44 protein-coding genes and 1 pseudogene (1 of these 45 cut by a window edge) are annotated in these 55,480 nt (G+C 59.5%); 11 read left to right on the forward strand and 34 right to left on the reverse strand.

What is annotated here, in order from left to right; translation table 11 throughout:
- On the forward strand, nt 1–540 hold the end of the coding sequence (locus tag CKW25_RS01835; RefSeq protein ID WP_095077306.1) for an aldehyde dehydrogenase (NADP(+)). Its footprint begins 1,041 nt before the window's first position; only the last 540 of its 1,581 coding nucleotides appear in the window; its start codon lies beyond the left edge, outside the window; it ends in the stop codon at nt 538–540.
- Nucleotides 541–675: 135 nt separating this feature from the next.
- On the opposite strand, the gene CKW25_RS01840 is transcribed toward CKW25_RS01835, so the two are convergent.
- Complete coding sequence (locus CKW25_RS01840) at nt 676–1,683, reverse strand: Ldh family oxidoreductase (protein ID WP_095077307.1); 1,008 nt, start codon at nt 1,681–1,683, stop codon at nt 676–678.
- Between the two features lie 115 nt (nt 1,684–1,798).
- The gene (locus CKW25_RS01845; protein ID WP_095077308.1) at nt 1,799–2,713 is read right to left on the reverse strand and encodes a LysR family transcriptional regulator; all 915 of its coding nucleotides are present in this window, start codon (nt 2,711–2,713) and stop codon (nt 1,799–1,801) included.
- A gap of 235 nt (nt 2,714–2,948) precedes the next feature.
- Here CKW25_RS01845 and CKW25_RS01850 point away from each other — a divergent pair, with 235 nt between their 5' ends.
- The 3 genes from CKW25_RS01850 to CKW25_RS01860 are packed head-to-tail and all read left to right on the forward strand — an operon-like array spanning nt 2,949 to nt 5,808.
- The gene (locus tag CKW25_RS01850; RefSeq protein ID WP_095077309.1) at nt 2,949–4,124 is read left to right on the forward strand and encodes a M20 aminoacylase family protein; all 1,176 of its coding nucleotides are present in this window, start codon (nt 2,949–2,951) and stop codon (nt 4,122–4,124) included.
- Nucleotides 4,125–4,170: 46 nt separating this feature from the next.
- The gene (locus tag CKW25_RS01855; RefSeq protein ID WP_095077310.1) at nt 4,171–4,950 is read left to right on the forward strand and encodes an ABC transporter substrate-binding protein; all 780 of its coding nucleotides are present in this window, start codon (nt 4,171–4,173) and stop codon (nt 4,948–4,950) included.
- A 9-nt stretch (nt 4,951–4,959) separates the two neighbouring features.
- A complete protein-coding gene (locus CKW25_RS01860; protein ID WP_095077311.1) occupies nt 4,960–5,808 on the forward strand; it encodes a phytanoyl-CoA dioxygenase family protein in 849 nt (282 codons plus the stop codon).
- 108 nt (nt 5,809–5,916) lie between these two features.
- On the opposite strand, the gene CKW25_RS01865 is transcribed toward CKW25_RS01860, so the two are convergent.
- Nucleotides 5,917–6,375, reverse strand: a complete 459-nt coding sequence (locus tag CKW25_RS01865; protein ID WP_095077377.1) for a GNAT family N-acetyltransferase — start codon at nt 6,373–6,375, stop codon at nt 5,917–5,919.
- A 463-nt stretch (nt 6,376–6,838) separates the two neighbouring features.
- Here CKW25_RS01865 and cax point away from each other — a divergent pair, with 463 nt between their 5' ends.
- Both cax and CKW25_RS01875 read left to right on the forward strand, forming a co-directional pair.
- Nucleotides 6,839–7,897 (forward strand): calcium/proton exchanger, encoded by a 1,059-nt coding sequence (gene cax, locus CKW25_RS01870; RefSeq protein WP_095077312.1) that lies wholly within the window; start codon nt 6,839–6,841, stop codon nt 7,895–7,897.
- A 28-nt stretch (nt 7,898–7,925) separates the two neighbouring features.
- The gene (locus CKW25_RS01875) at nt 7,926–9,683 is read left to right on the forward strand and encodes a SulP family inorganic anion transporter (RefSeq protein ID WP_095077313.1); all 1,758 of its coding nucleotides are present in this window, start codon (nt 7,926–7,928) and stop codon (nt 9,681–9,683) included.
- 43 nt (nt 9,684–9,726) lie between these two features.
- Here CKW25_RS01875 and CKW25_RS01880 read toward each other — a convergent pair whose 3' ends face one another.
- The 11 genes from CKW25_RS01880 to CKW25_RS01930 form a co-directional block, all read right to left on the reverse strand.
- Nucleotides 9,727–11,187, reverse strand: coding sequence for a diguanylate cyclase (locus tag CKW25_RS01880; RefSeq protein ID WP_095077314.1), 1,461 nt, complete (start codon nt 11,185–11,187; stop codon nt 9,727–9,729).
- A gap of 340 nt (nt 11,188–11,527) precedes the next feature.
- A complete protein-coding gene (pelG, locus tag CKW25_RS01885) occupies nt 11,528–12,898 on the reverse strand; it encodes an exopolysaccharide Pel transporter PelG (RefSeq protein WP_095077315.1) in 1,371 nt (456 codons plus the stop codon).
- Nucleotides 12,899–14,413, reverse strand: coding sequence for a GT4 family glycosyltransferase PelF (pelF, locus tag CKW25_RS01890; protein ID WP_095077316.1), 1,515 nt, complete (start codon nt 14,411–14,413; stop codon nt 12,899–12,901).
- Nucleotides 14,410–15,396, reverse strand: a complete 987-nt coding sequence (locus tag CKW25_RS01895; protein ID WP_095077317.1) for a transporter — start codon at nt 15,394–15,396, stop codon at nt 14,410–14,412. The genes pelF and CKW25_RS01895 overlap by 4 nt, the downstream gene beginning before the upstream one ends.
- Nucleotides 15,374–16,741, reverse strand: a complete 1,368-nt coding sequence (locus tag CKW25_RS01900) for a PelD GGDEF domain-containing protein (RefSeq protein WP_256577904.1) — start codon at nt 16,739–16,741, stop codon at nt 15,374–15,376. Before CKW25_RS01900 ends, CKW25_RS01895 begins: the two co-directional genes overlap by 23 nt.
- A gap of 5 nt (nt 16,742–16,746) precedes the next feature.
- A complete protein-coding gene (locus CKW25_RS01905; protein WP_095077319.1) occupies nt 16,747–17,265 on the reverse strand; it encodes a penicillin-binding protein activator LpoB in 519 nt (172 codons plus the stop codon).
- A 29-nt stretch (nt 17,266–17,294) separates the two neighbouring features.
- Nucleotides 17,295–20,861 (reverse strand): tetratricopeptide repeat protein, encoded by a 3,567-nt coding sequence (locus CKW25_RS01910; RefSeq protein WP_256577905.1) that lies wholly within the window; start codon nt 20,859–20,861, stop codon nt 17,295–17,297.
- A complete protein-coding gene (locus CKW25_RS01915; protein WP_095077320.1) occupies nt 20,854–23,667 on the reverse strand; it encodes a bifunctional glycoside hydrolase 114/ polysaccharide deacetylase family protein in 2,814 nt (937 codons plus the stop codon). Before CKW25_RS01915 ends, CKW25_RS01910 begins: the two co-directional genes overlap by 8 nt.
- Nucleotides 23,668–23,925: 258 nt before the next feature.
- Nucleotides 23,926–24,483: a hypothetical protein gene (locus CKW25_RS01920; protein WP_095077321.1), complete on the reverse strand. Its 558-nt coding sequence runs from the start codon at nt 24,481–24,483 to the stop codon at nt 23,926–23,928.
- Complete coding sequence (locus CKW25_RS01925; protein ID WP_095077322.1) at nt 24,476–25,354, reverse strand: transcriptional regulator; 879 nt, start codon at nt 25,352–25,354, stop codon at nt 24,476–24,478. The genes CKW25_RS01920 and CKW25_RS01925 overlap by 8 nt, the downstream gene beginning before the upstream one ends.
- Nucleotides 25,339–25,656: a hypothetical protein gene (locus tag CKW25_RS01930; RefSeq protein ID WP_095077323.1), complete on the reverse strand. Its 318-nt coding sequence runs from the start codon at nt 25,654–25,656 to the stop codon at nt 25,339–25,341. Before CKW25_RS01930 ends, CKW25_RS01925 begins: the two co-directional genes overlap by 16 nt.
- Nucleotides 25,657–26,186: 530 nt before the next feature.
- On the opposite strand from CKW25_RS01930, the gene CKW25_RS01935 reads away from it, so the two are divergent.
- A complete protein-coding gene (locus CKW25_RS01935) occupies nt 26,187–26,846 on the forward strand; it encodes a MarC family protein (protein WP_095077324.1) in 660 nt (219 codons plus the stop codon).
- Nucleotides 26,847–26,999: 153 nt separating this feature from the next.
- Here CKW25_RS01935 and CKW25_RS01940 read toward each other — a convergent pair whose 3' ends face one another.
- Nucleotides 27,000–27,671, reverse strand: a complete 672-nt coding sequence (locus CKW25_RS01940; protein WP_095077325.1) for a TetR/AcrR family transcriptional regulator — start codon at nt 27,669–27,671, stop codon at nt 27,000–27,002.
- A gap of 117 nt (nt 27,672–27,788) precedes the next feature.
- On the opposite strand from CKW25_RS01940, the gene CKW25_RS01945 reads away from it, so the two are divergent.
- Nucleotides 27,789–29,729 (forward strand): amidohydrolase, encoded by a 1,941-nt coding sequence (locus CKW25_RS01945; RefSeq protein ID WP_095077326.1) that lies wholly within the window; start codon nt 27,789–27,791, stop codon nt 29,727–29,729.
- 172 nt (nt 29,730–29,901) lie between these two features.
- Here CKW25_RS01945 and CKW25_RS01950 read toward each other — a convergent pair whose 3' ends face one another.
- Complete coding sequence (locus CKW25_RS01950) at nt 29,902–31,224, reverse strand: DUF1329 domain-containing protein (RefSeq protein ID WP_095077327.1); 1,323 nt, start codon at nt 31,222–31,224, stop codon at nt 29,902–29,904.
- Between the two features lie 661 nt (nt 31,225–31,885).
- Between CKW25_RS01950 and CKW25_RS01960 the strand changes: the two are divergent.
- Nucleotides 31,886–32,410: pseudogene (locus CKW25_RS01960) on the forward strand (tyrosine-type recombinase/integrase); the annotation flags it as partial.
- A gap of 330 nt (nt 32,411–32,740) precedes the next feature.
- A complete protein-coding gene (locus tag CKW25_RS01965) occupies nt 32,741–34,972 on the forward strand; it encodes a P-loop ATPase, Sll1717 family (protein WP_218192186.1) in 2,232 nt (743 codons plus the stop codon).
- Between the two features lie 238 nt (nt 34,973–35,210).
- On the opposite strand, the gene CKW25_RS01970 is transcribed toward CKW25_RS01965, so the two are convergent.
- The 9 genes from CKW25_RS01970 to CKW25_RS02010 form a co-directional block, all read right to left on the reverse strand.
- Nucleotides 35,211–36,731: a hypothetical protein gene (locus CKW25_RS01970; protein WP_095077330.1), complete on the reverse strand. Its 1,521-nt coding sequence runs from the start codon at nt 36,729–36,731 to the stop codon at nt 35,211–35,213.
- On the reverse strand, nt 36,709–37,698 hold the full coding sequence (locus CKW25_RS01975; RefSeq protein ID WP_218192187.1) for a hypothetical protein: 990 nt from the start codon (nt 37,696–37,698) through the stop codon (nt 36,709–36,711). The genes CKW25_RS01970 and CKW25_RS01975 overlap by 23 nt, the downstream gene beginning before the upstream one ends.
- 863 nt (nt 37,699–38,561) lie before the next feature.
- A complete protein-coding gene (locus CKW25_RS01980) occupies nt 38,562–38,891 on the reverse strand; it encodes a hypothetical protein (protein ID WP_095077332.1) in 330 nt (109 codons plus the stop codon).
- A gap of 20 nt (nt 38,892–38,911) precedes the next feature.
- Nucleotides 38,912–40,258: a dihydroorotase gene (locus tag CKW25_RS01985; protein WP_095077333.1), complete on the reverse strand. Its 1,347-nt coding sequence runs from the start codon at nt 40,256–40,258 to the stop codon at nt 38,912–38,914.
- A complete protein-coding gene (locus CKW25_RS01990) occupies nt 40,255–41,511 on the reverse strand; it encodes an allantoate amidohydrolase (protein ID WP_095077334.1) in 1,257 nt (418 codons plus the stop codon). Before CKW25_RS01990 ends, CKW25_RS01985 begins: the two co-directional genes overlap by 4 nt.
- The gene (locus CKW25_RS01995; RefSeq protein WP_095077335.1) at nt 41,508–42,443 is read right to left on the reverse strand and encodes a dihydroorotate dehydrogenase; all 936 of its coding nucleotides are present in this window, start codon (nt 42,441–42,443) and stop codon (nt 41,508–41,510) included. Before CKW25_RS01995 ends, CKW25_RS01990 begins: the two co-directional genes overlap by 4 nt.
- Nucleotides 42,440–43,273: a dihydroorotate dehydrogenase electron transfer subunit gene (locus CKW25_RS02000; protein WP_095077336.1), complete on the reverse strand. Its 834-nt coding sequence runs from the start codon at nt 43,271–43,273 to the stop codon at nt 42,440–42,442. Before CKW25_RS02000 ends, CKW25_RS01995 begins: the two co-directional genes overlap by 4 nt.
- A gap of 197 nt (nt 43,274–43,470) precedes the next feature.
- Nucleotides 43,471–44,739 carry an MFS transporter gene (locus CKW25_RS02005; RefSeq protein ID WP_095077337.1) on the reverse strand — a complete coding sequence of 423 codons (1,269 nt, stop codon included), beginning with the start codon at nt 44,737–44,739 and terminating at the stop codon, nt 43,471–43,473.
- 183 nt (nt 44,740–44,922) lie between these two features.
- Complete coding sequence (locus tag CKW25_RS02010; protein WP_095077338.1) at nt 44,923–45,783, reverse strand: hypothetical protein; 861 nt, start codon at nt 45,781–45,783, stop codon at nt 44,923–44,925.
- Nucleotides 45,784–46,141: 358 nt separating this feature from the next.
- Between CKW25_RS02010 and CKW25_RS02015 the strand changes: the two genes are divergently transcribed.
- Nucleotides 46,142–47,017 carry a helix-turn-helix domain-containing protein gene (locus CKW25_RS02015; protein WP_095077339.1) on the forward strand — a complete coding sequence of 292 codons (876 nt, stop codon included), beginning with the start codon at nt 46,142–46,144 and terminating at the stop codon, nt 47,015–47,017.
- Nucleotides 47,018–47,329: 312 nt separating this feature from the next.
- On the opposite strand, the gene CKW25_RS02020 is transcribed toward CKW25_RS02015, so the two are convergent.
- The 9 genes from CKW25_RS02020 to CKW25_RS02060 all read right to left on the reverse strand — a co-directional run bounded on the left by CKW25_RS02020 (nt 47,330) and on the right by CKW25_RS02060 (nt 55,338).
- Nucleotides 47,330–48,124 (reverse strand): DNA adenine methylase, encoded by a 795-nt coding sequence (locus tag CKW25_RS02020; RefSeq protein ID WP_095077340.1) that lies wholly within the window; start codon nt 48,122–48,124, stop codon nt 47,330–47,332.
- A gap of 202 nt (nt 48,125–48,326) precedes the next feature.
- Nucleotides 48,327–49,361, reverse strand: coding sequence for a phage late control D family protein (locus tag CKW25_RS02025; RefSeq protein WP_095077341.1), 1,035 nt, complete (start codon nt 49,359–49,361; stop codon nt 48,327–48,329).
- A gap of 52 nt (nt 49,362–49,413) precedes the next feature.
- Nucleotides 49,414–49,620: a tail protein X gene (locus CKW25_RS02030; RefSeq protein ID WP_095077342.1), complete on the reverse strand. Its 207-nt coding sequence runs from the start codon at nt 49,618–49,620 to the stop codon at nt 49,414–49,416.
- Nucleotides 49,595–50,452: a phage tail protein gene (locus CKW25_RS02035; protein WP_095077343.1), complete on the reverse strand. Its 858-nt coding sequence runs from the start codon at nt 50,450–50,452 to the stop codon at nt 49,595–49,597. Before CKW25_RS02035 ends, CKW25_RS02030 begins: the two co-directional genes overlap by 26 nt.
- 9 nt (nt 50,453–50,461) lie before the next feature.
- On the reverse strand, nt 50,462–52,825 hold the full coding sequence (locus tag CKW25_RS02040) for a phage tail tape measure protein (protein WP_095077344.1): 2,364 nt from the start codon (nt 52,823–52,825) through the stop codon (nt 50,462–50,464).
- A 142-nt stretch (nt 52,826–52,967) separates the two neighbouring features.
- On the reverse strand, nt 52,968–53,276 hold the full coding sequence (locus CKW25_RS02045; protein WP_095077345.1) for a phage tail assembly protein: 309 nt from the start codon (nt 53,274–53,276) through the stop codon (nt 52,968–52,970).
- Nucleotides 53,277–53,287: 11 nt separating this feature from the next.
- Complete coding sequence (locus CKW25_RS02050) at nt 53,288–53,791, reverse strand: phage major tail tube protein (protein ID WP_095077346.1); 504 nt, start codon at nt 53,789–53,791, stop codon at nt 53,288–53,290.
- A 12-nt stretch (nt 53,792–53,803) separates the two neighbouring features.
- Nucleotides 53,804–54,163 (reverse strand): phage tail sheath C-terminal domain-containing protein, encoded by a 360-nt coding sequence (locus tag CKW25_RS02055; protein WP_371854543.1) that lies wholly within the window; start codon nt 54,161–54,163, stop codon nt 53,804–53,806.
- An 11-nt stretch (nt 54,164–54,174) separates the two neighbouring features.
- Nucleotides 54,175–55,338, reverse strand: a complete 1,164-nt coding sequence (locus tag CKW25_RS02060; protein ID WP_095077347.1) for a phage tail sheath family protein — start codon at nt 55,336–55,338, stop codon at nt 54,175–54,177.
- Between the last annotated feature and the right edge of the window lie 142 nt (nt 55,339–55,480).

Raw genomic sequence — 55,480 nt, forward strand, 5'->3', positions numbered from 1 at the left:
CAAGCGCTGCTCAGCCATCCGGGCATCCATCGCCTGGCCGGCCAGGATCAACCAGGCAATCACGCGCAACCGCAACTGTTCAAGGCCGACGCCAGCCTCTTGCTCAGGGGGGATCCACTGCTGCAGGAAGAAGTGTTCGGCCCCACGACCATCGTCGTCGAAGTCGCCGACAAGGCACAGTTGCGACAGGTACTGAACAGTTTGCACGGCCAACTCACCGCCACCCTGATCGGCGAAGCGCAGGACCTGCAGGAGCACGGCGAGTTACTGGCGCTGCTGGAGCAAAAAGTCGGCCGAGTACTGTTCAACGGTTATCCGACGGGGGTCGAGGTCTGCGATGCCATGGTCCATGGCGGGCCATACCCGGCCACCTCCGACGCCCGTGGTACCTCGGTCGGCAGCCTGGCCATCGAGCGTTTCCTGCGTCCGGTGTGCTACCAGAACTGCCCGGACGCCTTGCTGCCCGAAGCGCTCAAAGACGCCAACCCGCTGGGCATTGCCCGCCTGGTTGACGGCAACAGCCAGCGCGAAGCCCTGTAAAAAGGACGAACGCCCAACCCTGTGGGCGCCGGCTTGCCGGCGAATGCCGCGACGCGGTGTGTCTGGTACGTCGCCTTCGCCGGCAAGCCGGCTCCCACAGAGGTTCACGATCGTTCCCGCGGAGGTTGCGTACACTCAGGCCAGCAGCGCCTTCAGGTCGTGGTACAAGGCCTCGGGGATCTGCACCCCTTCCACCAGGCTGCGCGCTCGCGCTTGGTAACGCCGTTGCGACGGCAAGCGCGCGCCCTGCCCCTGGATACTTTCGAACAGGACTTCGGCCCGGGCCAGGTGGTGCTCGGTGGCCTCGCCGAGAAAACGCCGAGGGTCGAGGGCGATGATCAGCTCGCCATGGTACGGCGACGACTTGCTGCCGGCGTCATAGGCCAGCGATTCGGCGCTGGTCAGGTCACCGATCAATGGCCCGGCGATCAACTCCACCATCGCCGCCAGCGCCGAGCCCTTGTGCCCACCGAACGTGAGCATCGCGCCCGTATCCAGCACCACGTTGGCATCGGTGCTCGGCCGCCCCTGGGCATCCACGCCCCAGCCTTCGGGAATCGCCTTGCCGGCACGCCGGTGCAACTCGATGTCGCCCCGGGCAATGGCACTGGTGGCGAAATCGAAGACAAAGGGGTCCTGGCCCGCACGGGGCCAACCGAAGGCAATCGGGTTGGTGCCGAACACCGGCTGATTGCCACCGGCCGGCGCGACCCAGGCATGGCTGGGGTTGCAGGCCAGAGCCACCAGGCCGGCAGCGGTCAACTGCTCGATCTCCACCCACAAGGCGGAAAAATGCACGCACCGATTGATCGCCAGGGCGGCAATCCCGTTGGCCCGGGTTTTCTCCTGCAGCAAGGGCAAGCCGGCCTGGTACGCCAACTGGGAAAACCCGCCGGCGGCATCCACCCGCACGATCGACGGCGCCTGGTCGACGACCTGGGGCTGGGCATCGGCCACCACCTTGCCGGCCCGCAGGGAATTCACGCAGCCCAGGACCCGGTACAAACCGTGGGAGGCACAGCCATCGCGCTCACCGGCGATCACCGTGGCGGCCACCGCCTGGGCATGGGCCGCGTTAAAACCGTTGTGCAGCAGGATCGACTCGGCCAGCGCGCGGGCCTCGATCAGGGTCAGTCGGATCATAATCAACTCCTTGGACAGACCGTCCAGACTGGCCCATTGCAGGGTGTGAAGCTTGATCGCTTTAGGCAGGCTCGATGACGAATTCAGCACAACGAGCGTTGTATGACTGCCGTGCTCAGACCAGTAGATCGACGGTCTGCAGCATCCGTCGATACGGCGACTGTGCCTGGCCCATCTCAAAGTGAATGACGTCGATCAGGCACTCCAGGAACCGCTCGGCCGCCGGGCGCAGGGGTTGGCCGCTGCGGCTGATGGCCCCCACCGAGGCACTGCCGACCGGCTCGCGCAATGGCAAGGCGCACAAGCCCTCGCGCTGCGCGCAAATCTCCACCAGCGGCCAGGGGAAGATGCTCAACATGTCGGTCTCTCGCAGCAGGCTCAACAGCATCGACAGCGAATGGGCGAAATGCACATGCCCCTGGCGGGTGATCGTTTCGTCCTGCTGTGAGGCCAGGATCCAGTCGGCCGCGTCCAGCTCCGCCATGGCGTGACAGTCCGACAGCGGATGTTGCTGGCGGGCCACCACCGCACAATCGGCGGTGAACAAGGGTTGGCAGGTCAGGTCCGCGCTACGGCTATGGGTATCCAGCCGCCCGACGAACAGATCGATGCTGCCTTCGCGCAACCGCGGGCAGCCCACGGACGAAAGCCCTTCATGCAGTTCCAGTTGCACCTGGGGAAAGCGCTGGCGAAAACACACCACGGCCTTGGGCATCAGCGTCATCGCCAGCCACGGCGTCACCGCGACCGCCAGGCGCCCGGTGAGCTCGCCGTTGCCGTCAGCCAGCACTTGGCGGGCGCTGGCCATCTGCGCCACCAGCAACCGGGCCTCGACCAGCAATTTCTTGCCGACTTCGGTGAACACGATCCCGGAGGTGTGCCGGATCAGCAATTGCGTGGCGGTGTCGGCCTCGAGTTTCTGCAGGGCCTTGGTGACCGCGGCCGGTGAAGTGTCGAGCCGCCTGGCCGCGCCGCGAATACTGCCCGCATCGGCCACGGCCACCAGGGCGTTGAGTTGATAGAACTTCATAGTGTCCGCCACTGTTAACCCTGGGTTGCCTTGTTGACTTTCGGATGTCTATGGGCCGCTCACGTGGCCCTCTAAGCTCGGACCACAGAGCCCGGGCCTTGCACCGCTGCCAGGGACCGTAGCAGAAAACGCCCGCAAGGTTCGCCCAAACGCAGGCTGTCGTGAACCCTGGCACAGGTTGCGGTGCTGGCGACAGTCGGGTTGGGCCTCCCGATCATCAAGGAAAACGCTGCCCATGTCCGAGTCCATCACGCTGCTGCAAGAAATCGAGCACGAAATGCGCGAACTGCGCCACCGGATCCATGCCAACCCCGAACTGGGCTATCAGGAAGTCGAGACCAGCCAGCTGGTCGCCGAACGCTTGCTCAAGTGGGGCTATCAAGTGACCCGTGGCCTGGCTGAAACCGCCGTCATCGGCACCCTGAAGAAAGGCACCGGCACCCGGGTGATCGGCATCCGGGCGGACATGGACGCGTTGCCCATCCTGGAGAAGACCGGCCTGCCCTACGCCAGCCGGATACCGGGGAAAATGCACGCCTGTGGCCACGACGGGCACACGGTCATGCTGCTCGCCGCCGCCTACGCCCTGGCCCACGACCACCCGTTCGATGGCACTGTCCACCTGATTTTCCAGCCGGCCGAGGAAGGCCTGGCCGGCGCCCGCAGAATGATCCAGGAAGGCGTGCTGAAACAGTTCCCCTGCGATGCGGTGTTCGCCGCGCACAACATGCCGGGCTACCCCACCGGCAAACTCGGGTTCCGCGCCGGGCCGTTCATGGCCTCCGCCGACCAGGTCAATGTCACGATCCATGGCAAGGGCGGCCATGGCGCAATGCCCCACCTGACCGTCGACCCGGTGGTGGTCTGCGCCAGCATCATCATGGCCTTGCAGACCATCGTCTCGCGCAACGTGTCGCCGCAGGAAATGAGCGTGATCACCGTCGGGGCGGTCAACGCCGGCAAGGCTTCCAACGTGATTGCGGACAGCGCCCACATGCTGATTTCGGTACGGGCACTGGACAACACGGTCAGGGATCGCCTGGAGCACCAGATCAAGCAACTGATTCACGCCCAGGCCCAGGCATTCGGCGCGAGCGCCGAAATTGACTACAGTGCCGACTACCCGTTGCTGATCAACGATGCGCACATGACCCGGTTTGCCAGCCAGGTGGCCACCGACTGGCTGGGCCCGGACGAGGTCTTGAACGACATCGCGCCCTTCAATGGCAGTGAGGATTTCGCCTATTTCCTGCAGCAATGCCCGGGCTGCTACCTGATTATCGGCAACGGCGACGGTGAGAAGAGCTGTATGGCCCACGACCCTCGCTACGACTTCAACGACGAGATCCTGCTGCGCGGCGCTGGCTTCTGGGTCAAGTTGACCGAGGCCTTCTTACCGCTCAAGCCTTGAACCCAGACCTGCCAAACCGTGAAAAACCATAATAAAAGAGGTCATCATGCAGCCACGCAAACTCCCCTCTACCCTGATGTTGCTCGGGTTGATCTTCGCCCCGCTGTCCCAGGCGCAGCCGGTGATCAAGTTCGGCGTCGACCCCAGCTACCCGCCTTTCGAACAGAAGCAGCCCGACGGCTCGCTGAGCGGTTTTGATATCGACCTGGGCAATGCCCTGTGCGCCGAGTTGCAGGTCAAGTGCATCTGGGTCGAACAGACCTTCGACGGCATGATCCCGGGGTTGAAGGCGAAGAAATTCGACGCCATCCTGTCGGCCTTCAGCGCCACCGCGGCGCGGCGCCAGCAGGTCGATTTCAGCGACCGGATCTACACCGCCCCGTCCTCGCTCGTCGCCCGCAAGGACAGCGGCCTGCTGCCCACGGCCGAGTCCCTCAAGGGCAAGTCGGTGGGGGTGGTCCAGGGCACGCTGCATGAAAGCTTCGCCCGCTCGCACTGGGGCAACCAGGGGGTCAGCATCCTGACCTACCAGACCCAGGACCAGGTGTTTTCCGACCTGATCAACGGGCGCCTGGACGCCACGTTCCAGGCCTCGGTGCAGGCCGATGTCGGGCTGCTGCAAAAGCCCCAGGGCCAGGCCTTCGCCTTTGCAGGCGAGCCCATCACCGACAAGAGCATCATCGGCGACGGGGTGGCCATCGGTGTGCGCAAAAACGAGCCCGAACTCAAGGCGCAGTTGAACACCGCCCTGGCCAGCATTCGCCAGTCCGGCGAGTACGACCAGATCGCGAAGAAGTACTTCAACTTCGACATTTACGGTAAGTGAGGCCACGCCATGAACGAAATGATCCCATTCGGTGAGTCCGGTTTTGCCTGCCCCGTGAGCGATGAGGCGGTGCGTGCCTTTCAGGCCCATGGCGCGGTGTGCATCCGTAACGCGTTCACCCCACAGCAAATCAGCGAGTTGACCCAGGGTATCGAACGCAACCTTGCCCGTCCCAGCCCGCGCGCCAAAGTGGCCAGCAGTGCCTCGGACCCGGGCTGGTTTTTCGAGGATTTCTGCAACTGGCAGGACAACGCGCACTACCGCGACTTCATCTTCAATTCCGCCATCGCCCCCATCGCCGCCGCGTTGCTGGACAGCCAACAGGTGCGCCTGCATCACGACCACTTGCTGGTCAAGGAACCCAATACCCGCCAGCGCACGCCCTGGCACCAGGACCAGCCCTACTACAACATCAGTGGCTCGGACACCGTCAGTTTCTGGATTCCCGTCGACCCGGTGTCCAGGGAATCGACCCTGGAGTTCATCGCCGGCTCGCACAAGGGCCCCTGGCTGATGCCCCGCACCTTCATGGACAGCCAGGCCAAATGGTTTGCCGAGGGCACCCTGGACGAACTGCCGGACATCGAGAACCACCGCCAGGACTATCCCATCCTCGGCTGGGCACTGGAGCCGGGGGACATGGTGTGCTTCAACATGCTGACCTTGCACGCCTCCGCAGGCGTCGGCGGCCAGAACCGTCGTCGCGCGTTTTCGGTGCGGGTCATCGGCGACGACGTCAGGCATGCGCCCAGGGCCTGGGCCACTTCCCCCGACTTCCCCGGGCTACGGGAAAGCCTGGCGCCGGGCGCGCCCATGGAGCATGCGTTGTTTCCGACGTTGTCGCAGCACGGGCGTTGAATGCCGTCGGGCCTTGAGACCAGGGCCCGGCGATCGGCAATAGCCAGGGGCAGGCAGGGCTGTTGTGACGAGCGCATCTGCGCAGCCATGAGGTTGCGCGGGTTGACGCTACAGGTCCCGCGACATCAGCCACTGCTCTTTGCCCCATGCCTCGAATCGCTCCAGCACTTTCCAACCGCGCCGGGCGTAATAATCACGTTGGTCGTGGGTGTGCAAATACAGGGTCGCGATGCCGACTCCCCTGGCGTGCTCGCAGATACCTTCGATCAACTGCGCTGCGAGCCCCTTCCCTCGGGCTTGAGGGGTGATGAACACACAGGCCAGCCACGGGCCCAGCTCCGGCCGGTCAGGCAGATCGTCGCTGGCAAGTGCCGCACCGCCCAGCAGTTGCCCGCGATCCAGGACGATCAACGACTTCCAGCTGCCGTCACGCTGCCCATCAGCGAACTCACGTTGCCAATCGGGCAGAGACTGCCGTGCATACTCGTAGCTGAATTGCCGATACAGCCATTCGGCCATCGTGGCGCACTGATCCATGTGTTGGTCGAGCCAGTCCATATGCAACATGTGAAACGCTCCTTTTGCCTGGGTTTGCATGACGCGATGCAGGGCCATCGGACACCTCCAGGAAGGCCGCCCGCTGGCGCTGCAGACTAGTTGAAAACGCTGGGGACTGCCTGACGGCGGCGACAGGAGCCGGCCAGGCCTGGCGGAACACCACACGGCGTCGACGACGGATGCCCGTCGGGCAAAACCACTGCTAGGCTTTCCGTTAGCCCTGAGCATTTCCCTGTCGACTCGGGGCTGGCGGCAAATGGCGGGCGATTCCTGAAGTCCGTCGGCAACCTCGGGCAGTTGGCGGTTCGTTGATAAATATCAGAGGGGCTCCACCGGGGCTCCAGTACCCTCTTGGTGGCCATCGCCACGGGCGGGCGGCTCAACGATTGCGTCCGAAACGGATTCGAACCATCAGAACAACCAGCCACTGCCAGCCATTCCCCATGACCGGCGCCGCTTGCGAGGTAAGTCAATGCTCTACTGGATGCTGCTCTTCATCCCCGGTGCCATTCTTCTGGAGTTCCTGGCACCGCAGCAGCACCTGCTGGTCTTCCTGACCGCCGCGCTGGCCATCGTGCCGCTGGCCGGCTGGCTGGGCCGGGCCACCGAGCAGCTGGCGGAGCGCTCCGGCGAGGGCGTGGGCGGATTGCTCAATGCCACGTTCGGCAACGCCACCGAACTGATCATCGCCCTCAGCGCACTGCGCGCCGGCTTGCACGACGTGGTGCAGGCCTCCATCGTCGGCTCCATCATCGGCAATATCCTGCTGGTGCTGGGCGCCGCCATGCTCGCCGGAGGACTGGGGCACAAGGAACAGCAATACAATGCCTCCGCTGCCCGCTCCCAGGCGACCTTGCTGACCCTGGCCACCATTGCCCTGATTCTCAGTTCAGTGGTCGCCTCCCGTGTCCCTGACGTGCCCCAGGCGTTGAGCCTGTACATCTCCCTGGTCCTGTTGCTGGTGTACGGGTTGTTCCTGGTGTACTCGCTGGTCACCCACAAGAGCCTGTTTGCCGGGGAGCCCGTGGTGCGCGATGCGAGCATGCCACCCCTCTGGTCGATGAAAAAAGCGCTGCTGGTCCTGGCGGCAGCCACCCTGATGATCGCCTGGATCAGTGAGATCCTGGTGGCCGCCATCGAGCCGAGCGCCCATCAACTGGGCCTGAGCAACCTGTTCGTCGGGGTGTTCATTGTCGCGATACTCGGCAATGCGGCCGAGCATTTTTCCGCGATTTCCGCTGCCCGAAAAAATCGCATGGACCTCGCGCTGTCGATCTCCATCGGTTCCAGCATCCAGGTCGCCCTGTTCGTCGCCCCCGTCCTGGTCCTGGCCAGCTATGCTATCGGCACAACGCCCATGGACCTGGCCTTCCCCGGCGGCCTGGTGCTCAGCGTGCTGCTGGCGGTGCTGATCACCGGCCAGGTAGCGGCCGATGGGCGATCGGACTGGCTAAAGGGCGTACAGTTGTTGGCGGTGTACCTGATCCTCGGCCTGGCCTATTTCTTCATACCAGCGACTGCAAGCGCCTGAACCCTATCGACCCAAGGAAAACGTCGCCATGAGCGAAGTCCAGCCCTCCGAACCCGGGCCAGCAACGCCCCCTCTGAACCGTGGCCTGTCCGGCTGGCAACGCTGGCTGCCAGGGCTGCAATTGTTGCGCAGCTACCAGCCCGCCTGGCTGCCGAAAGACCTGATTGCCGGCCTGGTGCTGACCACCATGCTGATCCCGGTGGGCATCGCCTACGCCGAGGCCTCGGGGGTTCCGGGCATCTACGGCCTGTACGCGACGATCATTCCACTGCTGGCCTATGCCCTGTTCGGCCCCAGCCGCATCCTGGTACTGGGCCCCGACTCGGCGCTGGCGGCGATCATCATCGCCGTGGTCCTGCCGCTGTCCGCTGGCGATCCCATGCGCGCCATCGCGCTGGCCAGTGCCATGGCCCTGGTGTCGGGCCTGGTCTGCGTCGGTGCCGGGCTGCTGCGCCTGGGGTTCATCACCGAATTGCTGTCCAAGCCAATCCGCTACGGCTACATGAACGGCATCGCCTTCACCGTACTGATCAGCCAGACGCCCAAGTTGTTCGGCATCTCCATCGACAGCAGCGGCCCGCTGCGCGACATCCTGGCCCTGAGCAAGGCCCTGCTTGATGGCCAGGCCAACTGGACGGCCTTCGCCATTGGCATCGGCACGCTGGCGGTCATCCTCGTGCTCGCGCGCTTTGACCGTGTGCCCGGCATCCTCATTGCGGTGGTGGCCGCCACCCTGGTGGTCGGCGGCCTGAATCTGGACGCGGTCCATAACCTCAAGGTGTTGGGCCCCCTGCCCGAGGGCCTGCCCGGTTTCAGCCTGCCCTGGCTGACGTTGAACGACCTGGGTACCGTGCTGCTGGGCGGTTTCGCCGTGGCGCTGGTGTCCTTCGCCGACACCAGCGTGCTATCGCGCACCTACGCCGCGCGGACCCGCACCCACGTCGACCCGAATCAGGAAATGATCGGCCTGGGCGCCGCCAACCTGGCCGCGGGACTGTTCCAGGGCTTTCCCATCAGCAGCAGCTCCTCGCGCACCCCGGTGGCCGAGGCGGCCGGCTCCAAGACCCAGCTCACCGGCGTGTTCGGTGCCGTGGGCGTGTCGCTGTTGCTGCTGTTCGGCCCCAACCTGCTGCAGCACCTGCCCAACAGCGCCCTGGCCGCGGTAGTGATCGCCGCCGCCATCGGCCTGTTCGAGTTCAAGGACCTGCGACGCATCTACCGCATTCAGCGCTGGGAATTCTGGCTATCGGTCACCTGCTTCGTCGGCGTCGCCGTACTCGGCGCGGTACCGGGTATCGGCCTGGCGGTGGTGGTGGCGGTGATCGAATTCCTCTGGGATGGCTGGCGCCCGCATTTCGCCGTGCTTGGCCGCGTCGACGGGATTCGCGGTTATCACGACATCTCGCGCTACCCCCACGCCCGCCGCGCCCCCGGCCTGGTGTTGTTCCGCTGGGACGCACCGCTGTTCTTCGCCAATGCCGAACTGTTCCAGAACTGCGTGATGGAAGCCGTCGCCCAGTCCCCGACATCGGTGCGCCGGGTGGTGGTGGCCGCCGAACCGGTCACTAGCGTGGACGTGACCTCGGCGGACATGCTGGTGGAGCTGGAACAAGCCCTGCGCGCCAACGGTGTCGAACTGCGATTTGCCGAGATGAAAGACCCGGTCAAGGACAAGCTGCTACGCCTGGAAGTACTGGAGCACATCGGCAGCGAAGTGTTCCACCCGACGGTGGGTGCGGCGGTGGATGCGTACCTGGATGAGCATGAGGTGGATTGGACACCTTGAAGCGAGACCCGCCGGGACGCTGTTCAATCAATAACGACACGGCTCAGGCACAGGCGGTCGACGCAGGTACCTGACTGATGTCGCAGACATAGCGATCGCGCCCCTGTTGCTTGGCCTGGTACAGCAACTGGTCGGCGCGGATCAGCAACGCCTCAAGGCTGTCGCCGGCACCGCGCCATGCGCTGACACCCAGGCTGCACGTCACGCTAACGCAGTGCCCTTCATGGTTCAGAGGGGCCTTGCGCACTGTTTTCAGCAGACGCCCCGCCAGCAACCGGGCACCCTCCAGATCCGTGTCCGGCAGCAGGATGACAAACTCCTCGCCCCCCATGCGGGCAAGCACGTCGTGCTGGCGGATGATTCGCTCCAGCTGGCGCACGAAAAACTTCAACACCTGGTCACCACCATCATGGCCATAGGTATCGTTGACCCGCTTGAAATGGTCGATGTCCAGCTGCAACACGCTCAGCGGGCGACCGTCGCGGCTGGCGCGGGTCAGTTCCCGCTCGCCCAACACCATCAACGCACGCCGGTTGTAGGCACCGGTGAGAAAGTCTCGGGTGGCCGCCTGGTGATGCGCCACGCTGACATTAACCAGATGCACCAGCAGCAGACCGATCAACGGCAAACAGAGGAGAAACCCGGCCAGCAACATCAATGGAAAGCTATTGATCCGCACGAACAGCGCCAGGTAGCTCGAGATCAGCGGCTCACTGTAATAAATCAGTTGCAACTTGCCCTCGGGATCCACCAGGTGCCGGGTAAATCGTTCACCGTCCGTCGTCTCGGCCACCCCCTCGGCCCCCACGAGGGTGGCCGCGGAAGCAACCCCGGGGGGTACCAGTGCCTGCCACAGCTCGGCTGAGCCGGGCAGGTACTCGACCCTGCCTGAGTCCAGGCGCATATGGATGTCGAAATACAACACATGCTCATGCGCCTCGGTCATGGCGACGCGAATCACGATGCCATCGCGAAACGCACGCGCGAGGTCCGGGCGCGCGGGCAACTGCACGGGTGTCATTTCGGTCTGTGTCTGCTGGATCAAGGCAAAACCACCGTCGCAGGCGTAGCCGATGACTTGCCGGCTGACCATGCGGATCTTGCCTTCGTTCAAGCTGATGTGCGGCGTGCCCGGGGCTGACAGGCTGTCCGCCAGCGCACGAGGCACACTCAGCAGTTGCTGATCGAGCTCCCGCATGTTCCGGGCCAGGATCGTACTGACCAGCTCCCGCCGGGTTATTGACTCACTCGACAGGCAAGTGCCTGTCGGTGGGTCGGCCCATTGCAGGGCCTGATGTAACTCGTGGATGGAAATTTGCTTCATCAAGTAGGAAAAGCCCTGATTAGTGCGCTCCACCAGTGCCGCATGTTGCCCGGCGAGCAACAACTCACGCTGCAGTTGGTACTGATGCACAAGCCCCTGCAAGGCAACCAGGGACAGCACCGCCACCACTAACCAACAACCGATCCTGACGCTGCGCGCGTGTTCGACGACCCAATTCATGACTCCTGCTCCACTGCGGCACCTGGCACGCGTTGTCTTGCTCCACCGCTGATCTTGCGCAAGGCTGTAACGGCCGTGTCCAACTCGCTCGCATCAACATCGGCATAGCGATGGGCTCGCGGGGGGGTAGTCAGGACGCGGCGGCAAACGGGGCAGCCGCCAGTGACGGGCCGACCACGGCGCTGACAATGGCCTGCAGTAACGCATACCCCCGGGCATGGCCGCTGTGAATTGAGGCGCAGGTCCGCTGAAAATCGAAGCGCAAGGCTGAATACCTGTGAACGTGGCTGATAAGGCGACGTATCAATAGGCATTTGTTCACAAACGTGATGCTCGACCGTCAATGCGACAGCATGAAGGTGTCGTACTCCAGATCCTCCAGCACCCTCGAAAGCCGGTGCAGTCCCAGGAGCACACAGACCAGCAACGACAGCGTAAAGCCGTAGCCGAAGAAGCTGGGGCCAAGGTACTGGCTGAGCAGGGTCAACGCGGTATTCGACACCACGAACCAGACACACAACTGGAGAACGATCATGCGTTTGTCCAGGTAGAAGAAGACATTGAGCAAGGCCATGAACACCACCTGGAGACTCACGCCAATCAAGGCGATGTGAAACAGTGGCAGGTAGTAACTGGACAGCCCCAACCACTCGAGCAGACGCGGGGCGAACAGGAACGACAGCAACACCGTCACGCCCTGCACCTTGCAGATTTCCAGCAGGCCCTGGCGGATCGACAGGACCATCTCGGTTTTCAACTGGCCGATGTACTGCAGCGTTGCACCGTCCCGGATGGCTTGAAACAACCGTTCACACCACTCGGCGAAATCGGTTTCGATGCGCACCAGAAACACCGCCATGCCGGGAATGATCGCCAGGTAGGCGAGGAAGATCGGCAGGTCATAGATAAGCGAGGCGCGTAGCGGGCCGACCATTCCACTCGATGTACCGGGGTTGAGCCAGAACAGGAATTTGTCGACCCAGATCCCCAGGTTGTAACAGAAGCCGGTGGCGAGCAGGCTGACAAACACCTGGCGGCGGTCGAGGAAGTCGAAGGCAATCAGTTTCTCGGCCTGGTATTCGCGCAAGATGTCGTAGAGATACAGGAACAGCAACGCGCTGTGACCGATCAACAGGGCCAGCAGCAAACCCGGCAGCTGCAGGAAGCTCAGCGCGTAGGCACTCGCCACCATCAGCGAATAGCCCACCAGCATCACCAGCAGGATCCGGTTGTAAGCCTTCATGCCGGACAGAAAGATAATCACCAGCCACAGATTGCACAGGACGACGAAGTTCGCCAGCACCAGCACGCGAAAAATCAGCGGCTCGTCGAACAGCAGGCCCAGCACCATGATCCCCAGCAACCCGGCACCAAGGGTGACCATCAGTAAAATCCCCAACAGATTCGGCAATATCCGCTCGTGCTGGTGTTCGTAAAGTAGGTCGGAAACGAAACGGGTAAAAAACAGCTGCAGGCCACCGGTCAGGATCAACGAACTGGCCATCAGGTAGGTCACGGTCACCAGGAACTGGCCAACCAGCACATCGGGCAGCAACAAGCCGAGACTGATACTGCCGACCAGCATCACGCTGACAATCGACAGCACCCAAGGGCCGGAACTGATCAATCCGGCATACAGGTAGGCATGCAGGGTCGCCGTGTAGGAGTCGCGCGAGAGAATCCTGCGCAGTTCAAAGCCTATTCCAGCCATTCAACAGGTCCCCATGGCGGCATGATAAAGATCACGATAGCGGCGCAGCATCAAGGCCTGGCTGTAGTAACGGTTAACCCGCAACAGGCCGCTGGTCTGCGCGTCTTGCCAGCGCTGCGGGTTTCTCAGCAGACCAAGGATCGCCGTCGACGTGGCCTGAGGGTCGGCAATGGCCACCACCGTCCCGCCACATCCGAGGTCGCGGTCCTCGGCGCTGCCGCCTTCGATCAACTCGCGACAGGACCCCACGTCGCTGCTGACCACCGGCGTTCCGGCGGCCCAGGCTTCCAGAATCACCAGCGGCTGGGCCTCGCTGATGGAGGTCAGGACCATCAGGCCCAACTGCGGCAGGATGTCCTGGATGCGTTGGAAACCGAGGAACCGCACCTTGCCTTCCAGCCCCAGGCTCGCCGTCAGGCTGTGGCACTCACTGGCGTATTCCGGATCCTCTTCTTCGGGCCCGACGATCCAGCCTTCGACCTGGGGCATGACACTGATCACACCCCGCATGGCTCGCAGGAAGGTCTTGACGTCCTTGATCGGCACCACACGACCAATCAAGCCAACCACGGGGGCAATACCGGGCGGGCGGGTGTCGAAGGCGGCCGTCCATTGCGGCAGGTCAATGCCGTTGGGAATCACCTGGGTGCGGGCCGGGTCGGCACCGTCCTGGATCTGCCGTTGGCGATTGCCGTCGTACAGCGCCACGATCGTGTCGGCACTGTGGTAGGTCAGTTGGCCGATGCGCTCGAAGAAGCGGATCCAGAGCTCACGGAGGTAACCCGTGCCGGCGTCCAGGCTGCCATTGAGGGCATGCTCGGGACTCTCGGCGAGCCAACTGGCCTGGGCCAGGTCGATTTTGCGCTCCTTGGTATAGATACCGTGCTCGCTGAGCAGATAGCCACAACCCCAGCGTTTCTTGAGCATGCAGCCCAGTATCCCGGCATAACCGGTGGAGATGGCGTGCAGCACCCGTGCCGGCGGCATTCTCCGCGAGGCTTCGGCGAGCATCAGCAATGGCGACTGCATGGAACGCAAGGTCCAGAAATAATTGACGAACGACGGGGCGCTGCAGTGCTGCCGATACCCGCTGCTGAGCACTGCCCAGCTGGCACGGCTGCGCAACACGTCATCCAGCGTCAAGTGCCCTTGGACCATGAGGTCGAGCAAGCGCTCGCCCAGCTCCGGGGCCGGCGTGTCCGGGTGGTGCAAAAAGCGATACAGGTCGGACAGTTGTTGCTCGCAGGCCTTGCGCGGCAATGCCCTGGCGCTGGTGGGCCGGGTTGCATCCTCGAGAAAGACTTCCTCGATGTGCAGAACATTCGACGGAATCTCATAGCGTCGGCTCGCATAGGCCGAACGCTGTCCGCCAATGAACATCACCGAGAACGTCAGGTCGGGCAGACCGAGAATCATCTGGTGGATCCAGCTGGACACGCCTCCGCGGACATAGGGCCAGGTACCTTCAAGCAACAGACAGATGTCAACACGCGGCCCATCGTCTTTGCGGTTCATGTCCAGCTCCTCACCAGGGCGGCGAATGGCGGTCGCTGCTGCATGTCCACTGGCAGGCGGGTCAACAGCCCGGGCACCTCATGGTAACGACCGGCCACGAAGGCCAGCTCCGCGCGATACGGCAACACGTGGGCCTCGTCTATGCCGCTCTCCTGGGCCAGGCTCAACAATGTGTCGGCGCGTTCGACATCGCCACGCTCCAGGGCAATCCGCCCGGCCAGCAGGAACAGCTCACCGCCCTCCCCAGCCAGCAGTCCTTGTTCGGCATGCTCACTGGCCTGATTGAGGACGTGCTCCAGCACACTGCCCTGGGCCAGCCCAAGATAGGCCAGCTCCCAGTACCAGCGCGCCAATGTGGCATGCAGTGCGCCTGCCGCTTGTGCGGTGGCCGCGGGCACTTGCGCGAGGGCGGTTTGTATCCGCAGGTTGATGTCGCTCTCCAGCGTGTCGAGCATCGAGTACGCCAGCAACCGCACGTCATCGCTTGGATCACCCAATGCCAGCTTGAGGATAGGCACCGCTTCCCGGCCGGCCATGCGTCGGGTCGCCAGCAGACCGGCCGAACGCTGTTCTGGCCGCGGCGCATGCCGCAACACATCCTGCAACCCTCCCCCGGCAAAGCTCGACAGACCCGTGTTGACCTGGGCCAGGAGCGGCAGCTTGGGGATGGTGACGGATTGCCAGGTCTGTTTGTCGCGTTGGCGCGACACGTGCAGCGTCGGGAAAATCGCCATGACCCCCAAGGTGCCAAACACAGGCACAAAGAACGCCAGGCTGAAGATCAACAGCGGACTCCAGGGCAGCGGCGAACGATAGCGCACCGGCAACGACCGCCACACCGCCGCACACAGCAGTGCACAGGCAAGGCCATGAACCGGAATGAAGACCAGCCACTGTTGCCACTCGGGCGCAGCCGACCACAAACGGCTCCAGCTTCCCGCTTCCAGCACCAGGGCAGCGCTAAACATCCACTTGCTGATCATTCAAACCACACTCGTCGAATAGAAAATGACGTAACCCGGTGCAATCGCCGACAGGCTCCAGGTTGTAGGCCAGGACCTGTACCCCCAGGCTGGCCAGGTCGCTCTCGACACCAAACTCCTCATGCAACAACACACCAATGCGTGTGAAATACCCGGTGGCACCTGTCCTGTCAGTCAAGGGCAGCAGCATCAGCAGCACCGGGTTGCCACGACCATTACGCACCAGCAACTGCACGTCGAGACCTCGCTGGTGACGCTCCAGCAGACGCACCAGCCGGTCATTGGCGCGGGTCATTTCCAGGCCGAACAGACACGCATTGAGCCCATGTTGCTGGTTATCCGAAAGGCAACGCTTGAGCTGCCGGCTGAAGTGGTGGGCATCGGCATCCACCGATTGCAGCACGTGCCGATCACCGTGCAGCAAGTCGGCGATGTGTCCGGCCAGTAGCGCCAGAAGGCTCAGGGTCCGCTCCTGAAAGGCAAAGAACGGCATCTGCCGGATCGCCAGGACCGCCAGCAAATGGCCTTCGGCATCGATCAGCGGCACACAGGCCTGCAGCGAGTAGATCTGCGCCAGGCCGCCGGAATCGATCAATTCCTGGCGTACGCTGATCAGTTCGCCGCGCTCCAGGCAAAGCCTGATCAAGCCGTCATCGGTGTCCAGGTTCTCCATGGCCCCGATGGTGGCCAGTGCTTCTGGCTGAACCGTTGTCCGTTGCTCATCCACTCGATACAGCCCGGCCACTCGCAGTGAGCCGTATTGGCCCAGCAACGCCAGGATCGGTCCGGCCAGGAGCGTCAACGCATCGCCTTCGCCGGGCATGACCCGTAGCTTTTCCCGTAAGCCGAGCAACGCGCTGCGCAGGCTCTGATCACTGCCCGCCACGCGCTGCTCCAGCAAATCATGGGACACCCGAAGAATCTGGTGAGCGCAGGTGAACTCGTCCAGACGCGACCGGCTGTAGTCGTTGGCCCTCTGCAGGCGCTGCAAACGTTGCTGCCACAGATCGTGCACCTCCCCCACCAACATGCCGCACAGCAACAGGCCAACGATGTACGACGGCTCGATCTGTGCGTAGGCGGCGAGCCCGGCAGAGCGCAGGATGAACAGCGTCATCACCAGCAGCGCGGCACTCGACAAGCCCCGGGCAAAACCGTAACGCACACCGGCCAACAACGGTGCAAATACCGGCCAGGGGAAGGCGGCATGCATCTGCAGCGGGTCTTCCGGTACCAGCCACAGCCCCAGGCCAATGACCAGTCCCGTGACGACCAGGGTTTCCAGCCAGGACACCGGGCCTCTGGCGCGGGGCGCCAGGCTGTAATCCATGTAGGGAGATTTCATCGCAATCACTCGAACCGAAGGGCGTCAACCAGCGGTTCGATCACCTGCTGTGCCGTGCCGGCAAGGCTTTCACGGGACCAGCCCGCCCGCGCCCCGCTTTTGCTCCAGAGCACACGGCCACTGCGGACGTCCATCACACGCAGGCTGACACCCACCGCCGGTTCGCCATCCAGACCGCTTTTGTACTGCCACTCCTCGACACTGCCCGTGATCACGTAGTCGAGCTGCTCGGCGCGCGCCCAGTCCAGGGCGCCGGCCAGGCGTTCGTTGTCATCCATCAGGGCCTGCTCACCTTGAGTGCTGAGCGGGTAGACGCGTGGCTGCAGTCCATGGCGGCTGATCGCACTGAGCAGGATCTGCTCGCTGCGCTCACCGGCTTGTGGTGTCTGCGAATAGTTGACCATGGGCAGAATGCCCCACTGTGCATGACGCGGCAGGTTCGGGCCGGCGTCACCGGTAAAGCGGGTGCAGCTGGCGATCAGCAAGACCGCCAGGCCCAGACTCAGATTACGGATCAATTGCATCGCTTGATGTTCCTCTAGAAATTCCATGATCAGCGCCCAACGCGCACGCTGTAGCTCACACCCAGGGTTCCGCCCGCCTGCCCGTTGCCGCCTTGTGGCTCGGATTGGTAGCCCGCGGTGAAGGCCAATTCGTCATTACCCAGTACTTCCATGCCCATTCCGGTGTTGATGCCGTAGTTGACGGTTTGATCCAGCCACTGCCAGCCGACCGTCACATCCACCAGCCAGGTGTACTGTGGGTGCGCCCGGCTCAGCGCGCCCGGCATGCCTCGACGCCAGGTACTGCCGACATACAGCAGGCCGTAACGGCTCTGCAGCAGGTCGCTGGCGACCACCGTGGGTTGATCGAGGGGATTTTCAGGGTCTGGCAACTCGACCCTCACCGGACCACCGTTGTTGCTGGACAACGAGTCCAGGGTGCGATCGTCCACCTGGTTGTGCTGGTAGGCGACGCCACTGCGCAGGGTCCAGGCAGGTCCTTCGAACTGCAGCGTGTGGCCGTACTCCGCCTTCACATCCTGACCATTGCCCAGCGCGTCGCCACCCCGGGTGGAGAATGACTTCTGGGCCACCTCCCAACTGAGCTGGTCACGGGCGGTCAATCCATGACGGCCACCCAGCCGGACGCCGTCGTACTGCCCGAATGTGCGCATCAGGCCACTGTCCTCACTCTTGCGCTGCCAGTCGAAACCGGCTTCGAGCTCGTCACCCGCACCCAGTTGCCAATGGCGGCTGAGGCCGAAACCGTTGCGGTCATCGTCCTGGCGCTGGCTGGTATCGAGGACCAGCGTGTAATGACCTCGCTCCACTTGCCGCTGCAGGGTCAGCTCGGCGTTACGCTCCTCCCCCAGGCGCGATGAGATCAGTTGATCGCTGTCGTAGGTGCCCTGCTCCAGCTCAAGATTGGCGTGCCACTGATCACCCAGGCTTTGAGCGACCCGCAGACGCGGCCCGTTGAATTCGAGCCCACCGAAATCCTGTCCATGCCAGGCCAGCTGTGCCCCCTGCGGCGTGCGCTCGTGACCTTCCACCGCCTGCCGCCGCAGCTGCTCACGGATGGCCCGGGGTTGCTCATCACCCAGCGAGGACAGGCTTACACCCAAGGCCTCGCTGTGCCGTCCCAGGCGACTGAGGGCCTGGGCGCGCTGCGCCGGGTTCAGATCGGCATTGCCCAACAGCGCTTCGACCTGGGCCGTGTTACGGCTGCGCAGGGCTTCCTGAATCTGCTCGTAACGCTCAACCTGCAAACCCTGGCCGCGTGCCCACGCCAGCCATTGGTCCTTTTGCGCGGGCTGATTGGAAGCATCGAGGCGCGCCAGCAGACGTTCGAACCACAACTGCAACATGGCCGGCGAACCGTCCTGCCACTGCAGCACCTGTTGCTGAGCCTTGCGCGGCGAGTAGCTGGTGGCCACCAGGCGTAGCCAGGTGGTGTAACGTTCGGAAGAGGGTCGCGGCGTGTCGCTTTCAAGGTCGCGTATCAACTTCAAGCGCAGGCGCTGAGCCGTGTCCTGATAACCGGCGCTTTCCAGCGCATCGGCATAAGCCGCCTGTACCAGCCAGTCCTGAGGATGGGCCTTGAGGTGCAGGCGATACCAGGCCAGGGCCTCGCGGTTACGGCCGAGCAGTTGACTGGCACTGGCAAACACCAGCCACAGATCCGGGTCCTGGCGTGCCGGTGCGCGCCATTTGCTCAGCAGTGGCCTGAGCTCGGCGACGTTGCCCTGATCCACGTACAACCACATCAGGCGTTCGCGAAACGGGTTGTCGTCGGGATACAACTCCAACGCCGCCAGGTACAGCTGTTGCGCCTCATCGAAACGCCCCTTCTCCACGGCCAAGGCACCACGCACCGCCAGGACCTGGGCCAGGTTGTAGATGGCCGGATACTGCTCGGCGGCGTCGAGCAGCGCAGTGATCTGCGGCCAGTCCTGAAGTTCCTGGGCCTGTTGTAACGCCTGAATCAAGGACTGTGATGGGTGATCGCGTTGCCAGCTGGCAATCAACAGGTCCAAGGCACGCTGCGGATCGCGGACACGGTAGAGGGCGACAAGCCGATCTTCATCGGAGCGGCTGAGCGAACCTTCGAGACTCAATAGTTGTTCAAGAGCCTCTTGCAGTGCATCGTCCAGCTCCAGATCCCAGGCCAGTACCGCCCGTGCTCGCCAATAGCGCTCATCCGCGATGGCGCGGTCATCCACGTGCAATACCTGCCAGGCAGCCTGGTTATCGAACAGTTTCAGGTAGGTACGGGACCAGTCCAGCCGTTCGGGGAGGGTCAGTGCGAAATGCGTCGACAGGTTCTCGTAGGCCATCGCCTTGGCCGTCAGCTGTCCGGTACTGTCCAGGTTCAGCAGCAACTTGCTCCAGGCCAGGCGATGCGAGGGGTACTGATGCAAGTATGCCCGTAGCCAGGCTTCAGACTGCTCCGGGGTGCCCCGCGAGTCATGGCTGTAAACCAACGCCTCAAGCTCGGCATCGGACAGTGCTCGCTGGTCCTTGATAACGGCCAGCAACGGGATCGCGCGGTCAAAGTCGAACTGGTGCATCGCCAGACGCCAGGCACGCTCGCGGATCTCGGGGTGTTCCTCCAGCGCCAACAGCCGGGTCCAGTAGTCCAGAGCCTCGTCCAGCTCGCCATGCCAGTGCGCGAGAAGGCCCAACTGCTCAAGCACGTACGTGTCGTGCGGGTGCTCGTTCAACAGTTGCCGGCCGCTCTCCCTGGCACCAGGCAAGTCACCCAGCGCCAGGCGCAGGCGGAAGTCTTTGCCCAGTCGGTCGGGGTTGTCCGGCTGCAGGGTGCGCCACCGCTCAAGAAACTGCATGGCCAACGCGGGACGCGTGTTCGCCAGCGCAATATCGGCGCCCTGCTCCAACCAGGCGGCATCGATGGGTGGCCCCTCCAGCCCGTCGAGTTCATCAGCCAGCACCTCTATCGCTTGCTGGCCGCGTCCGCTCGCCAGCAGGCTGTCGAAGGCCTGCCGCGCATATTGGCGACGGTCCCCGGGATGCTCGCTGCCCTGCCAGAGTTGCACATAGATGTCGGCGGCACGCTTCGGCTGTTCCCCGGCCAGGTACCACTGCGCTGCGGCATCAAGCGATGCCCTGCGCTGCGGCGGATCGCGGCTGGCCAGCTCTTCATAGACCTGCGCGGAAATCGCCGGTGCCTGCAGGCGCAGCGCCAGCCTGGCCAGGCGCTGCAGTTGCACCACGGGCAATGACTGACGATCGATCGCCTCCAGCCGCGCCCGCTGCTCGAGGGCCTCGTGAGCACCGGCCACCGCCAGGCTGTCGAGCTCAAGCCGGTAGTAATCAAGCAGTGCCGGCACCGGTCGCGGCCAGCTCTCCAGGTAACGACGAGCCTTGACGGTGTCACCGAGCTGGATCAGCAGGTCCACCAGTTGCAGACGCAATCGGTCATTGTCCGGACGGGCCATCAACAGCAGCGCGGCATAGTTGGCCGATACCGCGTCCGGTTGACGACTATCAGGGTGGAATACGGCCTCGGGCTGGAAAACCAGGAGCAACAGACCGCCCACGGCACCGGCAACCACTGCCAGCACCCACGGATTGAGCAGGCGGACGTCCTCAGTCACAGATGAGTTGCCCCTGGCTCACCTGCTTGAGGGGCAGTTGAAAATGCCAGAGGCCGGCAGCGGCCGTGCCGGCAAATCGCTGCCCATCGACTTCTACCCGGCAGGCGGTAGCGGAGCGCACGGAGAAGTTCAGCTCGACTTGACCGGCGAAGGAAAAGCGCACGCGCCGGGGAGCCAGATAGTGCCAATCCAGCAATGGCAGATTGGCCTCTTCCAGCGCCGGCCGCGGGTCCCTGTCGGGCCGCAACACCAGCAACGCCCGGTCGCTGCTCAAATGCACGTAGCGCCCCTGGGGCAGATCCCGCACACCCGCCACGCCTTGCGAGCGCGCCAGGTCCGGCCAGCCCAGTTGCGGGTCCAGGCGCAAGGTGCGCAGTGCATCCATCCCGCGAACCTGCCAGCCGCCGTCGGCGGTGCGGGCCAGGCTGGCCTGATACAGGCCATGAACGCGATCGAGGTAATCGCTCATCCACAGCGAAATCGGTTGCTGGTCCGTCATGTAGCGGTATATCTCGTTCACGGCCTTGATCGAGGCCTGCTTGGTGCCCGAATAGAAGTGGTAATACAGGTGCAGACCGCGCATGCGCCGCGGGCTGTCGGTCAACTCAAAGGTATCGATCAGGTCGCGAAAGCCGTAATACGGCCCGTTCCACAGATTGGTGTAAACGTTCTCGTTGATGATCGGCGCGTAATACTGCAGGCCACCTTCGGTCGGCCTGAGCAACGGGCTCAAGCCGGTCAGGGACGGATCGCCCCGGGTCAGCATGGTCTGGGCGCCGTTGACGTTTTTCAGGCCTGAGTCGTAGGCCAGCTTGACGGTGGCAGGTGATGGCAAGGCGTCGCCCGACCAGAAGATCAGCTTGACCGGCTTGTCAGGGGTGGTCAGGCGCTGGTTGATGTAATCGCGTGAACCCACGACTTCGCGTTTGAAGTCGATGGTGTCATAGCCCGGAATCGCCATTTTCAAGCCATATGCCGCCGTGAGGTGGGCATTCTTGCGGGCCAGTTCCGGTTGCATGAAAAACGGATGGCTAAAGGTATGTGTCGCCACTTCGACTTTCGGCTCGGCAAACAGCTCGCGGGCGATGGGTTCCAACTCCTCGGCCAGGTACGGGTACATGCCCTGCGGTGACACTTCACCTTCGATCACCGATACCGAGGTAAGGAACGGGTTGGGTCGCACGAAGCCATCCAATACCTGCCTGCCGGCATAGGGCATACCGCGCACTTCCGCCCGGGACGGAAAGCCGTCGCCATCGATATGCACGGTGGCAATCCGCCGGCCGTTTTCCGTGGTGGCGTCCGGGCGTGGCAGCGCAGGCAAATGCAGGGCCGCCTGGAGAAAGGCGAAAGGATTGAGGATCCAGCGTGCGCGCTCGTTGTTCGACTCCAGCAGGTAGGGCGCCAGGGCCAGCCCGCCCCAGTCAGCGACGGCCACCGGCGAATATTCCTGACCGTTTTCAGCCGTGAGCGATAAAACGGCCTTCGGGCCTCGGGGTAACAGCGAAATCGCCATCAGCTCGCGGCTTCTGGGCTGAACCGGCGCCTCGAATGCCCCGATCAACGACTGGTCCTGATGGGTGATCCGCAAGGTTTGCAGGCCCGGCGCCGTTGCGCGGTTGAGCCCCAGGCGCTTGAGCAGCCCCTCGTCTTCAACCGGCAGACCGGCGAAAAAAACCAGCGGAATCTGCTCATCCAGCCGCTGGTTGAGCCAGCGGTTGAATGCCTGGCGGCCCGGAGGCGGACCGCTGGTCATCCAGGTCAGGATGCCGGCATACAGGCCACTGAAACCCTGCTCCGGCAACGAAGCATCCGCGGCCAGGTAATCCACCCGGTAGCCCAGGTATTCCAGCAACCCACCCAGCAGGTTATGCCCGGCGCTGGAGGCCAGGTCACCCTCCCGTGGGTCGTACAACAGCGCAATTCGACGCGGCTGAACTTCAATGTTGCTGATGCCCAGGGTGTTCAGCTCAGGGGTGCCGATGTACGGAACGAACCCCTCTTTGCGCAGGCGCTTGGCCAACTGGCGGGCTTCGTCACGACGGGACGGCGGCAGGTACTCGATCGCCACCAGTGGCGTGCCTTTGGCACGCAGGGGCTGCAATTGGGTGTCCAGCCACTGGCGATCCGCCTCGGGTACCGGGCGATAACGCTTGGCAGCCGCATCCCAGCCCGCGTGGATTGACTCCACGGCAACCGCCGACGCCACGCCATCGAGCTGCGGCAGGACTTCGAAGCCACGGTTGAAAAATAACCGCAGGTCCGGTTGGCGTTGATGCAATTCACGCAGAAAACTGGCCAGTGCCAGGCGCTGGGGTTCTCGCGCCGACTCGGGCAGTAACTGAAAACTGTCCAGCGTGTCGAGGAACACCCCGGCATACCCGTCCGCCTGCAAGGCTTTGGCGCGGCTGAACAGGTGCTCACGCCAGGCCGTGGTGGTGAGGTCCATCACCTGGCTGCCCCAGGCGCCATTACGAACAGGGCTGACCGCCTGGGCGAGAGACGCCGTGTCGAGCTCTGCCTGGCCACCGTGGAACTCGCCGACCGACAGATAGGCGAACGGCAAGCTGCCCTGGCTGCGCAATGTCTTGACGTCGGCAACGGACAGGTGCCCCGGCTCCACGACCGCCCAGTCGAACTGGGCCAGTTCCAGGAGCGGGGGCTTGTCGGCATACCAAAAGACCACGCTGCCGGGCGGCGGCAATGCGGCGGCCTGGACGATGGGCCCTGTCGAACACACCATCAAGGCGGCCAGCAAGCGCTTGAATGCCGAGCAAACACGAGTCCTGCGAAAAGCGTTTTTCATAATTCACTTTTTCAATGGCTGAACCGATACCGTTTACATGCCGGGAAGTAAGACTGCCGGGGGGTAACGACTGCGGGTAAGTTGCGCCATGCCTGCGGCGATGGGGGTGGCTAATGACCGCGTGAAGTGCTCGCCTCGTCGAATGTTGTCAGTCTTCGAGTGGCGACTTCATCCGGGCAATACAAGAAGAGAGCTATTCAAGGAATAAGTCTCAACTACATGAACACTGAGCCTTCGCATTCAACAATTCATGAGTTTTTATATACGGCTACTGCGCGTCAGCACCATCACCACGCGGGCCCATGGTTTCAGCGGACTCCTCCTGCTGCACAACACAAATAGATTTTCACCGACATCAATCGTGTAACGGGTTTCACCCAGTGGCTGCATCCAGTAACTCAAACTGGACTTGGGCTGGAAGATAAATAGATCGAGTGAGTTCAATTGTTCTTGACTCATATTATCGGTATTACTCTTGAGGCTACTGTCGACCTCGACCATTAACCGAGAGCCATACTTCTTCACTCGAAAAGCGCTATAGCGATTCACGACACCGATTTCCGCCCTGGTATCCGCATCGATCACCCGGGTCGCCATGCGTAAATGACTCAAGCCCGAAGGGCTCAAGTCCAGACTGAATCGAGTCATGACCCAGGTGGGACGTGCATTGATCTGTACTTGCCGCGCGCTCTCGCCATCGCACCAGAGGTCCATCGGCACTGGTTGCCCCACCGATAAACGCCCCAGCCCAATACCCATCACCCCAACGAGGGCGAAGGCCAGGCACCAGATCGCGTTCACGCTGCGTTTAGTCATACAACTGCACTCCCACGCAGCGGGACCTGGCCAGTTCCAGCTCTCCTTCGCAGAGGATCGCGTGCTCCCTGTGGTACACCGATATCAGGTACAGGTTTGCGCTACTCGACGAGATACCCAGTAACTGCACCAACTGCTGGCTGCGCTGGGCCAAGGTCTGCAACTGGGGGGTTGTAAGGGAGTGCAAGCCATCAGCCGGCACATGCACGCGCATGCCTTCTATCGTCACCGAGGGGGCGAATACCGGGAGATCGGTGTTCAACACCGGCGTCTGGAAAACGACACCCAGGAAAAAACTGGCGAAGCCCCACAGGATCAAGGCGATCAGCAGTCCCCAGTATTTATACGTAGACATTGCCCGCGCCAATACGCTCGACGCGCCACGCTCGACAGGCCCGGGTAAAGCGGTTGAGGGTGCGACAACGCTCTCGACATCCTCAGCTGGCGGCAAGGTTGACGCCGCGCAATCCGGAATGTCGTGGTCAATCTCCGGCGAGCCGGGAGTCGAAGCCGCCTCCTCCCCGGTTGCTTGCAACGCTCGAGTGCGCACGCCATCGGCGAGCTTGTAGCCCACACGCGGTAGCGTCTGAATGAATTCGCGGCCCGGTTGGAGTGTCTCCAGGGCCAGGCGCAATTGGCGAATCGACTGGGCAAGGCTGTTGTCGGTGACCTCCAGGCCATACTGACCCCAGGCACCCTCCATCAACTCGCGCTTGCGCACCACGGCCCCTCCCGAACGGAGCAACAACGCCAGGCAGCTGCTGGTGGTCGCACCCAGCCGCAAGGGCGCGACGTCCGGTGCATCCACACGAAACAGCAGGAAGCTGTCCTCATCGAAGACAACCTGCTCATTGATCAACACTCGGCCCATGGCCCTTGACCCCCTTGCGCACGTGGAACGCCGATAAGCAAACGCGTCAGGTCCGCATGGTCGTCGACATCCAGAGTTAAGCAGTCATTCCGTGCCTTAGTGTGTGGTTGCAAGGATTCGGTCATTTCACTTGCGTGTAACTCCAGGCGCCTGGTTTCACTCTTGTACAGTTCAGTCGACAGATTGAGCTTGTTCAAGAACGGCTGGCTGTTTTGCGCCAACAGGTGCAACGGGCGGCGATTGATCGTGCGCAGGGCATCAGCATCATCCATGACAAGAAATACCGTATCGGCAGTGATCATTGGGGTTTCCGGGCGGCGTGTTCAGGTCAGACAAGAGAGCCGACGCACATCGACATTTTTCGGGGGCACGGGAGTGTGTCGCTCAGGTATCGGTTGCGGGCTTGCTGCCTGGCCTGGCCCAACAACGGTCGCCGTGGATCAAACACCCTCTTTGATCCCGGCCAATTCACTGCATTAAGGCATAGCCCTCTAAAGGCCGCTGTGAATTGGAATGAGCCGCGCCCGGATGGACGATGAAAATATTGAAAAGCGATGAATGTCCATGAAATAGGTGGGGGTGATGATCATTCACCCATGCAGTGCTCAGCGCGGAGGCTCAGCGCCTGTAAAGATGCAAATCCGGGATTCGGTTTACCCCGCGCCACGATGAGTGTCGCCGTCCAGGCAACGAGCACACCCTGTCGACCAAAGCGCCTTTTTGTTGCCCCAGTCTCTGCAGGACCAACCATCGACGGCCGGGGGCCTGTCAGGTGCATGCGCGGTGTTTGAACTAAGGTCATTCAGTAGCCCCCCAACCCGGTACGCACCTGATGAACGCGCACATCACACAATTCCTTGGCATGTTCACCACGCTACTGGCAATCATCAATCCCCTGGAGGCCATCCCGGTGTTCCTCGGCCTGCTGCAAGGCAAGAGCGACGCCGAGCACCGCCAGGTGGCACGCAAGGCCTGTTTCTACGCGCTGCTGCTGATGTTCTTCTTCCTCATTTTCGGCAACCTGTTATTGCGCCTGTTCGAGGTGCCATTGAGCATGATCCGGGTAGTGGGCGGGGTGATCCTGATGCGTATCGGCTTCGAGCTATTCGCCCCCTCGCCCGCCAGCAACCTGGTCCCCAGCGCAGGCAAGGGCGACCAGGACGTATCCTTCATTCCCTTGGCCATGCCGATCATGTTCGGCCCGGGCGCCATCGCCACGGTGATCGGCCTGACCAGCACCATCAAGGACTCCGACCGCGCCGTGATCTCTTTCGCCGTAGTCGCCCTGGCCATCTGCGCCACCATGCTCACCGTCTACCTGTCCCTGGTCTACGCGAAGAACATCCTCAAGAAAATCGGCCCGCAAGGCATAGACGCCGCCACCCGCATCGTTGGCTTCTTCGTCTCCGCCATGGGTGTCGGCTTGATCTTCCACGGCACGGTTGAGTTTCTGCAGTCCTACGGGGTGCTGCTCAATGGTGTCGTGAAGTAATGGCCGGAGGGTGGGGTGTGAAGGTACGCGTGCCGACGTTACCCGACGCCTGGATAAGCGGCATGATCCCTTGCGTCGCGTACCGTTGCGGAGCACTTTGAATCGCCCCGGGTTTCGTAGCCATTTTCCAACTGGCCTTTCCGAATTGCCAAGCTACGCCCGCAGCTCGTGCTCGAACTCAGCCGAATCCTGGGTGTTAACCGCCGACAAAAGTAGCCGACACTGCCATTTCTGATGCGCGCGCCACATCAGCCCGCATGCTTCGCCTTGTTCGATGCAGCCTTGCTTGACCACATCCCCGGTGCGATACAGGTAGCGCACCAGCTCGGTCAGCTCCTTCTCCGGCCACTGGCAGCCATGCTTTCTCAGCAATACCAGCATATTGCTGAGCTGAACGGCCTCATGCTCGGCTTCCAGTTCATGCAACTCCGGAATCACATCCATGGCCTGCCAAAGCGCACCGTAGCCGGAGAACTCCTGCTCGATCAGATCGATCATGTCATCCAGTGCGCTCCACGTTTCGATCAGGCCTGACTTGCCTTCGAAAATCGCCTTTTCCCGACTGCGGATAGCGTCCAGCCATTGCTGTCCCAGGCGATACACAATCGACTCTTTATTCGGAAAAAAGCGGTAGAGCGACTTGATGTCGATGCCGGAGCGTTCGGCGATGGCATTGGTGTTCAACTGGGTGATGCCACCCTCCTTGAGTAGTTCCAGCGTCGCCTGCTCGACCTTCTTGATGATTTCAAGGGTTCGTTGCTGGCGCGGCTCACGGCGCATTTTCAAGTCTTGCGGAATCATCAAGTGCCCAGCCCTATCTTTCATTGATGCGCATTTCACATTGACTTGGCCGACAGAGTCAAACCGTAGCAATTGATGACCCGGAGTAACGCTGGTAGAAACACAAATTACAGTAATTACTGTAATTAAACTGGAGATTTTATGCGGCTCAAATCAAAACAACACCTGACGCTTTCCTCCCTCGCTTTGCTCTCTGGCCTCACCGGATGCAGTCAGACGCTAACCCCGGTCGCCGATAACAGTAACAACACGGTGTACCTCAACGGCCAGATTTATACCCAGGATGCCCAACGCCAGAAGGTTGAAGCCATCGCCGTCTCGAATGACACGTTCGTCTATTCCGGTAACCGGGAAGGTGCGGAACGCTTCATCAGCCAAGGTTATCGCGTGGTTGACCTAGGTAATAAGATGGTTCTGCCAGGACTGCACGACAACCACATCCATGTGCTTGGCACGGTCCCCCTGGATGTCTGTGACCTCGAAGGCAAGGGTGTGAACCTCGATCAACTGGCCAGCAAAGTAAAGGAATGCTTGCCCCGCTACGCCAGAGAACCCGGGGCCTGGCTGAAAATCGAGCAGTGGGTTCCCTATGAAAATAACGAACCAACCGACAACTACAAAACCATCCGCCAAGCGCTGGATGCTGTCGCTGACGGCCACCCTATTATCCTTTCCGGCGTAGACGGCCACGCCAGTGCCTACAACTCGAAAGCCTTGGGCACGGCTCAGGACGATAACGGCAAGACCGTCGGTTTCAATGCAAAAAGCCTGGCCAAGGGGGGTGTGTTCGCCGAGCTGGCGCCCTACGTCAACCTGGACAGCGGGGTGGTCCGCGATGCGGCCAAGGAAAAAATTCCGGTTGGCAACTTCGACATGTTTGCTCAAGAGGTGGGCGATCCGCGCGGCGAAGCAATTTACGGCGCCATCCTGCCGAAAGTCGCACACGTCATGGCGCAAAGTGGCATCACCAGTATTCAGGATGCCTGCAGCAATGACTTCATCCGCGAACAGCTGGTGAAGATGCAGCAGCAAGACCTGCTAAATATGCGAGTCACTGCCGCCACCTGCTTCATTTCCGACGATTACAAGGGCAAAGTGGATATTTCCGGCCACCTGAAAAAAGCTCAGGAAGTACGCGCCGCGTTCGCTGATAATCCATTGATCAAAGCGGATGCGGTGAAAATCTTTGCCGACGGCGTGCTCGAAGGCGACCCTTTCAGCAAACCTCCGTTCTCCCCCAACGCCGGCATGCTGCACAATTATCAGACGCCACACCTCAAGCAGAACGAAGACACCGGCGACGTCACTGTCATCAAGGACAGCGACGACTCTCAGAACAACGGCATCGTCAATTACAAAGCAGAAGACTTCAAGAATTACGCCAGCGCACTCGATGCCGACGGCTTCAGCATCCATGTCCACAGCATCGGTGACCGCGCCACTCGCGTTACGATTGATGCATTGGAAGCAGCCCGTCAGCGCAATGGCGATCGCCACATCCCGCACACCATCGCTCACTTGCAGGTGGTCCACCCGGACGACCAGAAGCGTCTCGGCGAACTTGGCACATACCTCACTTACACCTATGCCTGGGTCAACCAGCAACCCGAATATGACATGCTGATTACCCCATTCCTGGAACACAGTAGAAAAGGTCAAGACACCAACGATCTGCTCTACAACCCAAAAAACTACACCTGGGGAGCCATCTACCCGGTAGGCAGTACTGCTAAGGCCGGCGCTGTACTGGTGGCGGGCAGCGATGCACCGGTCGACTCTCGCGATCCACGGCCGTTCATGAACATCGCGGCCGGCATCACTCGCGCCATCCCCGGCCAACCGGCCTACAACGCCAAGCAGAGCGCTACGCTGGAACAGATGTTGGACGCCTACACCATCAACGGTGCCCGCGCAGTGCGCCAGGAAAAACTCATCGGCTCGATTGAGCCGGGCAAGTCCGCCGACTTCATCGTCCTGGACCGAAACCTGTTCGATCTGGTCCAGCAGGGTAAACCTGAGCAGATCGCTGAAACCCAAGTGATGCAGACAGTGTTTCGTGGCAAAACCGTCTATAGCCAATAGACCAACACCGCCAGAAGTAAAAATCAGCCATTTGCGCCTGATGCCAGCCAGTTAAGTCCTCATGCCTGATCGTTGGCCGCAAGCAATCAAAATCCGATGCCTTGACCGGCATCGGATTTTTTTTGCGCCTCACTCAGGCACCTGGACTGGCCTCCACCCCATGCGCCTGGGCCTAGCGAATGCCGGCACCCGCCATGGACTCCGGTACCCACTGCGCCGTCGATAGCGGCTCGATATACCGAATACCGCCATGGGGGCCTACCACGCCATTGATGTTGTAGGAGCCGCGCGACAGATCGTACGTCATGAAAGGGGTGGCGTCCGGGACCTGCTGGTCATAGCTCTGGCTGAGGAAAGCGAAGGAGCCACGGTAAAGCTCGCCACTCATGCCGTACTGGTCGGAGGCCAGAGCGGCCCAGGTGTCCTCATCCAGGTAAAAGCGACGTTTCTGGTAGATGTGCGTTGCACCGGGCTTGAGGTTGCCCTCCACCACGTAGACGCGGTGTTTTTCCCAGCGTACGAAGTCCGGGGAAATGTAATTGGGGGTGGTCAGCGACGCGGCATCCCGCGCATAGGTCAGTTTGTAGGTGTTGTAGGGCACGATCATTTCTTGCTTGCCCACCAGCGTCCAGTCATACAGTTCGAGGGCACGCGCGGTACCGGGGTTCGGTGTGTCGTAGGCCAGGATCGAAATCTGTTTGACCCGGCGCTGGGCCGGCATGTACTGCCAGGCACGGCCAGGACGCTGCAGCGGGTTGGTGGCGTTCTTGAGCATAATCGACTCGCCGGCTCGCCGCGCAGGTCCGGTATAGGACAGTTTCAACTGGTAGTAGAGGTCGGAGTTGTTGATGGGCTTCGACATGTTCTCGTAAATCGGGAAGGAGGCATATGCCGCGCCGGTGACGACCAGGCTTGGTACTCCCGCCGAGTCGACGCTCCAGGAGTCGTACTTGGAATGGATGTTGACGCCCTGGTAGCGCAGCAGGAAATTCCACATCGCCTCGGCACCCGATTGCGGGATCGGGAACGGCACACCGGGCAATACATTGTCGAAGGCTATCCCATCGTCGAGGGACCTGGCGGCGGTGGCGTTCTTGCGGCTATTGTCCAGTACCGCCTGCGGCAGCGCAGCGGTGCGGTGGGTTGGATACACGTCGATGCGGTAGCCGGGGTAGCGCCTGGCCAACTCGACAGTGGTGGCCGTCAGCAAGCCCTTGTACTGGTCGACGTTCTTGCCATTGATCACCAGCAGCGGTTTCTCGTGCGCATAGGGGTCCGGGCGCATGCTATCACCGGCCTTGAAGCTGGCCGGGGCAGTGGTCAGGCCACCGCTATAAGGCGGAATGGAACCATCGGCATTACCCGCTTTTTCAGCCCCCACCAGCGTCAGCCTGGTACCCAGTTCGGCGGCTTCCTGACTTGATACCAATGCCTGTGCATCAATGGCCAGCGCCATGAGGAGTGAAGCAGCGAGAAGACTTTTCACGAATTTCATATTGTTATTCTCCTGCTTAGCGTACCAAGCAACTCGTGACTCAAGCGAAGCAGTCGCATCCGGCGGTTCAAGCGGCAGTACGCTGTACACACCGCCTCGGATCACGGCCTTCCAAGGCTGGCAGTGCATTCACACAGGGCTGGCAAAATCATCGCGTTGCGCCGGCCTGCCGTTTGCCCGCCTGGTTATGTTCGCCTTGTGGGCAACCAGACTGGCTCAATCGCCAGATGCGTTTTTATGACTGACATTAAGGGCCCCAAAATGGGGGGGAGCTTTTCATTCGACGACAGTCGCTTGGCTATTCATGACAGACCCGGAATATCCCGCGGGCATGCCGGCGGTGGTTGCTTCAGTCAGGACCGGCAGCGCCTTTTCAAAGCCGTATGGCGTTTCCGTTACTCACGTCAAGCAACCGCTCTGACCTCGCTCACAGCACAGTCAATCCAGGCAGCCCCTGCCCTTGCCAGCTCTCGGGCCTTGCCTTCGCTAATGCCCTAGTGCCTGCCCACACGAACCATGTGCCACTGCTTGACGTATCAGCGCGAAAGTCGGAGATGTAGATGGGTCGACTATTTGACGATGACGAATCGAAGTTCATCCCCGGGCTGAAGCAGGTACGCAACGCATTCGACGCCGTGTCTATCGAAGCGCCCCCCCTCAGGTGATCGCCCAGGCGCCACCTGAACTACAAGACGCGATGGACCTGGCCTATCTGACCGCTCAACGGCCGGCCGACGTGCTGAAGGCCTCAACCAACGACCTCAACAATGGCTTCCTGCTGGTGGGCCGGGGCAAGACCGAGAAACGCCTGCGCATCCGCCTACACGACGGGACAGATGCATCAAACCTCAGCACCTTCCTCGATGCCCTGCTTGAGCGCAAAGCCATGGCCGGCATCAGAAGTTCAAGTCTGATCACCAACCAGGCGGGCCTGCGAATGAGTTACGCCGTGCTGAGAAATCGCTGGGATCAAGCCCGAGAGAAAGCAGCCACGAAGGCCGCAACCGAAGGTAATGCGACGCTTGCCACCACGATCCGCCAGTTCCAATTCCGCGACATCCGACCAAAAGCCGCCAGCGAAATCGACGACATTGGTCATGCCAGCAGGCTGCTTGGTCATTCAGCGCAGGAGATGACGAAAAAGGTTTATCGCCGCGTTGGCGAAATTGTACGTCCCACAAAATAACTATGGGGCGCAATGGGTCGCTTCCAGTTATCTCTGAAAGGCACGAATCCACAACCCATAGCAGCCCTTCGCGATAGGCAGAAAACGGCCAGAAGCAGACGTTCAGGCCAGGTTCGCTGTCGGCCCAGGCTGTGTAAAAACGCCTGCATCATTTTTTAGGTCTGCGTTGCTACGTGAAATCTGCGGGAGTTCTGGTCAAATCAAGACCTGAAATTTGCGTGGGATCGCGTTATTTGACCCGATTCAGATCGCCGTTAGTGGTCGAGAACGTTTTTACACAGCCTCGGCCAGAAGCAGTCGCTGGAACCAGTGGCGGTTCAAGATGCGAGGATGACTAGTCTCGATCCAAAGCTTATGCCCAGAACAAAAACGGGAGAAAGTGCCGTTCGGTTCCCATGTCACCTTCCAATTAACAATCCAACTCCAAGCATTCCTGACGCCAGCTTCTGGGCCATGCTAGATTTGAAAGCTATCACAGAGAAGGATGGCGCTATGAAAGGAAATGTTTTGGGCGATATTCGTGCTGAGCATGATGCAAAAATGCTCGAAGCGTCCTTTTGGCCAACTTCGGATTACAAGTCTCTCTTAGAGTCCCACGATAGGTGCATAGTAGTCGGGCGCCGGGGAACGGGTAAAAGTGCTCTTGTATATATGCTTTCGAAGCATTGGCACAGCAAACCCAAAACTCACGCCTTAACCATAACTCCAGTAGAAGAGCAAATAATTGGCTTAAGAGACATTGTATCGCTGTTTGGCGACAACTATCTGCACATTAAAGCAGGCAGCAAGTTAGCATGGCGCTATGCAATTTACATGGAGATTCTGTCTGAAATAAGCGGGCACTACAAACTGCAAGGCAGCTTGACTTGTCAAGTGGCTATTAAGCACTTAAGCCTCTGGGGAACGAAACGCCAAAACATTAGTGGTAAAATAAGAAAGAAACTGCTTAGCATTTTGGATCACACTAAAGATCAGACTCCAGCCCGTCGTATATCAGAACTTTCGGACGCATTTGAATTCGAAGAGCTGGAAGATGCGATACTTGACTCACTTGAAAAAAACAAGTTTCAATTCGTGATTTTTGCTGACAGATTGGACGAAGGCTATACTCCAGATGACCTAGGAGTTGCCATTGTTGACGGCTTCATTCAATCAGTAATCGACATAAAACAAACTTTCAGAGAAAAAGTCATCGCCTTTGCATTTGTTAGAGATAACATCCATCGTGCAATTTCAAAAATGGATCCAGACTTTACCAGAAACATTGAAGGCCAGGTTTTAAGGCTGCACTGGGATGAATACAATCTTTTCAATCTAGTATGCAACAGGATCCGATCCGCTTTTGAATCAAAGATCGAAAATAATACTCGCTTGTGGAATGCTTATACTGCAAATGGCCTTCAATCTAGTACAGGCTTCCGTGACGCACTAAAACTTACGCTTTATCGACCGAGAGATATACTTGTTTTGCTCAACGATGCTTTTCTCCGAGCTTTCGTACAAGGCCGTGATAAAATCATAATTGACGACATAAATGCCACTGCAAATACAATTTCCCAAAATCGCCTGAATGATTTGCTGAAAGAATATGAAACTGTTTTTCCGGCGCTGGATATATTCACTTCTTTGTTTTCAAATAAAAAGCCTGATTATCAGGTGTCAGAGGCGGCAAAAATAATAACTGTCGCGCTAACAGCTAATTCACTTGAAAGCAAGGTCAAGCTACAAGATATTCTACTGCTTGACGGCCCTATTCAAGTCATACAGCGCCTATATAGCATAGGCTTTCTAGGTCTATACAACACTCCGTCTTCTTCATATGTATTTTGTCATGATGGAAAAGAGCCAGAAAAAGATTTTACGGAAAGCTCAAAAATACTTATACATCCGTGCTATTGGCTAGCATTGAGCGTACAAGAGTTCGATATTGATAGTCGTGCAGCGGAAGACATCCACGATGAATACGACATCGAAGTAAGCTCGGTATCTGAGGAGCAACGAAAGCACCGCATAGGTTCGCTATTAAAGGAGCTGAGTGAAATTCCAGAGGGAGCAGCAGGTGCTGTAGATTTTGAGGCATGGGCCTTGAAAGCTGTAAAAATACTCTTTGCGACAAATTTAACAAATATAGAATTGCATCCTAATAAAAATGGTCTTCAGCAGCGAGATATTGTTGCTACAAACCTTGCTGATTCAGGGGTTTGGTCCCGAATACTCACAGACTATCAGACTCGCCAAGTTATTTTTGAAGTTAAAAATTATCGCGACCTCACCTCTTCCGACTATAGACAGGTAAATGGCTATCTTTATAAAGATTACGGAAGATTAGCATTTATCATCAATCGAGACTTTAATGATAACCTGGAGAAAAATCGCGAGCTTCAATGGGCAAAAGAAATCTATGACAATCACAACAAAATAATAATTAAAATTTCACATAAGTTTCTTGAGCGCCATCTATCAAAGATGCGCAGCTTGCAGAAACATGATGAGGCCAACAAACAGCTTAGTAAGTTAATTGATCTTTATATCAGAACATACCTTACGCACAAGTCTCGATAAGTGTGCTAACGCATCTGGCACGATTAGTAGTTCCATATGGATGGACGTAAATCAAATCTTGTAGGCGAGACGTAAAACCCTGAATCGCCCTCAAAATCGTAGACACATCTGAATGACAGCTGTGGGTTGTGGATTCAACCGGTCGCGGCAGGTAGAAAACGGCCAAAAGCCGCCGATCAATAGGGGCGGCTTTGACCTATAGCAGACAGAGAACAATGTCCACAGACTCAGAGGGGATTCAAGGCCTCGCTGGAACTTCACTAGACTCAGCAGAGATCGGGAGCGGTGAGATCCAATCCTTGCGAAACGGGACGGGGGCAGAGAGCGGTACATTCAGTCTCTGCAATTGCTCATTCAGCTGGATGACGACGGCAGTATTGCTTTCATTTCTTTTTGATTCTGAATGATCGGGTTTGGGGCCGTTTACTTTAGGTTCACTAACAAAGCTGAATATCGATACACCAACAAACATTACTATCACGGCCCCCATTCCAATCATCGCTGAGTATTTGAAGACTTGCTCAGATTTTTCGGCCGGTGCTGCTACCATCTTGTTGTATTCGTCCTGTGGTAGGAAACGGTAGAGTTTTGGTTGCCAGTCCTTCCGAAGTCCGCGCTGTAAACTTATGAAGCTCCACCCGGAGTAGACGATCATCCCGATGTACCCAGTTGCTATCAACATCACCATGCTGATTAACCAAGGATTGATGTCAGTGCTCAGCCTCGCGGCCACTAGACCTACGCCTACGGCCAAGGCCCCTGAAACAGCTGTTATCGTTTGTCTTGTTGCGTCAGTAGCTTTAGCGGTTTCTTCGGTGATTGCTTTGCGCAGATCGCCTAGCGACTTAAGAGTGTCTTTGCCTAAGTCTGACAGCGACATTTGATACGCGATCTTTGCACTTTCCAGCGCTGTTGAGAGATTGGCTTTTAAGTAATCAGCGGCAGGGCCATTCTCACGCCCTGAACGGGCAATTTCCATCGCTAACAAGCTATGTTTGACTTCCGCTTCGCGGCTATTTTCATAAACCCAATGAGCGGCTGTTTGGAGATGCAGAAAAGCATCTACACCAAATTCTTGTATAGTAGTTGTAGTGGATTTTGGGGGTTGTAAAACCAGCTTTGGCGCCCCCTTGAATATTAGTGAATGACTATCTGGATCGATCTCATTCGCGAGAGTGTGCACTATTGCATCAAACGCCTTTACACCCCATGTTTTATGGAATGGCTGATCTAAATCAAACTGCGATTGATCTAGAAGGAGCCATGGGCGAATGTCTCCTGGGACGATCTTCAAAGAGCCTGATTCCCTTACGAGAGCCCTGGGAGACTTAGTCGTAGGAGAAACCGTAACTGCCGTAACTGCTTCGGGGAGCGTCCAGCCGGTATATATGCGAACCTGAGTAAACAGCGGTTTCGAGAGACCAGCGATCCGCCAGCGTTTTGCGTCGTGTCCTTTCTCCAGCCAGTGTAAAATGCCAACTGAGGTAAGAATATCTAGTGTCTCTTCGGGGCGATCTGGTTTCCGAATTGTTACGCGGAAAGGCTCGAAATCCTCAACAATATTACTTGGCTCAGTTGGTGTTTGCTCCTCATCAAATGCGGAGCACCCCCAACCGAGCCCCAAGCAAGTAGCGAGAATTTCAAGGGTCGCGTCCGCACACAGATTCGAGACTGTGATGCTCTCATCACTCTCATTGATATGCGCGTTAGCCTGAGCAGCGAGTACATCAAGCTGTTCAGCGAGGGTTGTCAGAGACAAGTTTGTCTTCCGTGATTGCCTGAGTATCAATCGTAATCAATTCCCCACCTTTAGCCTTAGGCTCGCGAGTGACTGTCATCCCAGCATCGTCTGGGTACAGAACTGTGACGCCTTCGGTGGTTCGGATCCTACGCATTGGAGGCCGCCCTAGGATTGCTTGATCGGAAGGAAACACCAAATTTTCAATTCTAGCGGAACGAATTTTTCGGCGTGTTGCATTCTGCAATCTTGTAATTACCTTTTCATCGGTAGGGTTTCCCGCTGCCAACAGGACAGCATCAATGATCGCATCTTCATTGATTTCTCGACGTTGAGCTAAGGAATTTTTGGCTACGGAAAAAGCTCTTGGAACTGTATCTCCCAAGTCGGCTTTACAAGAAGTTAAGGTTTCGCGTAACAGACTAACGACCTTAGTATTAAGCTCTTGATCAGACATACTACGGACCACATCGAGAAAGTTGGCAAAGTAATCAACGATCTCAGGAGCTTTTTTCATTCTATCTCGGGCGGACACTAGGGTTTCCGCTACACCGTTTACAACCCTCACCAAGGAGGACTTCTGAATAGCTTTCTTATCAGCGACAAATGCATGAACAATGCGTCGAAGCAGGCCGCCGTCTTCCGCAGGGGCCTGCTCTATAGCCTCGCTGTAGTCATATTTGATCATGCTATAGAGTTTCGTACTCTCATCACCACCGGACAACTCGAAGATAAATAATGCACCGTCGCGGCTGCTATTAACGTGCCAACGAGAAAAAGTAGCGGAGAGACTCTGAGTTCCTCTCTCAAAATTTTCGGCTCCCGTAGCAATTTTTTCTAGTTGAGCCTTGGTAGCTGACGTCTCCCTGAAGCTATAGATTGCATCCGCATCGGTATCGAGTATTCGTGCGATGAAAAACTCTTCATGCTCGACTTGGCGTACGGACTCCGGGGTAAATTCTTCTCCACCGACTACGTGCAGGATCATATTTGTGATCCTCAGGTCAGCCGTCTCTCCATCTGTAAAGAAACCCACCGCTCTCTCCCTAACTCGCAAATATCTTGTTGGACGGGCGTGATCCCAGTCCTAGACACCTCTGCAATTGGGCAATTACTCGGTGTAAAGGATCAAGATATTAGTCACGAATTGTCAGCATACGGTTGCCCCTTGGCAATGGCAATTAGCCTTGTCTGAATGAGCACAGGGAAATTGAGATTGAGGCGCGGTCTCCAGTTCCTACTCTGAGTAACGGGATGTGTAAATCCCCCCACGTTTTTTTTGACAGCTTTGAACGTCTGCTATTGGCTGTGGATTCAACCTGTCATCACTCTGACCACAGGTGCTCCCATCGTTAGCAGTTGCGGAACACTGCCCGAAAATTGCGGAACACTTCACTTTCCTGAAGGCAATAAAAAACCCCGTAACTCATTGAGCTACGGGGTTTTTAAGAGTGGAGGCCGAGGTCGGAATCGAACCGGCGTAGGTGGATTTGCAATCCATGAATATTTTCAATTATTACAACAACTTAGAGGACTTTCAGTTCCGCAACTTCATATCCTCTGACTGCCTATAACCCAAGCGGGCTGCGGGGTGTAGTTTCAGTTGCGGAACTGATTCCCCCCCTCCTCCGGTGTCCTGCCGACCGAACACCACCCCTCCTGCCTACACAGAATCTAGTGTGTTGCATCGACCAGTTGAATCCACAGCTAAAAGCAGACATGCCGCTATCCCGCACAAATAGCCCGGCTAATCAGCCCCGGCTTTTTCGTGGCGCTCTGAAACATCCGCGGATTCCGCCCTTGGCCGTCATTGCGATGACTTCCAACTCAAAAAGCCGATTCCTTACCAACTCAAACTAATCCCCGACTCCCTGCATAAGCCACCACCACCTCATTTAAGGCCGTACTCAGCACACGTGCATCCCGACTCTTGAGCGCTGCTTCAAGGCTGTCCATGTACCCGAGCAATTGAGCCTTTACCTGATGGGCAAATTCCGGACTCACTTCCTGGTCTTCATAAAACAACACGTACGCGCGACAGAACTCGCCGATCACGAAACACATCGCCGCGTGTTCGGGAACGCTACGAATGATCTGCTCGCATTGCACTCGCACACGCTTGAAGGCATCGGTGCCGGGCAAGGCCTGGCGAAACTCCTGGACGGCGCTGGAAAAATTCATGGCTGACTCCTTTGACGTGATTAACGATCGAATGAAAGGCGCTGGCCGTGCAGGCCCGACAGAATTGCCGTGCCATCCCACACCCGTTGCCCGTTGACGAAGGTACTGACGATGCTCGATGAAAAGGTGTTGCCCTCGAACGGACTCCAACCGCATTTGGACAAGACATCCGTGCGCCGCACGGTGTGCTGTCGGCGTGGATCGACCAGTACCAGGTCGGCGGCATAACCTTCGCGCAAGAAGCCGCGACCGCTCACTTCGAACAACCTGGCCGGGGCATGACTGATGGCCTCGACCACCCGTTCCAGCGTCAACTCACCGGCGAACACCCGCTCCAGCGCCGCTTGCAGGGCGAACTGCACCAGCGGCATACCTGATGGAGCTTTCTGATAACGGGCGTTTTTCTCTTCGAGCAGATGTGGCGCATGGTCGGTGGCCAGCACGTCGATGCGACCTTCAGCCAACGCCCGGACAATAGCCAATCGATCACGTTCGGTCTTGACCGCCGGATTGCACTTGAGCCACATCCCCAAACGCTGGTAATCGTTATCGTTGAAGTGCAGGAAATGCACACAGGTTTCCGCGGTGATTCGCTTGTTCGCCAACGGCCCGGGCTCGAACAGCTCTAGTTCTTCGGCAGTAGAGATGTGCAGCACATGCAGACGCGCGTTGTGTTTACGCGCTAGGGCGATGGCCAGCCGGGTCGATTTGATGCACGCCTCGCGCGAGCGAATCAGCGGGTGCAGGTACGCCGGTATGCCTTCACCGTAACTGCGCAGAGCCTTTTGTAGGTTATCTTCGATCATCGGCGAGTCTTCGCAATGGGTGATGATCGTCACCGGTGAATCGCGAAAGATCCCGTTCAATACTTCAGGATCGTCCACCAGCATGTTGCCGGTGGACGCGCCCATGAACACCTTGACCCCCGGTGTACTCAAAGGATCGATCGCGCGAATCGCCTCCAGGTTGTCGTTGCTAGCGCCCATGTAAAAAGCGTAATTGACCACCGACGACTGGGCTGCGATCGCGTACTTGGCTTCCAGGGAGTCGCGATCCAGAGCCGGTGGCCGGGTGTTGGGCATCTCCATGAAACTGGTGATGCCGCCGGCCGCGCAAGCCCGGGATTCGCTGGCGATATCAGCCTTGTGGGTCAGGCCCGGTTCACGAAAATGCACCTGATCGTCGATCATCCCCGGCAGCAACCACATCCCGGTGGCATCGATCACCCGCTCCCCAGCGCGGGGCTCGATGGAGGACGCGATCTGTGCGATCAGGCCGTCTTCGATGCGCAGGTCGCCGTAAAAGCGCTGACCTTCATTGACCAGCGTGGCATAGCAAATCAGCCAGGACTCAGAATGGTCAGTCATAGCGTCAGCTCCTGTGTGGTGTGGTACAGCACCTCGGTGGCTGCGATGAAATCATCCAGTTCCATCGCCTCATAAGGGTTGTGCGAACCGTGTTGGTTACGGATGAAGAGCATGGCACTGGGGATTCCGGCGTTGGCGAAAACCGCAGCGTCATGCCCTGCACCACTCGGTGTCAGGACGCCCTCCCAGCCATGCTCGCGAGTCATGCGCACAAAGGCTTCGACCCAGGGTTCATGCATGGCCGCCGGCTGCGTATCGATGCGTTTATCAAATTCGAACCGCACCTGACGGTGTTCCTCGATCTGCCGGATTTCGGCCTGGATCAGGGTATGGAAGGCTTCCAGCGTAGGTTGATGCAGGCTGCGGATTTCCAGGCTGAAACTGACTTCGCCGGGAATGCGCGAGACGGCATGATGAGCGGTATTGGTGCCCAGGGTGCCGACCGTGACCACTAGATCGCGGCCGTCATCCAGCCACTCACCCCACAACCGGTCAATGCGCGCGACCAGTTCGCTGACGGCAAACACCGAGTCATGGCGGTCCTCACGGGACACCGCGCCGGAGTGGCCGTCCTCGCCAAGGCAGCGCACCAGGTTGTGCCGCAGATTACCGCGAATGCCGGGCACGATGCCGATGGCTTGGCCCATTTTCTCCAGGGACTCGGCCTGCTCAATGTGCACTTCCAGGTAACCGGCAAACTGCTTGCGATCGATCAGCCATTGCTGGCTGCGAATTGCTGCCAGGTCAGCGCCGACCGCCTGCATGGCCTCGCCCAAGGTCTTCTTGCTGAAGCGGTTGACCAGTGCCAGATCGGTAGATGTGAGCCCACCCATCAACGCTCGTGAGCCCATATAAGACTTGCCGAACCACGCGCTCTCTTCACCGCGCAGGCCCAACACGCGAATCGGACGTTGGGTCCGAACTGCTTGCTGATCGAGTCGACACAAGCACAACAGCCCCGCGACGACACCCGCCAAACCATCATAATTCCCGCCTTGGGGCACCGAGTCCAAATGTGAGCCGATCCAGACTGCTGGCTGCCCATCGTCATCGGTCCGCTGGAAAATCACGTTGCCAGCGCGGTCGCTGTGCACCTGCAAACCGTTGTCGCGGGCGAACTTCGATAGGCAGGCAATCGCGGCGCTTTCACCAGTACCGTAGCTCTCGCGGGTGATGCCGATCTCCGGGTCACGGGACAGCTCACCGATCTCACAAAACAACCGATGTGCTTGCTGTTTCCATAGAGTGCTCATGGCAAGGCTCCAAAGGCAGCGGCGGGAGAGTCGTCGAGACTGCCGATCAGCGAACTCAAGCGACTGATGCCCTTGCGCCGACAAAACACTTCCAGTTCGTTGACCATCAGGTTCATGGTCTTGGGATGAATGAAAGTGGCAGTGCCGACCTGCACCGCGCTTGCACCGGCATAGATGAACTCCAGCGCGTCATCGGCGGTGGCAATGCCGCCGCAACCGATCACTGGAATCTGCAGGGCCTTGGCGCACTGATAAGTCAATCGCACCATCAGTGGCTTGATCATCGCGCCGGAGATACCACCCATGAAATTGCCTAGCCGTGCCCTACCCTTTTCAATGTCGATCGACAGCCCAAGCAAGGTGTTGCCGACCACCACTGCGTCGGCGCCTTCGTCCTGAGCGGACAACGCGATGTCAATGATCTCGCCGGCGTTTGGGGTCAGCTTGACCCACAGCGGTAGCGACGTACTGGCGCGCATCAACTTGACCACTTGCCGCGTAGTGTCGGAGTGCATGCCAAACGACTCACCATGGGCTTCGAGGTTGGGGCACGAGATGTTCGCCTCGATGCCGGCCACACCCGGCACGCCGCTCAGACGCGCCGCCAGGTCGGCGAAGCCTTGGGCGGTCGGCGCCGAGATACTGACAATCAGCGGCGAATCGAAGTCGCGGTAGAACGGCACCACTTTTTCGATGAACAGGTCAGCGCCTTTGCTCGGAATCCCGATGGCATTCATCATGCCGTCGGCCAGTTCGCAGACCCGTGGCATGGGGTTGCCGGTACGTTTTTCGCTTGTAATGGTCTTAGTCACCAGGGCGCCCAGACTGTTGAAATCCAGCAGGTGAGTGAGTTCTTCGGCGAAGGTGCCGGATGCCGGCATCACCGGGTTCTTCAGGCGTAGGCCGCCGATGTTTACGCTAAGATCAATCATTCCAGAACCTCCGCCAGGTCGAACACCGGGCCTTCCAGACACACACGTTTGCCGATTTTCAAGCCATCGACTTCGAACACATCGACGCAGCACTGGCACATGCCCAGGCCGCAGACCATTTGCTGCTCCAGGGCGACTTGCCCGGAGAGGCCCAATTCACTCGACAAGCGTTTGAGCAAGCGAGTCAGGCGTTTGGAGCCACAGGTGAACAACGCATTGCTGCCTTGGTGGGCTATCACCTCGCGCAACAGCACTTCAATGTTTTCCAGCGAACTACTGCCGTCTTCATCCAGGACACTGATGACTTCAGCGCCCAGAGAGGCGAAGCGCTCGCGCGACAGCAGGCTTTTTTCGCTGCGGGCGCTGAGCACGGCGGTCAGCCTGATCCCCAAGGCATGGGCCGCTTCGGCCAACGGCGCCAGGGTCGCAAGGCCCACGCCCCGGGCAACGATGGTCATGTGCTGCCAGTTCGGATCGAGATCGAAGCCCTTGCCCAGTGGGCCAAGAATTTCCAGGGTTTGCCATTCGCTCAGAGTTTCTAGGCCGAAGGTGCCCTTGCCGGTGACCTTGTACAGAAACTCGACCTGGCCAGTGACCGGGTCGGCCTTGTAGGTGCTCATCGGCCGGCGGAAGAAAGGTTTGTGCTCGCTTTCGCTGGGGCACAGCAGGTTAAAGAATTGCCCTGGTTGCGAATGGCACGCCGCGCCATCGGCTTGCAGGATCAGACGTTTGTATTCGTCGTTGACCCATTCGTTGGACAGCACCACCGCCAGCGTATCGTTCGGTGGAGTGACGGCGATGGCCTGGCAGCAGCTGGAAATCCCGGTCATTTTGAAAGCCCTCTACGTTCTTGTCTAATTTTTGATACAGGCGAGTCAAAAGAGAAACGACGCCGCCCGTAAGCCCGGCAGCGTCGTGGTTTTCTACTTCATTTCTGGGTTGACTCTACGCCTTTGAATAGAAGCCGTCTAATTTTTGATACATTATTTTCAATATTTTTAAAACACTAACGGTTCGATCAAAATGCTTACTTTTGCTGCGCTGACAGTGGGCTCGCCAACCCCGCTTCACCGCTGTCGCCCTGACTGCGCGGTAGCAGGAACAGTGTGGCGGCCATGGCCAACAGATAGATTGAGGCCAGCAGCATAATTGCCGCCGAGAATGAATACGCCACGGCGATCGCTCCTACTACCAGTGGACCGAACCCTCCGACGCCGCGTCCGACGTTAAACAGTACGTTTTGCGCGGTGGCCCGGACTTGGGCGGGATAAAGATCGGAGATCAACGCTCCATATCCACCGATCATGCCGTTAACGAAGATGCCCATCACCACACCCACAAACAGCATGCTGATCGGGTCTGTCAGGTTGGCATAAATCAACACCATCCCTGCCGCACTGGCCTGATACAGCAAAAAGATCCGCCAGCGACCGAAGCGGTCGGCGAGTTGCCCAAACAGCCAGATGCCGAAGGCCATTCCCACTACCGTGGCGGCGGTCCAGGTGCCGGATGCGGCCAGTGAAAAGCCGAACTGGCGCGACAGGTAACTGGGCATCCAGATCATAATTCCGTAGTAACCGAAGTTCTGCACCGAGGTCAGCACCATCACGCCAATACTGGCCTTGGTGGTCGGTACATCCTTGAACAGTTGACCGAAGCGCTGAGTAAAGGAGATCTGATTGACGGTGGCTTTGACGAACTCCTCTGGCTCACCCATGGTGTGGCGAATAACAAAGGACAGCAGCGCCGGCACCAGACCAACCAGGAACATTCCGCGCCAGCCGATATGCGGCAACAGCAACGGCGTCAACAGCGCCGCAGCCAGCACCCCGGCCTGCCAACCCATGCCGACGTAGGACGATGCGCGGTTACGCTTGTTGGCCGGCCAAGTTTCAGCGATCAATGCCATGCCGATGCCGAACTCGCCGCCCAGGCCAAACCCAGCCAGGGTGCGATAAGTCAGCAAATCCCAATAACCTTGCGCCAGCGCACAAAGGCCGGTGAAGATTGAGAACACCAGAATGCATACGCTGAGCATTTTGACTCGACCGTAACGGTCGCTGAGTTGGCCGAATATCAGGCCGCCGGCTACGGCGCCGAGCAAGGTCCAGGTCACTAGTGAACCGGCCTCGGAGGTGGTCAGCCCCAGGCCGAGGGTGATGGCCGGCAACATGAAGCCGAGGATCAGCAAATCGAAGCCATCCATGGCATAGCCGGTGACGCTGGCGATCAACGCCTTGCGTGGTGAAGCATCCGCCTTGGCGGCGCTTGAGTCGTTGTGAGTTTTCACAATCATTACCTCTTATTGTTATCTCTGGTTGATGCGGGTGATCCGTGATCCGGGTCAACCGCCTGACTCATCCCTGGAAGGTAACAGCACCGCCCTTCATTCGCCGAAGCGAAGTGCTGAGTCTACGAACAAACGAGACGATTTGTCTAATTTTTGATACGACACAGACGAAAAAATAAGATCGCGTGCCTACAGGTGCCACTCCAGGTTGATCGATAACGCATCGACATCCGTGCCCGGCCCCTTCTCATTGCCGAACTTGTTGCGCCAGTACTCGTAGCCCGGACCGATCCACAGCACGTTTTTCTCGCCCCAACCCAACTGCCCGACATCCAGCATCAACGACGTGCGCATCAACTGCTCGGCGGCCGTTGGGCGGTTCTGGTAGTCGTCGCCCTTTTCACTGCTGTAGGTGTAAAAGCCCTGGAACTTGAGTGGTAGTGGTCCTGCCATGAACGGCACGCCCCAGGTGAGGTTGAACTGGACGAACGGATCGAACAGCAGATCGTTGTGATTGCCTGGTTTGCCGCACACGTCCAGGCCGCAGTGGTTCTTTTCCCGAGCGTAGAGCACGCTGGCGTCGAGGAAGCCGGCAGGTAAAGCGAACTTGAGCGTCGGACCGAGGACCAATAGGCGTTTTTCGGAGGCGAACTCGTTGTTCTTGGTGTTGAGATCGAAACCAGCGGTCAGGGCTACGTCCTTGACCGGGCCGAATGCCAGCGGCTTGTCGAACACCTTGCCGTACTGCAACTGGTTGCGGTACGTCAGGTAAAACTCGGTGGCACCGGTGCCTCCGCCCTTGGCCGGATCGGTGCTGTCGGACTTGAACACATCGAGGTTGATGAAGTTCTGCCCCAACCTGTAGCTACTGACGTGGGTGATTTGCAGAATGTCCTTGGCCACATCCTTAGTTTTGCCGGGGTCGGTGTAATGGTCGCTGTAGCGGTAGCCGATCAAGGTGTCGCTAAACCCCGGCGCGGCCAGAGCACAGGGGGCCAGGACGGCCAGTGAAAGCGCCAGGACCGGTGGTACAACACGTGAGTATCCCATGAATGCGTTCCTTATTTTTATAGTTTCAGTGGTTTTTCAGGCGTAACAAACCACGCGCACCCTTGGCGAGGGCAAGCGGATTCAACAGCGTTTAATCAATTGGCGAGGTGGTGATCACCGCAAATCATCACGGTGACAGCCCCAGCACGTGGACTTGGGATGGGATATGAATGGACATGGCCGCACCATTTTTGTATTTTTGACGACAGCATATTTTCTGTCTAAATATTGATACAGTGAAGTCGCGACGAGGTCAACAAATTCATCGTTTAAACCGCATCAACGGTACGAGTTCTCGGCGCAAGCCACAATTGAGCAACGCTCTTCACCCACGCATATCAGATTTTTCGGAGCTGTAGTGAACCAAATCGACTACCAGGCCATCGGCGAACGCCTTCGGGCCTACCGCATCGGTCGCCAATTGAACGCCGATCAGGTGGCCGAAAAACTCGATATCTCCCGGGCTGCGGTGTATCGCCTAGAGCTGGGGAAAATCGTCAAGCTTGAAACCCTGGAGCGCCTGGCGCAGTTGCTCATGGTGTCCTTGACCAGCCTGCTGGGCTCCGACACCGAATACTTCGACAATGCCCTGGGTTACTTCGAACGCATGCGCCAACTGGAAGCGCGCTCGATCAGCATCCAGTCGTACTTCGACCCGTTCTCCTACCTACTGACCTCCCCCGCCTACACCGAGCTGTTCAAGACCATGCTCGACGAAGCCCGGCCGAAAAATTTCGACGCCAGCCAGGAAGCGATGCAAACGAAGATTTTGGAGATTCTCAACGAACGGAAGGCGACCTTTTCCAAGCAGAAGTTCGAAGTGCAGTCGATCATCAGCCTGCGCCAGATCGAACGCTACCTGCACATTGGCCTGGTCGGGCGTCTCGATTTACCGCCGAGTGTGCGAATGGAACGCGCATTGCTGGCCCGGCGTGAAGTCGAAAACCTAATAGACAAGATTGGCAGCGAGGGTTCGCAGTTCAACATCTACCTGATCGACGAAACCCTGCCCAGCGCCACTTTCCAGATTTTCAAGCAAGCCCATACCAGCTACGTCGCAGTCAGCCCTTATCGCCTCGGTGAACTGCCGAATATCCACACCGGCATCGCTAGCGTGACCTCGTCCCCCGAGGCGGTGGCCATGTACAAGTCAATGACGCGCAGCTTGCTTGAACGCGCGCATTCGGGCGAAGCGGCGAAACGTGAGCTGAGCAAGCTGTTGGCTAAACTGTAAATCGCATTACAGGCGAACCTTCCCGCAACCAGCAGCTGTTTTCGCATCATTCACAGGCTCGACAGGGTAATTACAGTGGCCTGTTACGTGGTGCTTTGAATGTCTCTAGGAACCTATTACCAAACGTAAGTCAAAAAAAATCTACACTTCAACCTGTCATATCTGACCATTGAGTCAACAATTGCCCGCCAAGACTTATTCTGACCTTCCGATGGCTGACAGCAATACTATTCGGTTCGCTCGGTTTGGACAGCTGTTTCGCACAGATAGGGTCGTAATGAACGGTTGAGCCCACAATCGAAAGCAGTCATTTCAAAAAAGCCCTCCCAGTGCTGCCGGCTCCCAGTTCATGATTACCAATTCGCCACTGACCTCGGCCTTGCCCTGCCGCTGGTTGCTCGTGGTGTAGCGGATGTCCAGCGTCTCAAAGTGAAAGCCCTCAAACACCCGGCGAATGTCCGGGTGGTCATTGATGCTAACCATCACCCTGCCCTTACAGCGACGCATGAAGTCGGCCATGCGCTCATAGTTCTCAAACGGAAAATCCACCCCATAGCCTGCGGTCTGCCAGTACGGCGGATCCATATAGTGGAAGGTATGCGCCCGGTCATAGCGCTCGGCACAGTCCAGCCAGGGCAGGTTTTCCACGTAGGTACCGGACAGGCGTTGCCAGGCGGCCGAGAGGTTTTCCTCGATCCGCAGCAGGTTGATCGACGGGGTGGTGGTAGCGGTACCGAAGGTTTGCCCGGAGACCTTGCCGGCGAAGGCATGGTGCTGCAGATAGAAAAATCGGGCGGCGCGCTGGATGTCAGTGAGGGTTTCGACGCGGGTCATTTTTTGCCACTCAAACACCTGGCGTGAACTGAGCGCCCACTTGAACTGGCGCACGAACTCCTCGAGGTGGTTCTGCACCACGCGGTAGAGCGTCACCAGATCGCCGTTGATGTCGTTGAGCACTTCCACGGGCGCTGCCTGGGGCCGCATGAAGTACAGCGCAGCACCGCCGGCAAAGACTTCGACGTAGCATTCGTGAGGTGGGAACAGCGGAATAAGGCGATCGGCCAGGCGGCGTTTGCCGCCCATCCAAGGGATGATGGGTGAAGACATGGATAGCAAGACCTTTACTGTATAAATAAACAGGTGTTAGGCTCGCTCCGCTTTGTGCACAGAGCAGGAGCCTTGGCTGGACTTGCAGGGACAATCTGCGGGGACGGCGGCCAGGCTGGATGTTGACGCATCCGGCCTGGTCGCTCCTTTTACTTCGGGGTTGAAACCTCTTCGACCTGGGACGGTTCACCCTCCCGGACAGTCAATCTGCCACGTCGAGCACGACCTTCTGCGGCTTTCCTGATGCCGTGGCCTTGCCCTCCTTGCCGCCGTTGCACTCAACCGACACCGTCCACCCCGATTGGGTGAAGGTGTGATCCACCGACTCCACCAAGTACTCGCCATCGAGCCCACGCTTGAAGCCCTGCGCCTCGATCATGCTTTCGGCAAACAAGTCGGTCCGTCCGGGCAGGTCGAGGCGTACCGAGGCGGTGGAACGGTTAAATGCGGCCAGACGCGCCTTCGCCGCCTCGTCGGCAGCCGTTCGATCCGGATAGAGATGGCGGTCGGTGTGCACTGGCGGCAGGCCCTCGGGCACGTTGGGATTGTCCAGGTGCGAGACCAGCAGTTCCCCGCTGGCCGGGTCCTGGTACTGGGTGCTGACCCCCTGGTGGGTGCTGCGGTCACTCAAACGAAACTGCCAGCGGGTGACATCGCCGCGCTGCAGGGTGATAACAGCCAAAGCTCGACCGCTGGCGCTCTGCCCGCCCTGCCGCGGCAGAACCAGCAGCTTACCGTCGGCCACCTTGGCGGTGCAGTCGTGCTTCTTGGCCAGGCGGGTGATGAAGTTGAAGTCCGACTCATTCAACTGATCCATGCGCGGCACGCGGGTGTCGACCGGACACGACGGCTGCCAGCCATTGCGCGCCGCTACGTCGCCGACGATCTGCGCCAGGCTGACGTCCTCCCAGCTGCCACTGCGGGTGCTCTTGCCACTGCCGCGCATGTCGCTGGCCTTGCCGCTGATCACCAGCGTGTCCGGTGGGCCGGAGACTGCCACCTCGTCCACCATGTAGCGGCCCATACGGGTCAGGTCGGCACCGGCATAACCCAGGTAGATCTCGATACTCGCACCACGCGCGGGCAGCGCCACTGCCCCATCACGATCATCGATCCGCAGCTCAAACGAGTCCGAGGCCATCCCGGGCCGGTCGGCAAGCTGCAGTGAGACCAGCCGATCGTTGATCAGGGCGCTGATGTCGGCGCCGTCGGCGACGATACGGAAAAGCGGTTGCATAACGATATCCCAGACAAGAAAAAGCCCGCACTGGGCGGGCTGGGTAACGGGATCAGTCCCATAGTGAAATCACGCTGTCGGTCTCGACCAGCAGATCCGGCAGCGTGATCAACACGCCGACCCGGAACGGTTGTGGCTCATCGGCGAGGCCCTGATTGGCAGCCAGCACCGCCTCGACGCTGCGATTCAGGTGGCCGTAATAGTGGTGGCAGAGGGTATCGAGCAGATCTCCCTCAGCCGTTCTGCAGGTCATCGCCATAGCGGACAAACTCCAATGAAAAGCCCTGCTTGCGCGGGATCGCCCCGGGCAGCAAGGCGCTTTGCTCTTCTTCGATATTGGTCAGGCACCAGTTGCCCAGCACTTCGCCATACCCGGTGGTCAGGTTCAGCGGCAGCAACTTGGCGCCGATGCTGCGCAGCGTATCCAGCTGTTTCAGCCCGCCTTTGAAGCTCGGATAGATCGCCCCCTTGAGGGTGATCTTCTCCTCGCCTAGGCCCACGGCCTGTTGCGCCGGGCGCCGCGTCAGGCGCTCCTGTGCGGCCCAACGAAACGACGTCTGCCGCCTCAGCTCGTCAAATGCTGCGGTGTCCAGGTTGAAGTAATACGGCCGCTCATTGGGCTTGAGCGGGTAGATGATCAGCAGGTGCGGAAACGGCTTCACCGCCTCGGGGATCGGCGTCATATCGCCGGCAAACCATTCCGTGGGGAAGATGTTGCCCAACGCAGCATTGGCCTTGCCGGCGACCTTGTTGAACGCCGCACCAAACCGGTCAATCTGTTCGGTCAGGGCTGAAAAGTGCTCATCAAACTGCGCCAGCGCCCGCTGGGTCTGGTTATAGAGACTGGCCACCTTGCCGATCTTGGCCTGCGCCGAGTTGATCGCACTCTGCAGGCGCCGGGTCTTGTCGCTCAGGTCTTCGCTGATAAAGGGCAAGCCTTCGATGGCATCCGCCGCACCGCCGATTTCATTGAGCGCGCCATTCATTGGCCCGGTCATCGATTCCAGGTCGGTGCGTCCGGCCTCGCCGGCATCGACCATGTACTTCAGCCCGCCCTGTAGGTGTTGCAGGTAGGTTTTCTCATCCGCCATATCACTTCCTCAGCCAACGTGTGGCGCATCAAACAACTGACGGGCGCGCGCTTCCCGGGCGAAGTCTTCAAACTGACGGCGCAGGTACGGCATCAACTCCTGGACCAACTGCGCCGGGTCTTTCACATCGCCTTGCACGGTAATGCTTGGTGCCGGAGCAAAGGTGAATTGCTGGTCGACCTTCGGCCATTCTGGCGTCTTTGCTGCGGCGGCCGGCATCAGCGCAGCCGCCGTAACCGGGACCGCTGGGATGCTGGCCATCGAGCGCACGACATCGCCGACGTGTTGACCCGCGGGCATGGGGAACATGCCGAGCGGTGCTTTCGGTAACACCGTAGGCGTGTCCGCCCCGCCGAACAACGCCTTGCCCACGGTCGCGCCCAAGTCACTGCCGCCCCAGGCCCCAAGCCAGGCGCCGATCGCTCCGCCCACCGCGGTGCCCAGCAGCGGTATGACCGAACCAATGGCTGCACCGGCCGCTGCGCCCGCCAATCCACCGGCCAGCCCGCCCGCCGCATTGCCATAGCCCTCGGCCTTTTCATCGCGGGTGGTCGCGTTCAAGGCGGTGTCCACTGCTTGAACCCCGGCGGCCAGCACCACCATCGGCCCGGTGCCCTTCATGACCCGGGTGCCCATGGACGCCTTGCCTGCCGGGCCTTTGCCCTTTCCACCCTTCCCTTCTTTGCCATAATCCAGCCCGTCCCCCCCGACGTCATCCGCGTTGGTCACGAACACCCGCTGCACGATGTCGGATTTGCCGTTGAGCGAACCGCGCGCGATGTTCACCAGGCCCCGGCCAATCGTCAGCGCGGCCCAGGCCTTGCCCAGCACCAACGCCCCGGTGGTCAGCCCTGCCAGGCCCAACACCACTTTGGGCGTTTCCTCGGACAACGCAGTCAAGCCCCGTGCCGCCGTACCGATCCCGGTGGCTAGCGCATCCGTCGCTGGGCGCAGGGCATCACCGATGGCGCGCAGCGAATCGTTAAATGCCTGGCCAGTTTCAGCCCAGCGTTGCGACGAGGTTTCACGACGCTCGGCCAAGTTCTTGTCGAGCACCCCCGTGGCAGAAGCCCCGTCGTCACTCTTGAGGTTTTTCAGATTCTTGTAGAGGTCTTTGTTCTTCATGGCCGCGATCAGGGCGGTCCGGGCTTGCATGTCGCCGATGATGTCGCCGGTACGCAGCATCTGTTCAAAGGCTTTGATCATCCCATCGCGCTTGACCGGGTCTTTTTCCTGCTCGAACTGGGCGACCTGCTCATTGAATGCCGCGACTTTCTTGGGCTGGGTGTTCTGGACGTATGCCTGCGTCACATCAATCAGCGCTTCCAGAGGGGACCGGCCCTTGGCGATGGCTTTTTCCATCGACTCTTTGTACCTCACCCCGGCGTCATCAAAGGCTTTGACCGTCTCACCTGAGCCGACCTTGGACATCAGGTTTTTCAGGTTATTGGCTGCCTCATCGGCACTGCCCGCCGACTTCATCTGCACCTGCAGCATGGCGCCGAGCTGTGTCACCGCGTCCTGACCGGTGACGCCCATGTTGGCCATGCCGGCCAGCATCTCCGGAAACCATTTGGCCATGTCGGCGGCTTCAAAGCTGCCCTGCTGCCCCTGAAAGGCAATCGCCTCCAGCGCTTTCAACATCTCAGCAGGGTCGGTAATTTGGGCGTTCTGCCGTAGGGCGCCAATCATTTTCGCCGTATCCACACCACTCACGCCTTGCCCGACCGCAAATTTTGCTGCGTCCGGTAAATACGCCTGCGCCTCGTCCACCTTCATGCCCGCGGCGCTCAATTGGTTGACCAAGTCAGCGACTTCATTGCGAGCCATCCCGGCATCTTTCGAGGTTCTGAGCACGGTGTTCGCCAAGCCCACTTCCTTCGACGTGTTAGCAATATTGGCCTTGATCGCGATGTCGCGAATGATCGCCCGAAAGTCCGCACTGATTTTGGTCGGCACCGCCGCCAGGGTGGTACCGGCCACTGCCTTACCAAATCCGCTGCGCAGGCTCTCCTGCCCCTCCTCGATCTGGCCCATGCCTTTGGCCTTGAACTCGGCACTGCGTACCACCTTGCCCAGCGCCAAGTACTCCTGACGTAGGCGCCCGACCTCGATCCCCTGCTTGCGCAGGCTACTGTTATTGGCTTCCAGCTTGCGCAACAAGGCGTCAGCATTGGCCGCCCCGCTGTCGTGGGCTTTTTTCCATTCATCGCGCAGACGCATGGTCTCGCCGATGACTTTCTGCAAACCCTTGGCGCGGGTGGTCTGCGCCTCGAGCTTTTTCATTTCGCCGCTGACGTTCTTGAAGGCGGCGCCGAGCGACGAATCGACGGCGCCGCCAATCACCAGCCCGAGGGAGAGTTTGTTCGCCATGGGGGTTACCTGTATGCGACGGGGATCGGCTCAATCCGTGAGCCACCAGACCATCTCGGAAAACGACAGCCCCTGGATCTCGGCCGCCGAGAAGTGCAGCTCGACGGCCAGGCGCTTGGCCAGGGCCTTCTGTAGCTTGGGGTTAAACCCCGTCGTCTGCTCCCAGACGAAAATAGGCGGTCTGCAGACGACGGTAATCGCGCATCAACAGCCCCTCCAGATCGCCACGGCCGATGCTTGCCAGGCTGCAGAACAAGACCATCTCCTGTTCTTCTTCGTTGGTACCGCCCTGCAAGGTGGCGGCGCGCATCTCGCGCACCGTCGGTTCACGCAGGCTCAGCTTGTCGACCTGAATGCCGTTGGCCTGGCTCGGCCGGGACAGGATCACGGTGGCAATGCCACTGCCCAGTTGCAGCCACTTCGGCAGAAGATCTTGGGTTGTATTGCTCATGGTGGTGCTCCTTACATGCCCAGGGCAGACCGCACGGCGGCCAGGTGATCGGTGCCGTCGACGACGCGGATCGAGTTGAGGGGATCGATTTCAAACATCACGCTGCCGTCGATTTCCAGCTTGTAATAGGTGACGGCAACGGCGTACTTGAACTCACCTTTTTCGCCGGGTTTCCATTCCCCCGGGTCGACTTCCTTGAGGCTGCCACGCAGGGTGGCGACCACCGATTTCACCGCGCCTTTCTGGCCCTTGAAGGCGCCGCGGAACGAGGCGTTAAACGCGGTCAGGTCGGCCTGACCGAAGAACTTCAGCACCTCACGGCGCACGCCGTTGGTGGTGAAGCTGGCCTCGAGCTTCTCGGTGCCCATGTCGATTTCGACCGCCGCGTCCATACCGCCGGCGCGGTACTCATCGGTCTTGAGGGTCAACTTGGGCAGGGTCAGGCTCGGCACATCGCCCTGCAGGCTGATACCGTCGACAAACAGGTTGGTGTTGTAGAGCACTTCAGGAATCATTGAGCGGCCTCCTTAGGCGGCGGTATCAAGCACTTCAGTGATCCACTGATCGGTCACCTCCACGCGGAAGTTGGGGTTTTCAGCCGGCGGTACGCCGGTAAAACGGATGTTCCAGTACACCTTGCCCTTGCTAAGCTCGCTGGAGGTGTTCAGCGCTTCGTCGGCATACACCTCGAAGTTGAGCTTGGCGCCCTGGTCCTGCAGGTCGCGGATGAAGGCCTGCAGACCTGCGCTCACATCCTTGACGTAGGTGGCAGTGATCGAGTGGTCCACCGCCCACTTGTGTGCGTAAAGGATGGCGTCCTTGACGATTTCCAGCAGGCGCGCCTGGGTGCAGTCGTCGGTCTTGAGGGTCACTTTGGGCAGAATCATGGTCAGCCTCCTTAGGCAGCGGTATCGAGCACTTCAGTGATCCACTGATCGGTCACCTCCACGCGGAAGTTCGGGTTTTCGGCCGGCGGTACGTCGGTGAATCGAATGTTCCAGTACACCTTGCCGTCGCTGAGTTCGCTGGAGGTGTTCAGCTCTTCGTCGGCATACACCTCGAAGTTGACGATCGCACCCTGATTTTTCAGGTCGCGCATAAACGCCTGCAGGCCTTCAGTCACGTCCTTGACGTAGGTCGCGGTGATCGAGCGGTCCACCGCCCACTTGTGCGCATAGAGGATGGAATCCATGACGATATCCAGCGTGCGCACGCGGGTGACGAACTTCCATTTCGGATCGCTGGACAACGTGCGGTTGCCCCACAGCCGATAACCGTCGTCGCGAATGATCGTGGTGATGTTGGCGTTGTTGAGCAGGTTGGCCCGGCAGGACGGATCGCCGTCGAGAAACTCGATCGGCCGCGTGGTGCCGGTGATGCCGACGAACTCCTTGTTCGATGGCGAGGCCCAGAAGCCATAAGTGGCATCGGTCCAGGCAAACAGGCCGGCGGTCCAGGCCGACGCAGGCGCGTTGATCGTGGCGCTGGTTTTGGTGTCCCAGAACTGCACGCCCGGATCGACCATGTAGGCGTGTTTGCTGCCGAAGTTGCCGGCGTACTCGATGGCGGCTTCGTCGGTGGTGTTCGGCCCGTCGATAATGGCCATGGCCCGCAGTTTGTCGGCCAGCGCCACCAGTTCGGTGGCCACCGCCAGCGTCGCCGAGTACCCCGGAGTCACCAACAACCGCGGCTGGGCGTTGAATTGGCTTTTACCGTTGAGCAATGCCTGCATGCCGGTCCGGGAACCGTCGGCCCAGACGCCGCCGATGATTGCGGACAGTTGCTCGGCTGGGTCCTCCAGCAGCGGCACACCGACGGCGACAATCACCGCCTTAGAGCGCTTGAAAATGGCCTTGCAGTCCTGGGTGATCGCCGCATCCGGGCCCCAGGCTGCCACCGCTTCGCTTTCGCGGGTGATCAGCAGCAGTTCGTTGGCTGCGGCAGTGGCCGGCGGGCCCACGGTGAAGGTGTTGCACAGGCCGATGATCGACGCAGACGGGGTGGTGATTTTCCGTGCCCCGCTTTCCACCAGGGTCACGGTGACGCCGTGAAAGAAACTCATAGAGTGATGCTCCAGATCGAGTAGGAGGCGGATTTACATCCGCCGTCCTCTCACATACATGGACGCCCCCAGTTTGCCGAGCTTTCAATTCGTGACAACACAGACGGGGTTGAGATTGCAGCCATACATCCGGACTTTATGT

It is taken from the genome of Pseudomonas sp. Irchel s3h17 (assembly GCF_900187505.1).
In the GTDB taxonomy this organism is placed as follows: Bacteria; Pseudomonadota; Gammaproteobacteria; order Pseudomonadales; family Pseudomonadaceae; genus Aquipseudomonas.

Coding starts and splice junctions, on each gene's coding strand:
- CKW25_RS02060 (WP_095077347.1), bottom strand. CDS start 55,338: ATGAGTTTCTTTCACGGCGTCACCGTGACCCTGGTGGAAAGCGGGGCA.
- CKW25_RS02005 (WP_095077337.1), bottom strand. CDS start 44,739: ATGATTGTGAAAACTCACAACGACTCAAGCGCCGCCAAGGCGGATGCT.
- CKW25_RS02035 (WP_095077343.1), bottom strand. CDS start 50,452: ATGGCGGATGAGAAAACCTACCTGCAACACCTACAGGGCGGGCTGAAG.
- CKW25_RS02030 (WP_095077342.1), bottom strand. CDS start 49,620: ATGGCGATGACCTGCAGAACGGCTGAGGGAGATCTGCTCGATACCCTC.
- CKW25_RS02045 (WP_095077345.1), bottom strand. CDS start 53,276: ATGAGCAATACAACCCAAGATCTTCTGCCGAAGTGGCTGCAACTGGGC.
- CKW25_RS02000 (WP_095077336.1), bottom strand. CDS start 43,273: ATGACCGGGATTTCCAGCTGCTGCCAGGCCATCGCCGTCACTCCACCG.
- pelF (WP_095077316.1), bottom strand. CDS start 14,413: ATGAACCGCAAAGACGATGGGCCGCGTGTTGACATCTGTCTGTTGCTT.
- CKW25_RS01855 (WP_095077310.1), top strand. CDS start 4,171: ATGCAGCCACGCAAACTCCCCTCTACCCTGATGTTGCTCGGGTTGATC.
- pelG (WP_095077315.1), bottom strand. CDS start 12,898: ATGGCTGGAATAGGCTTTGAACTGCGCAGGATTCTCTCGCGCGACTCC.
- CKW25_RS01920 (WP_095077321.1), bottom strand. CDS start 24,483: ATGACTAAACGCAGCGTGAACGCGATCTGGTGCCTGGCCTTCGCCCTC.
- CKW25_RS01865 (WP_095077377.1), bottom strand. CDS start 6,375: ATGTTGCATATGGACTGGCTCGACCAACACATGGATCAGTGCGCCACG.
- CKW25_RS02040 (WP_095077344.1), bottom strand. CDS start 52,825: ATGGCGAACAAACTCTCCCTCGGGCTGGTGATTGGCGGCGCCGTCGAT.
- CKW25_RS02010 (WP_095077338.1), bottom strand. CDS start 45,783: ATGGGATACTCACGTGTTGTACCACCGGTCCTGGCGCTTTCACTGGCC.
- CKW25_RS01935 (WP_095077324.1), top strand. CDS start 26,187: ATGAACGCGCACATCACACAATTCCTTGGCATGTTCACCACGCTACTG.
- CKW25_RS02020 (WP_095077340.1), bottom strand. CDS start 48,124: ATGTCTTCACCCATCATCCCTTGGATGGGCGGCAAACGCCGCCTGGCC.
- CKW25_RS01980 (WP_095077332.1), bottom strand. CDS start 38,891: ATGAATTTTTCCAGCGCCGTCCAGGAGTTTCGCCAGGCCTTGCCCGGC.
- CKW25_RS02050 (WP_095077346.1), bottom strand. CDS start 53,791: ATGATTCCTGAAGTGCTCTACAACACCAACCTGTTTGTCGACGGTATC.
- CKW25_RS01985 (WP_095077333.1), bottom strand. CDS start 40,258: ATGACTGACCATTCTGAGTCCTGGCTGATTTGCTATGCCACGCTGGTC.
- CKW25_RS01900 (WP_256577904.1), bottom strand. CDS start 16,741: ATGAAATCTCCCTACATGGATTACAGCCTGGCGCCCCGCGCCAGAGGC.
- CKW25_RS01905 (WP_095077319.1), bottom strand. CDS start 17,265: ATGCAATTGATCCGTAATCTGAGTCTGGGCCTGGCGGTCTTGCTGATC.
- CKW25_RS01845 (WP_095077308.1), bottom strand. CDS start 2,713: ATGAAGTTCTATCAACTCAACGCCCTGGTGGCCGTGGCCGATGCGGGC.
- CKW25_RS01915 (WP_095077320.1), bottom strand. CDS start 23,667: ATGAAAAACGCTTTTCGCAGGACTCGTGTTTGCTCGGCATTCAAGCGC.
- CKW25_RS01940 (WP_095077325.1), bottom strand. CDS start 27,671: ATGAAAGATAGGGCTGGGCACTTGATGATTCCGCAAGACTTGAAAATG.
- CKW25_RS01860 (WP_095077311.1), top strand. CDS start 4,960: ATGAACGAAATGATCCCATTCGGTGAGTCCGGTTTTGCCTGCCCCGTG.
- CKW25_RS01965 (WP_218192186.1), top strand. CDS start 32,741: ATGACTAGTCTCGATCCAAAGCTTATGCCCAGAACAAAAACGGGAGAA.
- CKW25_RS02025 (WP_095077341.1), bottom strand. CDS start 49,361: ATGCAACCGCTTTTCCGTATCGTCGCCGACGGCGCCGACATCAGCGCC.
- CKW25_RS01990 (WP_095077334.1), bottom strand. CDS start 41,511: ATGAGCACTCTATGGAAACAGCAAGCACATCGGTTGTTTTGTGAGATC.
- CKW25_RS01880 (WP_095077314.1), bottom strand. CDS start 11,187: ATGAATTGGGTCGTCGAACACGCGCGCAGCGTCAGGATCGGTTGTTGG.
- CKW25_RS01895 (WP_095077317.1), bottom strand. CDS start 15,396: ATGATCAGCAAGTGGATGTTTAGCGCTGCCCTGGTGCTGGAAGCGGGA.
- CKW25_RS02055 (WP_371854543.1), bottom strand. CDS start 54,163: ATGATTCTGCCCAAAGTGACCCTCAAGACCGACGACTGCACCCAGGCG.
- CKW25_RS01930 (WP_095077323.1), bottom strand. CDS start 25,656: ATGATCACTGCCGATACGGTATTTCTTGTCATGGATGATGCTGATGCC.
- cax (WP_095077312.1), top strand. CDS start 6,839: ATGCTCTACTGGATGCTGCTCTTCATCCCCGGTGCCATTCTTCTGGAG.
- CKW25_RS01975 (WP_218192187.1), bottom strand. CDS start 37,698: ATGATCCTGCACGTAGTCGGTGGAGAAGAATTTACCCCGGAGTCCGTA.
- CKW25_RS01950 (WP_095077327.1), bottom strand. CDS start 31,224: ATGAAATTCGTGAAAAGTCTTCTCGCTGCTTCACTCCTCATGGCGCTG.
- CKW25_RS01840 (WP_095077307.1), bottom strand. CDS start 1,683: ATGATCCGACTGACCCTGATCGAGGCCCGCGCGCTGGCCGAGTCGATC.
- CKW25_RS01925 (WP_095077322.1), bottom strand. CDS start 25,354: ATGGGCCGAGTGTTGATCAATGAGCAGGTTGTCTTCGATGAGGACAGC.
- CKW25_RS01850 (WP_095077309.1), top strand. CDS start 2,949: ATGTCCGAGTCCATCACGCTGCTGCAAGAAATCGAGCACGAAATGCGC.
- CKW25_RS01945 (WP_095077326.1), top strand. CDS start 27,789: ATGCGGCTCAAATCAAAACAACACCTGACGCTTTCCTCCCTCGCTTTG.
- CKW25_RS01875 (WP_095077313.1), top strand. CDS start 7,926: ATGAGCGAAGTCCAGCCCTCCGAACCCGGGCCAGCAACGCCCCCTCTG.
- CKW25_RS01995 (WP_095077335.1), bottom strand. CDS start 42,443: ATGATTGATCTTAGCGTAAACATCGGCGGCCTACGCCTGAAGAACCCG.